The organism is Aquipuribacter aurantiacus (genome assembly GCF_051216895.1).
Classification (GTDB): domain Bacteria; phylum Actinomycetota; class Actinomycetes; order Actinomycetales; family JBBAYJ01; genus Aquipuribacter.
Map to the genome: position 1 here is coordinate 153,623 of NZ_JBPKAO010000002.1, position 57,671 is coordinate 211,293.

Below are 57,671 nucleotides of genomic sequence, written 5' to 3' on the forward strand. Positions count from 1 at the left end.
CTGTCCCTGTGATCACCCGCCTCGTGACCGTGCACCCGATGGAAGGAACCCTCTGATGGCAGGACCCCAGCAGCGTCGCGGTGGCCCCCCCGGGGCCGGCGGCACCGCCGGTGGCACCGGCGGCCCCGAGGGCGGCCGCGAGCCGCGTCGCGGTGGCCGTGACGGCGGTCGTCGTGACGACCGCGGTGGCCGTGGTGGCGACGACCGCAACAACTACGTCGAGCGCGTCGTCGCGATCAACCGCGTCTCCAAGGTCGTCAAGGGTGGACGTCGGTTCTCCTTCACCGCCCTGGTCGTCGTCGGTGACGGCGACGGCATGGTCGGCGTCGGCTACGGCAAGGCCAAGGAGGTGCCCGCGGCGATCAGCAAGGGTGTCGAGGAGGCCAAGAAGAGCTTCTTCCGCGTCCCCCGCATCGCCGGCACCATCCCCCACGCGATCCAGGGCGAGAAGGCCGCGGGCGTCGTCCTGCTGCGTCCCGCCAGCCCCGGTACCGGCGTCATCGCCGGTGGCCCGGTCCGTGCGGTCCTCGAGGCCGCCGGGATCCACGACGTGCTGAGCAAGTCGCTCGGCTCCAGCAACGCGATCAACGTCGTGCACGCGACGGTCGCGGCCCTCAAGGGCCTCGAGCCGCCGGAGTCGGTGGCCGCTCGTCGCGGCCTGCCGATCGAGGACGTGGCCCCCGCCGCGCTGCTGCGTGCCCGGCAGGAGGCGTCCTGATCATGGCAACTGCACCCGGAACGCAGACCACCCTGCCCACCAAGAAGGCCGAGTCGACGACGACCACGCGTCTTCGGGTGACGCAGGTCCGGTCGACCATCGGTGGGACCGCCGGACAGCGGAACACCGTCCGGTCGCTCGGTCTCAAGCGCATCGGTGACGTCGTGGTGAAGGAGGACCGTCCCGAGATCCGCGGGATGGTCGTCACCGTGGCGCACCTCGTCTCGGTCGAGGAGGTCGAGTGACATGGCAAACCCCAGCAACGAGTCCGCGCTGAAGGTCCACCACCTGCGTCCGGCCCCCGGGGCCCGGACCGCGAAGACCCGTGTGGGTCGTGGTGAGGCCAGCAAGGGCAAGACCGCCGGTCGTGGCACCAAGGGCACCAGTGCCCGCTACCAGGTGTCCGCCGCCTTCGAGGGTGGTCAGACGCCGCTGCACATGCGTCTGCCCAAGCTCCGCGGCTTCACCAACCGGTTCAAGGTGACCTTCCAGGTCGTCAACCTCGACAAGCTGTCGGAGCTCTACCCCGACGGTGGCACCGTGACCCCGGCCGACCTGGTCGCCCGCGGCGCCGTCCGAGACAACGCCCCCGTCAAGGTGCTCGGCACCGGCGACGTGTCGTCGAAGCTCGAGGTGTCGGCGCACAAGTTCTCGGCGTCGGCCAAGGCCAAGATCGAGGCGGCGGGCGGCACGGCCACCACCGTCTGACCGACGCACCGTGCACCATCGCCGGGACCGTGCCGGCGTCGACTCCCACCATCAGGACCGGGGCCTCGTGCCCCGGTCCTGGTGTTAGGGTCCGACGCACGGAACGATCCTGGCTGATCAGGGCGGATCGACCGTCCGAGCCCGTTGGGCCCATCTGGAGGTAGTTCGTGGTCAGCCTCGGCGCGTTCGTCAGCGCTTTCCGGACCCCCGATCTGCGCGCGAAGATCCTCTTCACGCTCGGGATCATGGCGCTGTTCCGCTTCGGGTCGTTCATCCCGACGCCGGGCGTCGACTTCCGCAACGTCCGCGAGTGCCTGGCACTCGCCGAGACGTCGGGGGTGTTCGGCCTCATCAACCTCTTCAGCGGTGGGGCCCTGCTCCAGCTGTCGATCTTCGCCCTCGGGATCCTCCCGTACATCACGGCGAGCATCATCGTGCAGCTGCTGACGGTGGTCATCCCTCGCTTCGAGGAGCTGAAGAAGGAGGGCCAGACCGGCACCGCGAAGCTCACGCAGTACACGCGGTACCTGACGATCGGCCTCGCGATCCTGCAGTCCACGACCTTCGTGTCGCTGGCGCGGGACAACTCCATCTTCGGCGGCGCCTGCAGCCCCGAGCAGTTCCCCGTGATCCCGGACCAGAGCATCCCGATCCTGGTCCTGATGATCACCACCATGACCGCCGGTACCGGCCTGGTGATGTGGCTCGGGGAGCTCATCACGGCCAAGGGCGTCGGCAACGGCATGTCGCTGCTGATCTTCACCTCGATCGCCGCCACGTTCCCGAGCTCGCTGTGGGCCATCGCCACGCAGCAGTCCATCGAGACCATGCTCGTCGTGGTCGCGGTCGGCCTGGTCATCGTCGCCCTGGTCGTCCTGGTCGAGCAGAGCCAGCGCCGGATCCCGGTGCAGTACGCCAAGCGCATGGTGGGCCAGCGGGCCTACGGCGGCACCAGCACCTACATCCCGCTCAAGGTCAACATGGCCGGCGTCATCCCGGTCATCTTCGCCAGCTCGCTGCTGTACCTGCCGGCGCTGGTGTCGCAGTTCTCGCCGGAGTCGGAGTGGGCGCTGTGGATCGGCCGCTACTTCGTGACCGGTGACCACCCGTTCTACATGCTCGCCTACTTCCTGCTCATCGTGTTCTTCACGTTCTTCTACGTCGCCATCACGTTCAACCCGGACGACGTGGCCGAGAACATGCGCAAGTACGGCGGCTTCATCCCCGGCATCCGCGCCGGGCGCCCCACCGCGGAGTACCTCGACTACGTCATCACCCGCATCACGTTCCCGGGGTCGATCTACCTGGGCCTGATCGCCCTGATCCCGCTCGTGGCGATCGTCCTCGTCGGCGCCAACCAGAACTTCCCGTTCGGCGGTGCGTCCATCCTGATCGTGGTCGGCGTCGGGCTGGAGACCGTCAAGCAGATCCAGTCGCAGCTGCAGCAGCGCAACTACGAGGGGTTCCTTCGATGACCCGGCTCGTGCTGCTCGGCCCGCCCGGGGCGGGCAAGGGCACCCAGGCCGCGCGCGTCGCCGACACCCTTGGCGTCCCCGCGATCTCCACCGGGGACATTTTCCGTCGCAACGTGACGGAGGGCACCGAGCTCGGTGTCACCGCCAAGAGCTACATGGATGCCGGTGACTACGTGCCGGACTCGGTCACCAACGCGATGGTGGCCGACCGGCTCGCCCAGCCCGACGCGAGCGGCGGCTTCCTGCTGGACGGCTACCCCCGCACCGCGGACCAGGTCAGCGAGCTGGACCGGATGCTGTCGGCCGCGTCCGTGCAGCTGGACCACGTCGTGGAGATCACGGCTGACCCGGACGAGGTCGTCAAGCGGCTGACGATCCGCGCGGCCGAGCAGGGCCGCAGCGACGACACCGAGGAGGTGTTCCGCCACCGGTTCGAGGTCTACGCGGAGCAGACCGCCCCGCTGGCGCAGATCTACGCCGACCGCGGCCTGCTCGTGCAGGTCGACGGCATGGGCGAGGTCGACGACGTCACCCGCCGCCTGCTGGCGGCCATCGGCCGCGAGGGCTGAGGCCCCCGCCGCATGTTCGGTCGGGAACGGATCGAGTACAAGACGCTGGAGCAGGTGCGCGTCATGCGTCGCGCCGGGCTCGTGGTGGCGGCCGCCCTGGACGCGGTCCGTGGTTCGGTGCGGCCGGGCATCACGACCGACGAGCTGGACGCCGTGGCGGCCGGCGTGATCCGGGACGCGGGCGCCACGTCGAACTTCCTCGGGTACCACGGGTTCCCCCGGACCGTCTGCGCATCGGTGAACGAGCAGATCGTCCACGGGATCCCGGGTCCGACGGTGCTGGAGCCGGGCGACCTGCTGAGCATCGACTGCGGTGCCGTCGTGGACGGCTGGCACGGGGACGCGGCGTTCTCGGTGCTGGTCCCGGCCGCTGACGGCAGCGACGTCGCGCCCCGCGCCGACCACGACCTCGTCGAGGCGACCGAGGAGTCGTTGTGGCGGGGGATCGCGGCGCTGCAGGTGGGGGAGCCGCTGGGTCGGGTCGGCGAGGCCGTCGACGACTTCGTCACCCGCGAGTGCGGCGGCCGTTACGGCCTGGTCGAGGAGTACACCGGCCACGGCATCGGCACGGCCATGCACCAGCCGCCGGAGGTGCTCAACTACCGCGCGCAGGGACGGACCCCCAAGGTGCGCGTGGGCCTGTGCGTGGCCGTGGAGCCCATGCTGACGGCCGGCTCCCCCCGGGCGCGCGTCCTGGACGACGAGTGGACGGTGGTCACGGTGGACGGCTCCCGGGCCGCTCACGCCGAGCACTCCGTCGCGGTGCTCGAGGACGGGCTGTTCGTCCTGACCGCCCCTGACGGGGGACGGTCCCGGCTCGAGCCGGCCGGTGTCCCGGTGTCGCAGCTGCTCACCTGACACAGGCGGTCACCGATCCGTCCGTCCTGGGCGGTTCGGCGGTGTGCTCGGGGGTCCCCCGTCACTACCTGTGAGAGCGCCAGTCATAGGTATGCGGCCTTGATTGACAGCGGGGTGCCCGGCTGGTGCCCTTTGCGTGACGTGTCCGCGTCGTCGTCATGCACCCCAGCCGAAAGGTCCCCGCCGTGTTCCTGCGTACCCGCTCCCGCGCCCTCACCCTGGCCGCCGTCCTCGTCGCCGCCCTCGCCGGCGGCTTCGTCGCCTCGACCGCTGCGTCCGCGTCGGCCTCGGCCGCGACCACGCCGACCGCCAGCTACCTGCCGTACAAGAGCTCCCTGCCGTACGAGGCCGGGGTGCCGGCGAAGTCGTACCTGCCGTACAAGAGCGACCTGCCGTACGAGGCCGGGGTGCCGGCGAAGTCGTACCTGCCGTACAAGAGCGACCTGCCGTACGAGGCCGGGGTGCCGGCGAAGTCGTACCTGCCGTACAAGAGCGACCTGCCGTACGAGGCCGGGGTGCCGGCGAAGTCGTACCTGCCGTACAAGAGCGACCTGCCGTACGAGGCCGGGGTGCCGGCGAAGTCGTACCTGCCGTACAAGAGCTACCTGCCGTACGAGGCCGGGGTGTCGGCGAAGTCGTACCTGCCGTACAAGGGCTACCTGCCGTACGAGGCCGAGGTGTCGGCGAAGTCGTACCTGCCGGACAAGAGCTACCTGCCGTACAAGGGCTACCTGCCGTACGAGGCCGAGGTGTCGGCGAAGTCGTACCTGCCGGACAAGAGCTACCTGCCGTACAAGGGCTACCTGCCGTACGAGGCCGAGGTGTCGGCGAAGTCGTACCTGCCGGACAAGAGCTACCTGCCGTACAAGGGCTACCTGCCGTACGAGGCCGAGGTGTCGGCGAAGTCGTACCTGCCGGACAAGAGCTACCTGCCGTACAAGTCGTACCTTCCCTACGCGTCGGGGCTGGCCGCGCCGACCGGCGTCAGCGCCTACTTCACCGCCGTCTGAACGCGGACGGTCCGACCAGGACGTATCTGGCCGTAGACGCGCGCCTCCTGCTCGCGGGACCATCGGGGTTCTGTCCCGACCGCGAGCAGGAGGACCGTCCATGACCGAACCAGCCGTGCCTGAGGAGACCGGGCCGGAGCCCGATCCGGACCCGCCCGAGACCGACGACCCGCCCCTGCCGCCCCAGAAGCCGCACCGGGTCCCGGTCACCACGTGACCGTCGTCGTGCGTACCGGCGGACCGCGGACGCGCACGACGGAGGCGTGACGGCGGGCCCGGTCGTCGGCGGCGCGCTGGGCCTCCACCAGCGTGCGGTCATCGCTGCCCGCGAGGGCAGGATGCAGACGGCCGCCCGGCTGGTCGACCTGGCGCTGTCGGCCGACCCGGACCCGGACCTGCGGGCCCGGGTCCTCGTCCACCGGGCCTACCTCGTCGCCGAGTCGCACTCCTCGGCCGAGGGTCTGCGTCTGCTCGACGAGCTCGACGCCGAGCTCGTCTCGCCGGAGCTCCGAGGGCTGTCCGCGGTCAACCGGGGGCTGGTCCTGGCGCGGCGCGACGCGGGGCAGGCGGTCGAGGCGTTCGACCGGGCCCTTCGCCTGCTGCCCAGCGGTGACCCGGAGCCGCGGGTGGCCGCCCTGATCAACCGGGGCTCCCTGCGGCTGGAGATGGGTGACCTGACCCCTGCGGCGGCCGACTTCCGCCGGGCCGTGGACCTGGCGAGCCGGGCCGGGCTGCCCGTCCTCGCCGCCATGGCCTCGTCCAACCTGGGTTACACGTTCATGCTGGGCGGGGACATCCCGGCCGCGCTGCAGGTGCTCGACCGGGCCGAGCCGGGGTTGGCCGGGCTGTCCCCGGTGCTCGCCGCCCGCTGCCGCGTCACGCGGGCCGAGACGCTCATGGCCGCAGGGCTGCTGGACGACGCGGGCCAGCAGCTCGACACCGCGGCCCGGGTGCTGGGCCGGCACCGGGCGACGTACGACCAGGCCGAGGCCGAGGGCGAGCTGGCGCGGGTGCTGATCGCGCGGGACCAGCCGGCCGCGGCACGGCGGGTGGCGGCCCGGGCCGCCCGCCGCTTCTCGCGGCTCGGCGCGACCGTCCAGGCGTTGCAGGCCCGACGGCTCGAGCTCTACGCGGGCCTGCTGCTGGGCCGGGGGGTGGCCGCCGCGGCCGAGGAGGCCGTCACGCAGACCGCCACCTTCACCGACCTCGGTCTGGACCACCAGGCCCGGCGGTCGCGGCTGCTCGCGGCCGAGGCCTACCTGCGGCTGCGACGTCCCGCCGACGCCCGGGCGGCGCTGGGCGGTGCCCATCGGCTCCGACGGGGCGACGGCGTGCTCGACCGGATCCGGACGCTGCAGGTGCGCGCCGCGCTGGCCGAGGCCGAGGGGCGGGGGGCCGACGCCGGCCGGGACCTGCGGCGCGCCATGGTGGACCTGCACCGTCACGCCAGCGGGATGGGGAGCCTCGAGCTGCGGGTGGCGGTGGCCGTGCACGCCCGGCAGATCTCGCGGGCCGGGGTGGAGCGGGCGCTACGGACCGGTGACCCGGGACGCGTCCTGGGCTGGGCCGAGCTCACGCGGGGGCTGTCGCAGCGTCTGCCACCGGTCACACCGCCACGTGACCCGGTGGCCGACGGGTGGTCCCAGGAGCTGCGGCTGGTCCGGGCGCGGGTCCGCGAGGCCGGACCGGGACGCGCCGGGGACCAGCCGCGGGCGCGCGCCGCAGAGCTCGAGCGGCTGCTGCGGACCAGGGCGTGGCGCGCCCACGGGCGCACGGAGGTCGGGTCCGGCGGCTCCACGCTGCCCGTGGCCTCGCTGACGGACCTGCTGGCCGGCGCGGGCGGGGTGGCGCTGAACCTGCTGGTCGCCGACGGCGACCTCCTCGGCGTCGTGGTGGGGGCCGGGCGGACGCGCCTGGTCCGCCTCGGCGGGCTGCGACTCGTGGTCGACGACAGTCGCCGGCTGCGGGCGGACCTCGACCTGCTCGCCTCGTCCCGCACACCGGCGCCGATCCGGGCCGTCGCGAACGCGTCCGCCGCGGCGGCCCTGGCGCGGCTGGACCGGGACCTCGTCCGGCCGCTCCTGCAGGGCGGGTCCGGGACGGACGAGGGACCGGTGCTGGTGGCGCCGCCCGGCGAGCTGTCGCTGGTGCCGTGGGGGTTGCTGCCGAGCCTGCACGGGCGAGCGGTCACCGTGAGCGCGACGGCCACGGCGTGGGCCCGCGGGCGAGCCCGGGCCCGGCTGGGGAACAGGCCCAGGGTGGGCAGCGTCTCCGGACCCGGTCTGGCCCACGGCGACCGCGAGGCCGCCGAGGTGTCCGGTGTCTGGCCCGGCGGCCACGCGGTGGCCCGGGCGACCGCCGCGCAGGCGGTGCTGGTCGCCGCCGGCTCCGACGTGTTCCACGTCGCCGCGCACGGCGTCCACGAACCGCAGAACCCGTTGTTCAGCCACCTCCTCATGGCGGACGGGCCGCTGTTCGGGCACGAGCTGCACGGACTCGAGCGGGTCCCCAGCCACGTGGTGCTGTCCGCCTGCGAGCTGGGCTGCGCCGAGACCAGGCCGGGGGACGAGCGGCTCGGCATGACCGCCGCGCTGCTCGCGGCCGGTGTGGGCAGCGTCGTGGCGGGGGTGGCGCGGGTGGACGACCAGGTCAGCGCCCGGGTGGCCGTCGCCCACCACGGCGGGCTGGCCGCCGGGCTGAGCCCGGCCCTGGCCCTGGCCCGGGCGCTGGCGGCGGAGCCCCCGGGCGCCGCGCCGGCGCCCTTCGTCTGCTTCGGCTCGGGGTGGTGAGCGCCGGTGACCGTCGGATTTCGCCCCACCACCGCTTTGGCGTACTCTTGGCGGTTGGCACACGGCTTCCACGTCCCGTTCCCCCCCGCGGCTGGTCTGGGTGAACGGGATTCGTCACGCGTGGGCTCAGGTCGCACCACCGGTGCGCACCTTTCATGGAGGCTCCTACCCAGGAGCACGTAGCGATAGCGGAGGCACATGCCGAAGAAGGACGGGGTCATCGAGATCGAGGGCAGCGTGGTCGAAGCCCTCCCCAACGCCATGTTCCGCGTCGAGCTGGAGAACGGGCACAAGGTGCTCGCGCACATCTCCGGGAAGATGCGGCAGCACTACATCAGGATCCTCCCCGAGGACCGCGTGGTGGTTGAGCTCAGCCCGTACGACCTGTCCCGCGGACGCATCGTCTACCGCTACAAGTGACGGCTCGCCCCGGTGGGGGCAGAGGCCGCCAGGGAGTCCATCGATGAAGGTCAAGCCCAGCGTCAAGAAGATCTGCGACAACTGCAAGGTGATCCGCCGTCACGGCCGGGTCATGGTGATCTGCACCAACCTGCGCCACAAGCAGCGCCAGGGCTGAGCAGCACCGCCGGACGTTCCTGCGTCCACCCAGCACGCAGCAGCACAGCAGCACCCACTGCGGTACCCGACTCGGGACCGGCCCACGTGCCGGACCCGGACGACACCCCCGGACGAGGGCCGGGGACCTCGAGCGCACGGCTCGCGGGCAGGTACCGCTCCAGACCCTCAGGTACGAGAGGCAACTGACATGGCACGTCTCGTCGGTGTCGACCTCCCCCGCGACAAGCGGGTCGAGATCGCACTCACCTACGTCTTCGGCATCGGCCGCACCCGTTCGGTCGAGACCCTGACGGCCACGGGCATCAGCCCCGACGTCCGGGTCAAGGACCTGACCGAGGACCAGCTCGTCGCGCTGCGCGACCACATCGAAGGTGCCTACCGCGTCGAGGGTGACCTCCGACGCGAGGTGGCCGCCGACATCCGCCGCAAGGTGGAGATCGGCTCCTACGAGGGCCTGCGTCACCGCCGCCACCTGCCCGTCCGCGGCCAGCGCACCAAGACCAACGCACGTACCCGGAAGGGTCCGAAGCGGACCGTCGCCGGCAAGAAGAAGGTCGGCAAGAAGTGACCGCTGACCACGTCAGCGTCCTCCCCGGCACCGCTACCCGGACCGTCTGAGCAGGAGAGACCAGCCGCATGCCACCCAAGACCCGAGCCGCCTCCGCCGCGCGCAAGCCGCGCCGCAAGGAGCGGAAGAACATCGCCGCGGGCGTCGCCCACATCAAGAGCACCTTCAACAACACCATCGTGTCCATCACGGACCCGGGCGGGAACGTCATCGCCTGGGCCAGCTCGGGCCAGGTGGGGTTCAAGGGCTCGCGCAAGTCCACGCCGTTCGCCGCGCAGATGGCGGCCGAGGCCGCTGCCCGTCGCGCGCAGGAGCACGGCATGAAGAAGGTCGACGTCCTCGTCAAGGGCCCCGGTTCCGGTCGTGAGACCGCGATCCGGTCGCTCACCGCGGCAGGCCTGGAGATCGGTGCGATCTCCGACGTCACCCCGCAGCCGCACAACGGCTGCCGCCCGCCCAAGCGCCGCCGCGTCTGAGCGCCTGAGCCTGAGAAGGAGAGAACACACATGGCTCGTTACACCGGCCCTGACTGCAAGCGGTGCCGCCGCGAGAAGACCAAGCTGTACCTGAAGGGCGCGAAGTGCGACACGCCCAAGTGCCCGATCGAGATCCGGCCGTACCCGCCGGGCGAGCACGGGCGCGCGCGCACCAAGGAGTCCGAGTACCTGCTCCAGATGCGTGAGAAGCAGAAGATGGCCCGCATCTACGGCGTCCTCGAGAAGCAGTTCCGCAACTACTTCAAGGAGGCGAACAGCCAGCAGGGCAAGACCGGCGAGAACCTGCTGCGCCTGCTCGAGTCCCGTCTGGACAACGTCGTGTACCGCGCCGGCTACGCCAAGAGCCGCGACATGGCTCGCCAGCTGGTCAAGCACGGCCACTTCGTGGTCAACGGCCACAAGGTCGACATCCCCAGCTTCCGCGTCAGCGAGCACGACGTCATCGAGGTCCGGCGCTCCAGCGTCGAGATGACCCCGTTCGTCATCGCCCGCGCCGAGGCGGGGGAGCGCACCGTGCCCGCGTGGCTCGAGGCCAACCCGAACAAGATGCAGATCCTGGTCCACGGCCTCCCGGCCCGTCAGGTGATCGACACGGCGGTCCAGGAGCAGCTGGTCGTCGAGCTCTACTCCAAGTGAGCCCCCGGGGCCGCACCCCCCGGGGTGCGGCCCCTGCACGTCGCCCGGGCGTCATATAGCGGTCGCCCAGAAGAAGGAGAACATCCGTGCTCATCGCACAGCGCCCCACCCTGTCCGAGGACGTCGTCGGCGACGCCCGCTCGCGGTTCGTCATCGAGCCCCTCGAGCCGGGCTTCGGCTACACCCTCGGCAACAGCCTCCGCCGCACCCTGCTGTCGTCCATCCCGGGCGCAGCCGTCACGAGCATCCGCATCGACGGCGTGCTCCACGAGTTCTCGACGGTCACCGGCGTCAAGGAAGACGTCACCGAGGTCATCCTGAACCTCAAGGAGCTCGTCGTCTCCAGCGAGTTCGACGAGCCGGTCGTCATGTACCTGCGCAAGCAGGGCCCCGGCCTGGTCACCGCCGCCGACATCGCGCCGCCGGCCGGTGTCGAGGTGCACAACCCCGACCTCGTCATCGCGACGCTCAACGAGAAGGGCAAGCTCGAGATCGAGTTCACGGTCGAGCGCGGCCGTGGCTACGTCTCCGCCGCCCAGAACAAGTCCGGCGAGTCCGAGATCGGCCGTATCCCGGTCGACTCGATCTACTCCCCGGTCCGTCGCGTCACCTACAAGGTCGAGGCGACCCGTGTCGAGCAGCGCACGGACTTCGACCGTCTGATCGTGGACGTCGAGACCAAGAGCTCGATCAGCCCGCGTGACGCCATGGCCTCGGCCGGTCGCACCCTGACCGAGCTGTTCGGCCTGGCCCGCGAGCTGAACGTCGAGGCCGAGGGCATCGACATCGGCCCGTCGCCGAACGACGCCGCCCTGGCGGCCGACCTGGCCCTGCCGATCGAGGAGCTCGACCTGACGGTCCGCTCGTACAACTGCCTCAAGCGCGAGGGCATCCACTCGGTCGGCGAGCTCGTCGGCCGCAGCGAGGCGGACCTGCTCGACATCCGGAACTTCGGCGCCAAGTCCATCGACGAGGTCAAGGCCAAGCTCGCCGGTCTGGGTCTGCAGCTGAAGGACAGCCCTCCCGGCTTCGACCCGGCCGCGGCGCTGGCGAACTACACCGAGGACGGCGACCCCGTGTCCGACGACCCGTTCTCGGCTCCCGGCTACGACACCGACGACACGTCGGCCGTCGAGGACGAGCAGCTCTGACCCTCCGCCCGGCTCCCGGTCGGCACCGCTGACCGGACGCCGGCCCACCCCGGCCCGACCATCGCAAGGAGAACCACATGCCTACCCCCACCAAGGGCCCCCGTCTCGGCGGGGGACCGGCGCACGAGCGGCTCATGCTCGCCAACCTGGCGACCTCGCTGTTCGAGCACCGGCGCATCACGACGACGGAGGCCAAGGCCAAGCGCCTGCGTCCGCTCGCCGAGCGCATGGTCACCTTCGCCAAGCGCGGTGACCTGCACGCCCGTCGCCGCGTCATGACGGTCGTCAAGGACAAGAGCGTCGTGCACTTCCTCTTCACCGAGATCGCGCCGCTGGTCGCGGACCGTCCCGGCGGCTACACGCGCATCACCAAGGTGGGTCCCCGCAAGGGCGACAACGCCCCGATGGCCGTCATCGAGCTGGTCCTGGAGCCCTTCAGCCCCAAGGTCGCCACGGTGAAGGAGGCGGAGGCCGCCACCAAGCGTTCCGCCGGGTCGGCGAAGAAGTCCGGGACGCAGAGCGCCCCGGCCGCCGAGGCCGAGGCGGCGACGACCGACACCGTCGAGGCGGCGGAGTCCGGTGACCCCGACGCCGCCGTCGACGCGGCGGCCGAGGCGGAGGGCGCGGCGGCCGAGGCCACCGCGACCGACGCACCCGACGCCGCCGAGGCCGAGGCGGACGCCGAGGTCGCGACCGAGCTGGCCACCGACGCCATCGACGAGGCGGCCGACAAGGACGCGAAGTCCTGACCGACCGCACCGCATGACCGTCGAACCACACCACGGACCCGCCGTCGACCCCGACGGCGGGTCCGTGCGTCTGCGCCTGGACCTGGCCTACGACGGCACCGACTTCAAGGGGTGGGCCGTCCAGCCCGGGCTGCGTACCGTCGCCGGTGTCGTGGGCGACGCGCTGGCCACCGTGCTGCGGACCGACCCCGACCGGGTGATGCGCACCCTCGCCGTGGCCGGGCGCACCGACGCCGGCGTCCACGCCGCGGGCCAGGTCGCCCACCTGGACGTGGGCCGGGACGTCCTCGCCCGCGCCGGGGGACCCGAGGGCGTCACCCGGCGGCTGCGGGGCATGCTCGCCCCGGACGTGCGGGTGGCGTCGGTCACCGAGGCCGACGAGGGCTTCGAGGCCAGGTTCTCGGCCCTGCGCCGGCACTACCGGTACCGGGTCTGCGACCACCCCGCCGGTCCGGACCCCGTGCGGCGTCGGGACACGCTGGCCCACCCCCGGGCGCTGGACCTGGCGGCCATGAACGCCGCCTCCGCGCAGCTGGTCGGCCTGCGGGACTTCGCCGCGTTCTGCCGCCGTCGGGCGGGGGCCACCACCACCCGCACGCTGCTGACCTACCGGTGGGACCGGGAGGCCGACGGCACCGTGGTGGCCACGGTGAGCGCCGATGCGTTCTGCCACTCGATGGTCCGGTCCGTGGTCGGGGCCGTGCTGCCGGTGGGGGACGGCCGGCTGGGGACGGGCTGGCCCCGGGAGGTGCTGCGCGGCGGCCGACGGGACGCGCGTGTCACCGTGGCGGCGGCGCACGGGCTCACCCTGGTCGCCGTCGACTACCCGGACGCCGCCGGGCTCGCGGTCCGGGCGCGGGAGTCACGGGTGCGACGGGACGGAGCCGTTCACCGACCGCGTCAAGAGAAGGTTGACAGGGTCGAGGCGTCAAGACATCCTTGACGCATGGCATCCCGCTGGTCCTCTGCTCCCCGTCGCCTCGTGCTGAGCCGCCTGCTCCCGGTCGGCCTGCTCGGCGTGGTCGTCGCCGCCGGCGTCGCGGCGCTGCTCGTCGACGACGACGCGACCGACACCGTGCTCGGCGCCATCACGGGGGCCTCGGCGATGCTGCTGCTGGGCGCCGTGCTCGTGCAGGTCCTCGTCGCCCGCGCCGACCGGGGCGCGCGCGACCGGATGGCCCTGGACGGGCTGGAGCCCCTGCGCGCGGCGCAGCGCGACACCCGCCGCACGGCACCGCGGGCGGTGCCCGGCGAGGAGCCCCGCCCGTCGGCCCCGGCTCCGGCGCCGCGGTCGCTCGACGACGAGATCGCGTGAGCCGGTCCGCCGGGTCCTCGACCGGGTTGACCGACGCGGACGAGACGCGCCTGCGCGAGGCGGTCGCGGAGGCCGTGCTCTCGGCGCCGCGTGGCCTGCGGGAGTCCATCGAGGCCGACCCGGCCGCCTCGCTGGCCCTGGTCCACGCCAGCCGGGTCGCCGCGGAGGAGACCAGCCGGCTGCTGCAGGAGGCCGTGGCCAACGCCCGGGCCGCCGGCCACAGCTGGGACGCGATCGGACGTCTGATCGGGGTGAGCCGGCAGGCCGCGCAGCAACGCTTCGGCCCGGCGGGTCCACCGGCGACGAGCGGACCGGACCGCCGCGTCGGGGACGGCACCCCCGAACGACGCGTGCTCTACCCGCTGACGGTGTTCGACGAGATGGTCGTGCTCGAGCGCGAGGGCCGGCACGGCTGGCACATGGTCGAGTTCGGCACGCTGTTCCACGTCGTCGAGGCGTCGGACCACGTCTGGCAGCACCGCCGGGCCGTCTGGTCCCCGCTGGCCTCGCGGGCCCTGGACGACGAGGGCTGGCAGCTGGTGGGGGGGTGGAGCTTCCCGTGGGGGTACTACAAGCGGCGCCTGGACCTGCCCGCCGAGCCGGAGGAGCGCTGAACGACCGGCGGGACCCCCGGCTGGGATGATCGGGCGGTGACCGATGCCGCGGCCCTGGACGCCGCCGACCCGCTCGCGGGGTTCCGGGACCGGTTCGTCCTGGACCCCGACCCCGTGGCCTATCTGGACGGCAACTCCCTCGGCCGGGCGCCCCGCGCGACGCTGGAGCGGCTGACCCGGCTGTACCGCGACGAGTGGGCGACGGCCCTCATCCGCAGCTGGGACCACTGGGTCGACCTGCCCGTGCAGGTGGGCGACGAGCTGGCCGCAGCGGTCCTGGGGGCCGGCCCCGGGCAGACGGTCGTCGCCGACTCCACGTCGGTGCTGCTGTTCAAGGCCCTGCACGCCGCGGCCTCCCTGCGACCGGACCGCGAGGAGGTGGTGGTCGTCGGCGGCGACTTCCCGACCGACGCGCACCTCGCAGCCGAGGTCGCCCGGGCCCGGGGCCTGCGGCTGCGCACGATCCCGCCCCGCCCGCCGGAGGCGGTGACGGCGGCCGACGTCGCGGCGGTCGTCGGCCCGCGGACCGCGTGCGTGCTGCTGAGCCACGTCGACTACCGCAGCGCCGCCGTGGCCGACATGGCCGCGGTGACCGCAGCGGTCCACGACGCCGGTGCGGTCGTGGTGTGGGACCTGTCGCACGCCGCCGGGGCGGTCCCGCTGCGGCTGGACGAGCACGGGGTGGACCTCGCGGTCGGGTGCACCTACAAGTACCTGTGCGCCGGACCCGGGGCCCCGGCGTTCGTCCACGTCGCCGCCCGGCACCACGAGGCGCTGGTCAACCCGGTCCCGGGCTGGTTCGGCGCCGCCGACGTGTTCGCGATGAGCCCGGAGCACGTCCCCGCGCCCGGCATCCGCAGGATGCTGTCGGGGACCCCGACGGTGCCCGGGCTGGTCGCGGTCCAGGAGGGCGTCCGGCTCGTGGCCGAGGCCGGCGTGGACGCGATCCGGGCCAAGAGCCTTCTGCTCACCGGCCTCGTGCTGGCCCGCGCCGAGCAGGACCTGCTCCCGCTCGGCTGGCGCTCCGCCTCCCCGGCCGATGCCCGCCGACGGGGCAGCCACGTCGTGCTCGCCGGGCCCGGGGCGGAGGACCTGGTCCGCCGGGCCACGGCCCGAGGCGTGGTGGCCGACTTCCGCCACCCCGACCTGGTCCGCATCGGGCTGTCCCCGCTCAGCACGTCCTTCGCCGAGGTCGACCTGGCGATGGACGTGCTGGCGCAGGAGGCCGCGTCCGGGCGGTGACGGGCGCGCCGACCCGCCCGTGGACCCGCGCCCGGACGACGGCTCAGACCCGCTCGGGGTCCGCGGTCACCGTCGCGTAGGGGTAGGGGAGGGGGCGGTCGCTCGCGGTGTCGAGGGCCTGCGCCTGCTCGGGCGTCAGCTCCCAGCCCACGGCGCCCAGGTTGGCCTCCAGGTGGGCGATGGTGCGCGCGCCCAGGATGGGGGCGACGACCCCCGGCCGACCGAGCAGCCAGGCGAGCGCGACCTGGGCCACGGTGCGACCGGTCTCCTCCGCCACCTGGTCCATCACGTCGAGCAGGTGCCACGTCCGGTCGTTGGCGTAGGCGTCCCAGGACTCGCCCCAGCCCTGCTTGCCGGCCTCGTCGAGCCGGGTGTCCGCCGGCGGGCCGGCCATGTCCCGGCGGTAGCGCCCGGTCAGCCAGCCGCCGCGCAGGGGGCTCCACGGCAGGATGCCGAGCCCCTCGTTGCGGCTGACCGGGACCAGCTCCCACTCCAGCTCGCGGTCCAGCAGGTTGTACAGGGCCTGGAGGCTCACGAAACCCTCCCAGCCGTGCGCCGCCGCGGTGTCGACCGCCTTCTGCAGCTGCCAGCCGGAGTAGTTGCTGGCGCCCACGTAGCGGACCTTGCCCTCCTGGACCAGGGCGTCCAGCGTGGACAGGGTCTCCTCCAGCGCGGTCGCACCGTCCCAGGCGTGCACCTGGTACAGGTCGACGTGGTCGGTCTTGAGCCGGCGCAGGCTGTTCTCCACCGACCGGCGGATGTGCCCGCGCGACAACCCCTGGTCGTTGGGCCCGTCACCCATCGGGAAGCGGACCTTGGTCGCCACCACCACCCGCTCGCGCGGCCCCGTGACCAGCCAGTCACCGAGGATCTCCTCGCTGCGGCCCTGGCCGTACACGTCCGCGGTGTCCACGAACGTCCCGCCGGCCCCGACGAACGTGTCGAGCATGGCGTGGCTGGTGGCCGGGTCGGTCTCCCGACCGAAGGTCATGGCACCCAGGCAGAGCTCGCTGACCTTGAGGCCGCTTCGGCCGAGGAATCGGTATCGCATGCCCGCGACGCTATCGGCGGGAGCCACCGCGTTGCCAGCGGGCGCCGGGAGCGGTCATGCTCGCGCCCCGTGGGTCATGTCGACGTGGTGCAGGTGGGGTACGGGCTGCCGGACGGGCGGCCGCTGCTGTCGGAGGTGTCCTTCCGGGTCCCCGAGGGCGTCACGACCGCGCTGGTCGGGCCGAACGGCGTCGGCAAGACGACCCTGCTGCGGATGGTGACCGGGCAGCTGGTCCCCGACACGGGGTCGGTCGTGCACTCCGGCGGGCTGGGCGTGATGGCGCAGTTCGTCGGCAGGGTCGGCCGCGGGGGTGGTGCCACGGCAGGTGGACCGGGCGACGGCGGGGCCGCGGGGGCGGACGGGGTCGTGGTGCCGGACGCCGACGGCGTGGTCACCGTCGAGCGGCTGCTGCGCTCGGTCGCACCCCCGCGGGTACGCGCGGCCGGTCACGCCGTCGACGACACCGAGCTCGCCCTGATGGACGACGACAGCGAGCCCGCGCAGCTGCGCTACGCCCAGGCCCTCGCGGACTACGGCGACGCCGGTGGCTACGAGCTGGAGAACACCTGGGACCGCTGCTGCCTGGCCGCGCTCGGGGTGGAGTGGGAGCGGGCCCGCTCCCGCGACGTCGCGACCCTGTCGGGCGGGGAGCAGAAGCGGCTCGTGCTCGAGGCGCTGCTGCGCGGGCCCGACGAGGTGCTGGTGCTCGACGAGCCGGACAACTACCTGGACGTGCCCGGCAAGACCTGGCTGGAGGAGCAGCTGCGCGCCACGGCCAAGGCCGTGCTGCTCGTCTCGCACGACCGTGAGCTGCTGGCCCGGGGCGCCGACCGCGTGGTCACGCTGGAGCCGGGGGCGGCCGGGGCGACCGCCTGGGTCCACGGCGGCGGCTTCGGTACCTGGCACGCGGCCCGCGAGGACCGCAACGCCCGGCTGGAGGAGCTGGGCCGCCGGTGGGAGGAGGAGCGCGAGAAGCTCGTCGCCCTGGTCCTGCGGTACAAGGTCAAGGCCGCGTTCAACGACGGTCTGGCCAGCCAGTACCAGGCTGCCCAGACCCGGCTGCGCAAGTTCGAGGAGGCGGGTCCGCCCCAGGCCCTGCCCCAGCAGCAGCAGGTGACGATGCGGCTGCGCGGGGCCCGCACGGGCAAGCGGGCCGTGGTGGCCGAGCAGCTGCTGCTCCGTGCGGCCGACGGCAGCCCGCTGGTGCAGCCGTTCGACCTCGAGGTCTGGTTCGGCGACCGGGTGGCCGTGCTGGGGTCCAACGGCTCGGGCAAGTCGCACCTGCTGCGGCTGCTCGCCGCGGGTGGTAGCGACCCCGACGTCGAGCACCGACCGGTCGGGTCGCCCCAGCCACCCGTGCGCCACGACGGCGCGGTGCGGCTCGGCGCCCGGGTGCGACCGGGGTGGTTCGCGCAGACCAACGACGCCCCGCACCTGCTGGGGCGGACCCTGCTGGAGGTGCTGCACCGCGGCGACAGCCACCGCGACGGGCTGCCTCGCGAGCCGGCGAGCCGCGTCCTGGACCGCTACGGGCTGGCCCAGGCGGCCGAGCAGCGCTACGACGTGCTGTCGGGAGGGCAGCAGGCTCGCTTCCAGATCCTGCTGCTGGAGCTGTCGGGGTGCACGCTGCTGCTGCTCGACGAGCCGACCGACAACCTGGACCTGGACTCCGCCGAGGCCCTCGAGCACGGTCTCGCCGGCTTCGAGGGGACGGTGCTGGCGGTGACCCACGACCGTTGGTTCGCCCGGGGCTTCGACCGGTTCGTGGTGGTGGGGGAGGACGGGTACCTGCGGGAGGTGCCGGAGCCGGTGTGGGACTCCGGCCGGGTGGGACGCGCGCGCTGAGCCGCCCCTGGACCGTGACCGACCGACGCAGGGCTCAACGCAAGAATTGCGTCCGTCTTTCGTAACAGCGTGGACTTGTGATCACGAAATTGCGTGGCTACCGTCCTGGGTGCGACCGGTTTGCCCTGTCCGGACGCATGACCTCAACGCCGAGGAGAGACATGACCCCCCACGCCCCCCGCCGTAGCGCCCGGACGCGCGACGCGCGCCCGCTGAGGACCGTGGCCGTGGCGGCCGCCGCCGCGCTGCTCGTCCCGCTGGTGGCGGCCGCTCCCGCCTCGGCCGACCACACCGCCGCCCCCACCTCCGTCACCGTGGTGGGTGACCTGCAGGGCGCCCTCGGCTGCCCGGGGGACTGGCAGCCCGACTGCGCCGCCACCCGGCTGAGCGACCCCGACGGCGACGGCACCTGGACGGGTTCCTTCGAGCTGCCGGCCGGTCAGTGGCAGTACAAGGTCGCCATGAACGGCACCTGGGACGAGAACTACGGCGCGGGTGGGGTCGCCAACGGCGACAACCTCGCGTTCTCGACGTCGGGCCCGACCGACGTGGAGTTCTCCTACGACGAGGACACCCACGTCGTCAGCCACGACGCCGGCGCCTCGGGCGAGGTCGACCCCGTCCTTCTGGACATGACCCGCCCCAGCGCCCGCGACGACCTGACCGACGAGGTCTTCTACTTCGTCCTGCCCGACCGGTTCTCCGACGGCGACCCGACCAACAACACCGGGGACGTGGGCGGCGACGACCGGCTCGAGCACGGCTACGACCCGACGGACGAGGGCTTCTTCCACGGCGGGGACCTGGCCGGGCTGCTCGACAAGGTCGACTACCTCGAGGACATGGGGGTGACGGCCATCTGGATGGCCCCCGTGTTCAAGAACCAGCCCGTGCAGGGGGACGGCGCCGGTGAGACGTCGGCGGGGTACCACGGCTACTGGACCGTCGACTACACCCAGATCGACCCGCACTTCGGCACCAACGAGGAGCTCGAGGAGCTCATCGACGAGGCTCACTCGCGCGACATCAAGGTGTTCTTCGACATCATCACCAACCACACGGCCGACGTCATCAAGTACCAGGAGGGCGTGTACGACTACATCTCGAAGACCGCCGAGCCGTACCGGGACGCCGACGGGAACGTCTTCGACGACCGCGACTTCGCCGGCAGCGACGACTTCCCGGAGCTCGACCCCGCGGTGAGCTTCCCGTACACGCCGGTCGTCCCCGAGGGGGCCCCGGTCAAGTCTCCCGCCTGGCTGAACGACGTGCGGTACTACCACAACCGGGGCGACAGCTCCTTCGCCGGCGAGAACTCCGTGTACGGCGACTTCTTCGGCCTGGACGACCTGTTCACGGAGCACCCGGACGTGGTCGACGGCATGATCGAGATCTTCAAGCCCTGGGTGGACCTGGGCGTCGACGGCTTCCGGATCGACACCGTCAAGCACGTCAACATCGAGTTCTGGCAGGAGTGGACCCCGGCCATCGAGGACTACGCCGACTCGATCGGTAACGAGGACTTCTTCATGTTCGGCGAGGTCTTCAGCGCCAACACGGAGCTGCTGTCCCTGTTCACCACCAAGGGCGAGATGCAGGCCGTCCTCGACTTCGGGTTCCAGAACGCGGCGACGAACTTCACCGCCCGCAACGCCAGCGCCCGGACCATGAGCGACTTCTTCGCGGCCGACGACTACTACATCGACGCCGAGGCCAACGCGTACAGCCTGCCGACCTTCCTGGGCAACCACGACATGGGGCGCATCGGCCACTTCATCGCCGCGGGCAACCCCGGCGCGGACGACCAGGAGATGCTCGCCCGCGACACCCTCGCGCACGCGCTGATGTACTTCTCGCGCGGCATGCCGGTCGTCTACTCCGGCGACGAGCAGGGCTTCACCGGCAGCGGCGGCGACAAGGCCGCCCGTCAGGACATGTTCCCCAGCGTCACGCCGATCTACCTGGACGACGACCAGATCGGTACCGACGCCACCGCGGCCGACGACAACTTCGACCCCACGCACCCGCTGTACGTCACGCTGGCCGAGCTGGGCGAGGTGACGGGCGAGCACGCGGCCCTGCGCTCCGGCGCCCAGCTGCCCCGGTACGCCGCGGACGGGCCCGGTGTCCTGGCCTTCAGCCGGGTGGACCGCGAGGAGCGCGTCGAGCACCTGGTCGTCACCAACAACGCCGAGGCGACCAGCTCGGCCACGTTCGACGTCGGCACCCCCGGGGCCACCTTCACCCCGCTGTGGTCGGCCACCGGCGACGCCGAGGCCGTGACCGCGGACGCCGACGGCTCGGTGACCGTCGAGGTCCCCGCGTTCGAGGCCGTCGTCTACCGGGCCGGCACCACGCTGCCGGTGAGCGAGGCCGCCCCCGGCATCACGGTGGCCCAGAGCGGCGTCATCGACCTCGACCTCGACGGGCAGACCCGTGAGGCCTTCGTCTTCCAGGCCGCCCTGGACCGCGACCTCTACGCCGAGGTCACGTTCCACAGCCGGGTCGACGGCGGCGAGTGGACCTACGCCGGCACCGACGACAACGCGCCCTACCGCATCACCGTCGACACCGAGCAGCTCGACGCGGGTGCCGTGGTCGAGGTCGCCGCGGTCGTCGACGACCTGAACGGGAACACCGCCGGCGCCCAGACCTCGGCCGTCGTGGCCGAGGAGCCCGAGCAGCCGGTCAGCGGTCTGCAGGAGAACCTCGTCGTCCACTTCCCGGAGACCGAGGACGTCGACGACCTGAGCATCTGGGCCTTCGGCGACATCGAGCCCGGGCTGATGGACGGGCGTACCTACCCGAACGGCCTGGAGTGGAACGGCGAGGACGACTACGGCGTCTTCCGCCACATCGACCTGGACACCAGCGACGGCGAGAACCAGGACGTCGGCCTCATCGTCGTGGACTCCGCGGGCAACAAGATCGGCACGACCGCCGACCGCTTCGTCGACCCGTCCGTCACGCCCGAGGTGTGGCTGTCGCCCGACAGCGGCGAGGTGTTCACCAGCCAGGCCGCGGCCCAGGGCTTCGCGACCGTGCACTACCAGCGGGCCGACGGCGCCTACGACGGCTGGGGCCTGCACCTGTGGGGCGACGGCCTGCCCGAGGGCGTGCCCACCGAGTGGGCCTCGCCCCGCATGCCGGACGGGGTCGACGAGTTCGGCGCCTACTGGCAGGTGCCCGTGTCCGACGTGGCCGAGGCGGTCAACTTCATCATCAAGAAGGGCGACGAGAAGGCACAGGTCGCCGACCAGTCCTTCGTGCCGGTCGAGCAGCCGAGCGCCTGGGTCGTGCAGGGCGACGAGGCCACCTACGCCCAGCGGGCGGCCGCCCTGGACCTGGCCGTCATCCACTACAACCGTCCCGACGGCGACTACGGGGACTACGACAGCAACGACTTCAACGACTTCTGGGGTCTGCACGTCTGGACCGGGGCCGCGCAGGGGACGCAGTGGCCGCAGCCGCTGAAGCCCGTGCGGACCGACCGGTTCGGCGTCGTCTTCGAGGTGCCGCTCGCCGAGGGCGCGACGTCGCTCAGCTACATCCTCCACCGCGGCGACGCCAAGGACCTGCCCGAGGACCAGAGCCTGGACCTGGTGGGCATCGGCCACGAGGTCTGGATCCTGTCCGGGCAGGAGGGCTACCTGCTGCCCGTGCAGGCGGGTGCCGGCGGTGGGGTCGGCGACCTGGGTGAGGAGCGCGCCCAGTGGCTGACCCGTGACGTCATCGCCCTGGACGTCGACGACGCGGCGGCCACCTACGCGCTGCACACCTCGCCCGACGGTGGGCTGCAGGTCGGGCCCGGCGGCGTCGAGGGCGGTGACTCCGTCGAGCTGGAGTGGCTGTCCGCGGAGCTGCCGGCCGACCTGGCCGAGCGGTTCCCGCACCTGGCCGGCTACGCCGCGCTGGGTGTGCCCGACGGCGTCGACGTGCCCGAGGCGCTGAAGGGCGCCCTCGCGGTGTCCGCGGTCCGCGGCGGCAGCGTCGTCGTGGCCACCGGGGTGCAGATCCCGAACGTGCTGGACGACCTGTACGCCGACGGCGCCCGTGAGGCCGACCTCGGCGTCACCTTCGACGGCGAGGTCCCGACGATCAGCCTGTGGGCCCCGACCGCGCGCTCGGTCACGCTGCACCGCTTCACCGACCCCGAGGCCCCGGCTCCGGGTGAGACCACCGCCATGGCGCTGGACGAGGGCACCGGCGTCTGGTCGGTCACCGGTGAGCCCGGCTGGGACCGGCAGTACTACCTGTTCGAGGTCGAGGTGTACGTCGCCTCGACCGGTGAGGTCGAGCGCAACGTCGTCACCGACCCGTACTCGGTGAGCCTGGCGACCAACTCCGCCAAGAGCCAGGTCGTGTCGCTGGCCGACGCCGACCTGGCCCCCGCGGGCTGGTCCGACGTCGCCACCCAGGCCCCGGCCACCCCGGAGGAGCTCGAGATCTACGAGCTGCACGTGAGGGACTTCTCCATCGGTGACCAGACGGTCCCGGAGCAGATGCGCGGCACGTTCAAGGCGTTCACGCAGAACGGCTCCGACGGCATGACCCACCTGCGCGAGCTGCAGGAGGCCGGCCTCACGACGGTGCACCTGCTGCCGACGTACGACCTCGCGAGCATCGAGGAGGACCGCGACACCCGGGTCGAGCCCGACGTCCCCGACGCCGGGCCGGCATCGCCGGAGCAGCAGGAGGCCGTCATGGCGGTCGCCGACGAGGACGGCTTCAACTGGGGCTACGACCCGTTCCACTACAGCACCCCCGAGGGCTCGTACGCCACGGACCCGCAGGGCACGACCCGCATCGTCGAGTTCCGCGAGATGGTGCAGTCGCTCAACGACAACGACCTGGGCGTCGTGGTGGACGTGGTCTACAACCACACCTTCGCGGCCGGCCAGGACGACAAGTCGGTGCTCGACCGGGTCGTCCCGGGCTACTACCACCGGCAGCTGGAGGACGGGACGGTCGCGACGAGCACCTGCTGCCCGAACACGGCGACCGAGCACGCGATGATGGAGAAGCTCATGCTCGACTCCATCGTGCTGTGGGCCACGGAGTACAAGGTCGACGGGTTCCGCTTCGACCTGATGGGCCACCACTCCAAGGCGAACATGCTCGCCGTGCGGGAGGCGCTGGACTCGCTCACCCTCGAGGCCGACGGCGTGGACGGCGAGAACATCTACGTCTACGGCGAGGGCTGGAACTTCGGCGAGGTCGTCAACGACTCCCGCTTCGAGCAGGCGACCCAGGCCAACATGGCCGGCACCGGGATCGGCACGTTCAGCGACCGGCTGCGCGACGCCGTCCGGGGCGGTGGACCGTTCGACGAGAACCCGGGCGTCCAGGGCTTCGGCTCGGGGCTGTTCACCGACCCGAACGGCTCCGGTGTCAACGGTGACGAGGCCGCCCAGCGGGCTCGGCTGCTGCTGAACATGGACCAGATCAAGGTCGGTCTGGCCGGCAACCTGCGCGACTACACGTTCGTGGACCGCAACGGGAACACGGTGACGGGGGCGGAGGTGGACTACAACGGCAGTCCCGCGGGCTACACCGCCGACCCGCAGGAGAACGTCATCTACGTCTCCAAGCACGACAACGAGACGCTGTTCGACTCGAACGCCTTCAAGCTGCCGCAGGGCACGCCGATGGCCGACCGCGTCCGGATGCAGCAGCTCGGCCTGTCGACGGTGGCGCTGGGCCAGGGCGTGGCGTTCTTCCACGCAGGCAGCGACATGCTCCGCTCGAAGTCGCTCGACCGGAACAGCTACAACTCCGGCGACCACTTCAACGTGCTCGACTTCACCTACTCCTCGAACAACTTCGGGGTCGGCCTCCCGCCGGCACCGGACAACGAGGCCAAGTGGCCGTTCATGACCCCGCTGCTGTCCGACCCGGCCCTGAAGCCGGGCCAGGACGACATCGAGGCCTCGGTCGCCCGGTTCCGTGACCTGTTGCGGGTCGCGAACTCCTCGCCGCTGTTCGCGCTGACCACGGCCGAGCAGATCCAGGCCAAGCAGTCCTACCTGGACGGCAGCGAGGTGCCCGGCCTGATCGTCATGCACCTGGACGACACGGTGGGCGAGGACCTCGACCCCCGCCACGAGCGGGTCGTGACCCTGTTCAACGCCACCGACGCGGAGCAGACCTTCACCGCCGAGCAGCTCGTGGAGGCGGGCCTGGTGCTCAGCCCGGTGCAGGCCGGGGGAGCCGACCCGGTGGTCAAGGACGCGGTGTTCGACGCGGCCACCGGCACGTTCACCGTCCCCGCCCGCACGACCGCGGTGTTCGTCGAGCCCACGCCGCTGACGATCGACGTGCAGGTGCGCGACGGCGACCGGCCGGCACCGGTCAACCCCCGCAGCCGCGGCGTCATGCCGGTCGTGGTCCTGTCGCAGGACGGCTTCGACCCCGTCGCGGACGTCGACGTGTCGTCCCTGCGGTTCGGGGTGAGCGGCACGGAGGACTCCGTCGAGTCCTGCACCGCCACGCAGGACCGGAACGGCGACGGCGTGGCCGACCTGCTGTGCCGGGCCCGCGTCCAGGCGACCGGCGTGGTCGCCGGCACCACGGAGCTGCTGCTCAGCGGCACCACGGTGGACGGCACGCCGCTGACGGGCACGGCCCCGATCAGGACCATCGGTGCTCCGGGCGGGGGGCGGACGTGACACGCTGAGCACCACACCCGTGGGTACGGCCGCGGGAGCCCGGAGGCGTTTTGACCCCGGGTGCCCGCGGCCCGTATCTTTGGGCGCTGTTGCGTGCACGCACCGCGTGCTCGCCCGCTCCACCGCCGAGGCGGGCCTCCGGGCCCGCGTCCGGTGCGAGCGAATCAATCGGACGAGACCGGCTGGACGAGGTAGCACTGTGCGCACGTACTCCCCCCGACACGACGACGTCGAGCGTCGCTGGCACGTCATCGACGCATCGGACGTCGTGCTCGGCCGGCTGGCCAGCCAGGTCGCGCAGCTGCTGCGCGGCAAGCACAAGGCGGTCTACGCGCCCCACGTCGACACCGGTGACTTCGTCATCATCATCAACGCGGAGAAGGTCGCCCTGACGGGCAACAAGCTCCAGCAGAAGCTGGCCTACCGCCACAGCGGGTACCCGGGTGGCCTCAAGGCCATGGGCTACACCGAGATGCTGGCCACGCGCCCCACCCGCGCGGTCGAGAAGGCCATCGCGGGCATGCTGCCCAAGACGAGCCTCGGCCGTCAGATGCTGGGCAAGCTCAAGGTGTACGCCGGCCCCGAGCACCCCCACGTGGCCCAGAAGCCGCAGCCGTTCGAGATCACCCAGATCGCGCAGCAGTGACGCGACCCACCCTTCACGCTCACCCTGAGCACAGCCTGAGGAAGTAGGACTACCCGTGGTCGACGTCACCACCGACGCACCCGAGACCGACAGCGACACCGCCACCGACGAGGCTCCCGAGGAGTTCTCCGGCACCTACACGACCGAGTCGGTCGTGGAGGTCAAGAGCGGCGGGCAGAGCATCACCGCCCCCGGCGCGGCCGTCGGTCGTCGCAAGAAGGCCATCGCCCGCGTCCGCATCGTCCCCGGCTCCGGCCAGTGGGTCGTGAACGGCCGTTCGCTCGAGGACTACTTCCCGAACAAGGTCCACCAGCAGGAGGTCAACGACCCCTTCTCGGTGACCGAGACCGAGGGTCGCTTCGACGTCATCGCGCGCATCGGCGGCGGCGGCCCCTCCGGCCAGGCCGGCGCCCTGCGGCTGGCCATCGCGCGGTCCCTCAACGGCATCGACGTCGAGGCCAACCGGGCCACGCTGAAGAAGGCCGGCTTCCTGACGCGTGACCCCCGTGCGGTCGAGCGCAAGAAGGCGGGCCTCAAGAAGGCTCGCAAGGCCCCCCAGTACAGCAAGCGCTGACCAGGCGCGACGAGCGCGGCTCGGCGGCTCGCGGATGACGAGGATCTTCGGCACGGACGGCGTCCGTGGTCGTGCCAACGTCGACGTGACCGCCGAGCTCGCGCTCGACCTGTCGGTGGCGGCGGCCCACGTCCTCGTGGAGGGCCGCCCCGACACCGGGGCCCGGCCGCGCGCCATGGTGGCCCGCGACCCCCGTGCGTCGGGGGAGTTCCTCGCGGCCGCGGTCACGGCCGGGCTGGCCAGCTCCGGGGCGGACGTGGTGGACGCAGGGGTCCTGCCCACCCCGGGCCTGGCGCACCTGGTGGCCACCCGCGACGACGTCGACCTCGGCGTCATGATCTCCGCCTCGCACAACCCGATGCCGGACAACGGGATCAAGTTCTTCGACCGGTTCGGGCACAAGCTCGCCGACGACGTCGAGGACGCGATCGCGGAGCTGGCGGGCAAGCCCTGGCAGCGCCCGGTCGGGGCCGCGGTCGGTCGGGTCCTGCGGGACGACACCGCCGTGCAGGCCTACGCCGCGCACTGCGTGGGCTCGCTGCCCGAGGGCGCACCGCTGGCCGGGCTGCGGGTCGTGGTGGACTGCGCCCACGGTGCCGCCTCGGTGGCCGCGCCGACCGCCCTGCGCTCCGCGGGCGCCCAGGTGCACGTCATCGGGGCCGAGCCCGACGGGCTCAACATCAACGACGGCTGCGGCTCCACCCACCTCGGCCCGCTGCAGGAGGCCGTGCTGGCCCACGGCGCCCACCTGGGCGTCGCCTTCGACGGCGACGCCGACCGGTGCCTGGCCGTCGACCACACCGGGGCCGTCGTCGACGGCGACCAGATCCTCGTGGTGCTGGCGCTGGCGATGCGCGAGGCGGGCCGTCTCCACGAGGACACCGTCGTGGCGACCGTCATGAGCAACCTGGGGCTGCGCCTCGCCCTGGAGGCCGAGGGCATCCGGCTGGTCACGACCGGCGTGGGTGACCGCTACGTGCTGGAGGCCATGCGCGAGGGCGGCTGGGTGCTCGGGGGCGAGCAGTCCGGGCACGTGGTCCTGCAGGAGTGGAACACCACAGGCGACGGGCTGCTGACCGCCATGCACCTGCTGCACCGGGTCGCCACCACCGGTCGGTCGCTGCGCGACCTGGCCGGGGTCCTCACCCGGTTGCCCCAGGTCCTCGTGAACGTCCCCGGTGTGGACAAGTCGCGGGTCGGCTCGGACCTGAGCGTCAGCGCCGTGGTCGCCGAGGTCGAGGCCGAGCTCGGCCGCAGCGGCCGCGTCCTGCTGCGGGCCTCGGGCACCGAGCCGCTGGTGCGGGTGATGGTCGAGGCGCCCGACCTGCCCAGCGCCCAGCGGCACGCGGACGCCATCGCGGCCGTCGTGGCGCGCGAGCTCTCGCTCGCCTGAGCGCCGCGGCGCCCCGTGCCCCCGCGCGGCACCCCGTGCCCCGGCGCGGCCGTCGGGACCCGGAAAACGTGTTGCCCCCTGCGCGTGCGGGGCGCAGCGTGTCCCCGTGACCACGACCGCGCAGCTCCTGCCCGTCGACCCGGCCTCGCCGCACTTCCCCGGCCTGGTGCGGCTGATGGAGGACGTGGACCGCGAGACGGTCGGTGACGACGCCTACGAGCCCTACGACGTCGACTACGAGAAGGCGTCCTGGCTCAGCGCCAACGGGCACAACGCGGGCTGGGTGGTGGTGGCGGACGGCACCGTGGTCGCCTTCGCGAAGGCGTTCATGCCGGACCGCGACAACACCCACGTCGTCGAGCTCGAGATCGGCGTCGCCGCCGGGCACCGGGGCCGCGGCCACGGCCGGGCCCTGCTGCAGGTGGTGTCCGACCACGCGCGCAGCGAGGGCCGGGACACCCTGCTGAGCGGCACGGGGTACCGACCCGACCCGGACGCCGCCTGGGCGCTGCACGAGCTCGCGGTGGCCGACGAGTCCCTCACGCGCCGGCCCACCCCCGGGGCGGTCCTGGGCGTCTCGTTCGCCCGGGCCAGCGGGGCCGACCTCGTCCAGACCGAGCTGCGCAGCCAGGTCCGGCTGCCGGTCCCGGCGCAGGTGCTGGCCCGGCAGGACGCCGAGGTGGCTGCCCACGCCGACGGCTGCACCACCCGCACCTGGACCGGGGCCTGCCCCGACGACCTGCTGGCGGACCGCGCGGCCCTGGCCGCGCGGATGGACACGGACCCGCCGCTGGGCGACATGGACTGGCGGCCGGGGGTGTGGGACGCCGACCGGATGCGTGACACCTACGCCGACTGGGCCCGCCGCGGGCTGCTGGTGGTGGGCGCCGGGGCGGTGTCGCCGGAGGGACGGCTGGTCGCGTTCAGCGAGATGGGCCAGGACCGGCGCCACCCGGCCATGGCGTCGCAGTTCGACACCATCGTCGACCCGGACCACCGGGGCCGCCGGCTGGGGATGCTCGTCAAGCAGGCCGCGCTGCGCGCCCTGGGCGAGGCAGCACCGCAGGTGGAGCGGGTGCAGACCTGGAACGCGCTGGAGAACGGGCCGATGCTGCGCGTGAACCGGGCGATGGGGTTCGTCCCGGTCGGGCTGTACGCCCTCTGGCAGCTCAAACTGACCTGAGCCCCAGACCGGCTCAGACCTTGCGCAGCCGTACCCGCCGGACCGAGTGGTCGGGGCCCTTGGTGAGCACGAGGCTGGCGCGGCCCCGGGTCGGCAGGACGTTCTCGCGCAGGTTGCGCTCGTTGATGTCCTGCCAGATCCGGACCGCCGTGGTGCGCGCCTGCTCGTCGGACAGGTCCGCGTAACGACGGAAGTACGACTCGGGTCGGGCGAAGGCCGTCTGGCGCAGCCGCAGGAACCGCTCGACGTACCAGCTGCGCACGTCGTCCACCCGGGCGTCGACGTAGATGCTGAAGTCGAAGAAGTCGCTGACCGCGACCCCCTGCCGGCCGTCGTTCCGGACCCGGGCGGGCTGCAGGACGTTCAGACCCTCCAGCACCAGGATGTCCGGGCGGCGCACGGTCACCTGCGCGCCCGGCACGATGTCGTAGGTGAGGTGGCTGTACACCGGCGCCGTCACCTTGGACCGACCCGACTTGACCGCCTGCACGAAGCGGAGCAGGGCCCGGCGGTCGTAGGACTCCGGGAAGCCCTTCCGACCCATCAGCCCCCGTCGCTCGAGCTCGGCGTTGGGGTATAGGAACCCGTCCGTGGTGACCAGCTCCACCCGCGGCGTCCCCGGCCAGCGCGCCAGCATCTCCCGCAGCAGGCGCGCCGTCGTCGACTTGCCCACCGCGACCGAGCCCGCCACCCCGATCACGTAGGGCGTGCGGGCCGGGGGGTTCTCGCCCAGGAACGTGGAGGTGGCCTCCCGGAGCCCGTCGTTGGCCTCCACGTACAGCGTCAGCAGGCGCGACAGGGGCAGGTACACCTCCTCGACCTCGTGCAGGTCGACCCGGTCACCCAGCCCCTGGAGCCGCAGCACGTCCTCCGCGCTCAGGGTCATCGGGGTGCTGCGACGCAACCGGCTCCAGGCGTCCCGGTCGAACTCGACGAACGGCGACGAGGCGTCCGGGTCCACCGGGAGCGCCGCCGGGACGTCGGAGGTCCCCGGCGGGGGCGGCGACGCGGAGGCGTGCGGGACGGCGGGGGGCACGGCCCCATCCTGCCGCGCGGAGGACCCCGGGGTCGCACGACCCACCCCGGGTCTGCTCCTAGACTCCTGGGCATGTGTGGAATCGTCGGAGTGACCGGTGGACAGGGCGCGCCGAAGGCGCTCGACGTGGTGCTCGGCGGCCTGCGTCGGCTGGAGTACCGGGGGTACGACTCCGCCGGCGTCGCGCTGCTGGCCGAGGACGGCATCCACGTGACCAAGCGCTCGGGCCGGCTGGGCCGCCTCGTCGAGGCCGTCACCACGGCCGAGACCGACGCCCCGGTGCCGGCCTTCTCCGCGCACACCGGTATCGGCCACACCCGGTGGGCCACCCACGGCGGGCCCACGGACGCCAACGCGCACCCGCACCTGAGCGAGGACGGCCAGGTGGCCGTCATCCACAACGGGATCATCGAGAACTTCGCCGTGCTGCGGGCCGAGCTGACCGCCGCAGGGGTCACCCTGCTGTCGGAGACCGACACCGAGGTCGTCTCGCACCTGCTGGGTCGGCGCCTGGCCGAGGGCGGGACGGACCTCGCCGGGGCCATGCGCGAGGTCGTCCAGCGGCTGGCGGGCGCGTTCACCCTGCTCGCGGTGTGGCGCGGCCAGCCCGACGTCGTGGTCGGCGCCCGCCGCTCGTCCCCGCTGGTGGTCGGGGTCTCCGACGACGCCACCTACCTGGGCAGCGACGTCGCCGCGTTCATCGACCACACCCGCGAGGCCGTCGAGCTGGGCGAGGACCAGGTCGTCGAGGTCCGTCCGGACGGGTTCACCATCACCGACTTCGCCGGGAACCCCGTGCAGGGGCGCCCCTACACCGTCACCTGGGACGCCGCGGCCGCCGAGAAGGGTGGCTACGCGACGTTCATGGCCAAGGAGATCGACGAGCAGCCCACGGCGGTCGCCGACACCCTGCGGGCGCGTTCCGACCTCGACGGCCGGCTGGTGCTGGACGAGATGCGCATCGAGGAGTCGGCGCTCGCGGCGGTCGAGAAGGTCGTCATCGTGTCCTGCGGGACGTCGTCCTACGCGGGCATGGTCGCCAAGTACGCCATCGAGCACTGGTCCCGGCTGCCGGTCGAGGTCGAGTACTCCCACGAGTTCCGCTACCGCGACCCGGTGATCGGTGCCCGCACGCTCGTGGTGGCCATCAGCCAGTCCGGCGAGACCATGGACACCCTGATGGCGGTGCGGCACGCCAAGAGCCTCGGCGCGACGGTCGTGGCGATCTGCAACACCCACGGCTCGACCATCCCGCGCGAGTCCGACGGGGTGCTCTACACCCACGCCGGGCCCGAGGTGGCCGTGGCCAGCACCAAGGCCTTCGTCGCGCAGATCACGGCCACGTTCCTGCTGGGGCTGTACCTGGCCCAGATCCAGCAGCGGATGGACGCCGCCGCCATCAGCGACGTCCTGGCCGAGCTGCACGAGGTGCCCGCCAAGATCCAGACCGTGCTGGACGGCTCCGACCACGTCCGCCAGATCGCGCGCTGGATGGCCGACACCCGCTCGGTGCTGTTCCTGGGCCGCCACGTCGGGTTCCCGGTCGCGCTCGAGGGGGCGCTCAAGCTCAAGGAGCTGGCCTACATCCACGCCGAGGGCTTCGCCGCGGGTGAGCTCAAGCACGGCCCGATCGCCCTGATCGAGCCCGGTCAGCCCGTGTTCGTCGTGGTCCCCAGCCCGCTGGGCCCGGACTCGATCCACAGCAAGGTCATCTCCAACATCCAGGAGATCCGGGCCCGGGGCGCCCGGACCATCGTCATCGCGGAGGAGGGCGACGAGGACGTGGTGCCCTACGCGGAGGAGGTCATCCGCGTGCCCCGCACCCCGCCGCTGCTGGCCCCGCTGGTCACGGTGGTGCCGCTGCAGGTGTTCGCGTGCGAGCTGGCCACGGCCAAGGGCCTGGACGTCGACCAGCCGCGCAACCTGGCCAAGAGCGTCACGGTCGAGTGAGCCGCCCGTGATCGTCGGGGTGGGCACGGACGTGGTGGACATCGCCCGCTTCATGGCCCAGCTGGAGCGGACCCCCGCGCTGCGGGCCCGCCTGTTCACCCCCGACGAGCGGGACCTGCCGCCCGCGTCGCTGGCGGCCCGCTTCGCGGCCAAGGAGGCCATCGCCAAGTCGTTGGGTGCTCCCGTGGGGCTGCGCTGGCACGACTGCACGGTCACCCGCGAGGTGGACGCCGCCCCGTCGGTGCGGGCCACGGGGACCGTGGCCGCCCGGATGGTCGCGCTGGGGGTCGCCCGGCTGCACCTGAGCCTGTCCCACGACGCCGGCATCGCCGCCGCCACCTGCGTCGCCGAGGCGGAGGACGACCGCGGGACACGCCCGTGACCCGGACGACGGACACGCTGCCGGCGCACCCCACGCTGCTGCCGGGTCACGACGGGGACGACGTGGCGGCGGCCGACCGGGCCCGCCTCGCCCAGGGCGCGGACCTGATGGCGGTGGCCTCGACCGCGCTGGCGCAGGCCTGCGCCGCCCGGCTGCGGGCGGCGTCGGGCCGGGTGTCCGGCGCCCGGGTCGTGCTGCTGGTGGGGGCGGGCAACAACGGCGGGGACGCGCTGTACGCGGGGGCGCTGCTGCGCCGCCGGGGCGTCGGGGTGACGGCGCTGCTGTGCGCCGGCACCCACCACGGGGCCGCGGCCGCCGAGCTGCGCCGCCGCGGCGGGGTGCTGCGGCAGCTCCCGGCGTCCTCGAGCGAGGGGTCCGAGGGGTCCGAGGGGTCCGAGGGGTCCGGTGCCGACCGGGTCGGGGGTGGGCTGCCGGGCGACGTCGTGGCCCGGCTCGACGAGGCCGACCTGCTCGTCGACGGGCTGCTGGGGATCGGCTCGCGCGGGGCCGCCCGGGGCGCCGCGGGAGCCGTCCTGGCCTGGCTCACGAGCCCGGACGGGTCACGACCGGGCTCCGTCGTGGCCTGCGACCTGCCCAGCGGCCTGGACGCCGCCACGGGGGCCACCGCCGGGCCGGTGCTGGCCGCGGACGTCACGGTCACCTTCGGCGTGGCCAAGCCCGGGCTGCTGCTGCCGTGGGCGCAGCCGTTCGTCGGGGCGCTGCAGGTGGTCGACCTGGGTCTGGCGCCGCACCTGCCGAGCCGACCCCGGCTGCGACGGCTGGCCCCGGCCGCGCCGGGGCACGCCTCGGCGCTGCTGACCGAGCGGTGGCCGTGGCCCTGGCGCCAGGCGGACAAGTACTCCCGCGGCGTCCTGGGCGTCGCGGCGGGGGACCCGGCCTACCCCGGGGCGGCCGTCCTGACCGCCGGGGCGGCCGTGCAGACCGGTGCGGGCATGGTCCGGCTGGTCCCGCCCGTGGACGCCCCCGACGTCGGCCGGCTCGTCCTGCAGTCCGTGCCCGAGGTCGTCGTGCAGGCCCTGCAGGACGTCGGCCGGGTGCAGGCCTGGGTCGTGGGCCCCGGCACGGGCGGCGGGGACGACGCCCGGGCGCACCACGTCCTCACCCGCTGCGACGAGCCCGCCGTGGTCGACGCGGGCGCGCTGTCGGTGCTGGCCCGGGCCCTGGCCGCGGGCACGCTCCGCGCCCCGGACCGGTTGCTGCTCACCCCCCACCTGGGTGAGCTGGCGCGGCTGCGCCAGGCCCTGGGCCTCGCCGAGGCGTCGTCCGACCCCGCCGACCGCTGGGCCGAGGTCAGGCAGGTCGCAGCGCGGACCGGGGCCACCGTGCTGCTCAAGGGGCCGGACACCCTCCTGGTGCGACCCGACGGGACCACCGTCGTGGTGCCCGGCGGCCCGCCGTCGCTGGCCACCGCCGGGGCGGGCGACGTCCTGGCGGGCGTGCTCGGCGGCCTGCTCGCTGCCGGGCTGGACCCGCTGCAGGCCGGGGTGCTGGGCGCCCACCTGCACGCGGTGGCCGCGCACGCCGCCGCCGGCCGCGGCCCGCTGCGGGCCCGGGCGCTGGTGGGCGCCCTGGCGGGGGTGCTGGCGGGCGCACACCCCGACGCCTGGGACCATGGCTGATGTGACAGCGCCATCGACAGCCACGCCCGGGCCGGGCGGCGCCCTGCCCGCGGACCCGGCGACGGAGCCCGACGGCGCCGTCGAGACCCGCGGCACCGACGTCGGCACCGGTCATGTCGTGGTGGACCTGGACGCGATCGCGTCCAACGTCGCCTCGATGGTCCGGCGGACCGGCCGGCCGCTGATGGCGGTGGTCAAGGCCGACGCGTACGGCCACGGCCTGGTCCAGGCCGCCCGCGCCGCGCTCGCCGGTGGCGCGTCGTGGCTCGGGGTCGCACAGCTCGACGAGGCCGTGCGGCTGCGCGACGCAGGGGTGGACGCACCGCTGCTGGCCTGGTTGCTGTCGGTGGAACCTGCGCCCGTGGCGGCCGCGCTGCGCCGCCAGGTCACCCTCGGGCTGTCGCACCTGGGCCAGCTGGACGTCGTCCTGGACGCCGCCCGGGCCAGCGGTCAGGTGGCCGACGTGCACATCAAGGTCGACACCGGACTGCTGCGCAACGGTGTCCCGATGGCCGACCTGCCCGTCCTCGCGCGGGCCCTGGCGGACGCCGAGCAGGCGGGCCTGGTCACCGTGGGGGGCGTCTTCAGCCACCTGGCCTGGGCGGACTCCCCGCGCCACGCCACGGTCGACCACCAGGGGAGGCTGTTCGCCGAGGCCGTCGACGTGGTCCGCGCGGCGGGTCTGCGCCCCACCTGGCGCCACCTGGCCAACTCCGCCGCGACCCTGACCCGCCCCGACCTGCACCTGGACCTGGTGCGCCCGGGGCTGGCCGTGTTCGGCCTGTCCCCGGTGCCGGACATCGCCGGACCGGACGAGCTCGGCCTGCGGCCCGCGCTGAGCCTGCGCTCCCGGCTGGTGCTGACCAAACCCGTGACGGCCGGCGAGGGCGTCTCCTACGGTCACGTCTGGACGGCCGGGCAGGACACCGTCCTCGGGCTCGTCCCGCTCGGCTACGCCGACGGGCTGCCGCGCTCGGCCACGGGCTCGGCCGAGATGTGGGTCGGTGGCCGGCACGGCCGTCGCGTCCCGGTGGTGGGCCGGATCTGCATGGACCAGGCCGTCGTGGACCTGGGGCCGGGTGCGACCGACCAGGTCGGGGACGAGGTCGTGGTTGTCGGCAGCGGTGCGCTGGGCGAGCCGACGGCCGAGGACTGGGCCGTGGCCGCGGGGACCATCTCCTACGAGGTCGTGGCCCGTCTGGGCGCCCGGCTGCCGCGGCGCTGGGTGGGCACGGGGCAGCCGCTGCTGCCGGAGGTCGAGCCGACGCTGCTGGACGAGGGTCCGGACGGGGGCCGGTCGTGGTGAGCGCCCCGGCGCCCTGGCGCCTCATCGGGCTCGGTGCGGGGCTGGCGGCCGCCGGGGCGGGTGTGGCCGCGGGCATCACGGCGGACCGGGTCCGGTCGCGCCGCCGTCACGCCGAGGCGGTCTTCGACCGCGAGGGCCTGGCGCTGCTGGGCACGGTCCACGGGGAGCAGCACGAGCTCGTCACCGACGACGGCGCCCGGCTCCACGTCGAGGTGGACGAGCCGTGCCCCCGCGGTGAGGAGGACGAGGCGCCCCTGACCGTCGTCCTGGTCCACGGCTACGGCCTCAGCAGCCAGTCCTGGCACTTCCAGCGCCTCGCGCTGCGCGGGCGCTACCGCGTGGTCACCTACGACCAGCGCGGTCACGGTCGCTCGGAGTCCGGTCCGGCCGGCACCGCACGGATCCCGGTGCTGGGTCGTGACCTCGACGCGGTGCTGGCCGCGTACGTGCCCGACGGCCCGGTCGTGCTGGTGGGCCACTCCATGGGCGGCATGACGGTGATGAGCCTCGCGAGCCAGCGGCCCGAGCTGTTCGGCAGCCGGATCTTCGGTGTCGGCCTGGTCGCGACCAGCGCCGGTGAGCTGGCCACGCTGGACTTCGGGCTGCCCGGCGGGGGCGCGGTGACGCGCGTGGCGCCGAACCTGCTCGCCCTCCTGGCGCGTCAGCCCCAGCTCGTCGTCCGCGGGCGACGGATGGTCGCCGACGTCGAGCGGCTGATCGTCCGACGCTGGTCGTTCGCCTCGCCCGTGCCGTCGGAGCTCACCCACTTCGTCGCCAAGATCATCTCCGACACCAGCCTGGACGTCGTGTCGGACTTCCTGCCCGGGTTCACCGAGCACGACGAGCTCGAGGCGCTGCAGGTCCTGGACGGGCTGGAGACGCTCGTGCTGGTGGGCGACAGCGACCGGATGACGCCGCCGCGGCACAGCGAGGCCATCGTGCGGGCGCTGCCGCACTCCGAGCACGTCGTGGTCCGTCACGCCGGGCACCTGGTCATGCTCGAGCACCCCGACGTGGTGACCGGCCACCTGCTCGACCTGGTGTCGCGCGCCATGCGGGTCGTGCAGTCGGAGTCGCGGCCCTCCCGTCGCCGACGCGGGCGCGCGGCCGAGGCCGTGCACCGCCTGGTGGCCCGGGACAGCGGCCCCGGGGGCAGCAGGCCCACCGGGACAGGGTCCGTCGACGGCCGGGCGGTGGGCCGCAGGTCGGGGCGGCAGGAGGTCGAGCGCGGTGCCTGACGGGACCGCCGTGCACGTCCTCTGCGTCTCCGCGGCCGCGACCCGCGCCCTCGGGCGGGCCCTGGGCGCCCGCCTGGACGGCGGGGACGTCGTGGTCCTCAGCGGGTCCCTCGGGGCGGGCAAGACCACGTTCGTCCAGGGCCTCGCGCTGGGCCTGGGCGTGACGTCACCCGTCACGTCACCGACGTTCGTCCTGGCCCGGGAGCAGCGGCCCGACCCGTCCGGTCCTCGCCCCGACGGTCCGCACCTGGTCCACGTCGACGCCTACCGGTTGGCCGGGGCACCGGAGCTGGACGACCTGGACCTGGACTCCGACCTGGCGCGTTCCGTCGTGGTCGTGGAGTGGGGCGAGGGCCTGGCCGAGCGGCTCAGCCCCCGGCGCGTGGAGGTCGCCATCGACCGCGACGGTGCCCCCGACCCCGGCGAGCCCGGTCCGCACGACGTCGCCGACGACGCGTCGCTGGACGAGCCGCGGGCCGTGCAGGTGCGGCTGGTGGGGGAGCACCCGGGCCTGGACCACGCCACGCTCGACTCGCTCGCGGCAGCGGTCACCACCGACCAGGAGGCACCGTGCTGATCCTCGCCCTCGACACCTCGACCTCGACGGTGTCCGTCGCCCTGCTGGGCGCCGACGACGACCCCGGCCGTCCCCGGGCCGCGCGGGACGTCCCCGAGGGCAACCGGCCCGCCGAGCTGCTGGCCCCGACCATCCAGGCGGTGCTCGCCGAGGCGGGCGTCACCCCCGCCGACCTGACCGCGGTCGCGGCCGGGGTGGGCCCGGGGCCGTTCACCGGTCTGCGGGCCGGTCTGGTCACCGCCCGCGCGCTGGCCCACGTCGTCGGGGTCCCCGTGCACGGCGTCTGCAGCCTCGACGCCTTGCACGCGGCCGCGGTCGCCGCCGGCGGGCCCGTGTCGGCCGTCGTCGCCACCGACGCCCGGCGCTCGGAGGTCTACTGGGCGCGCTACCGCGGCGGGCGCCGCCTCGGCGAGCCCCAGGTCACCAGCCCCGCGGAGTGCGCCCGGGCTGCCGTCGCGGCCGGCGTCCCGGTGCTGGGACGTGGGGCCCGGCTGCACGCGGACGCGCTGGTCGGGTCGTTCGCCCAGGTCCTGCTCACCGGGACCGACGGCAGCGTGCTGCCCCTGGACCCGCCGGCGGCCTGGGTCGCGGCCCTGGCGCGGGACAGCATCGTCGGCGAGGGCCTGCAGCCGCTGCCCCCGGACCCGATGTACCTGCGCCGCCCCGACGTGCAGGAACCGGGCGCCCCCAAGCGGGTGAGCGGGTGAGCGGCCGGACGGTCGACGCGGACCCGGTCGGCACGGACCCGGTCGGCACGGACCCGGTCGATGCGGTCCCGACGGGGCCGGGGGCACGGGTGTCGACGCAGCGGCTGCGCTGGTGGGACCTGGACGACGTGATGGCGGTCGAGGTGCCCGCCTTCGGACCGGACGCCTGGACCCGTGAGATGTTCCTGTCCGAGCTCGCCGAGGGGCGCAGCCGGCGCTACGTCGTCCTGCGCCCCGCCGAGGACGCCGCGGGGGACCCCGACACGGCCGCGCTGGCCGGCTACGTGGGGGTCGTCACGCACGGCCCCGACGCCGACGTGCAGACCCTCGCCGTCGACCCCGCGCGACGCGGCCTGGGTCTCGGCCGGCTCCTGGTCGACCTCGCGCGCTCGCAGGCCCGGGAGGCCGGGGCGAGGCGCCTCGGCCTGGAGGTGCGGGAGGACAACCGGGCCGCGCTCGCGCTGTACACCTCCGCCGGGTTCCGGCCCCAGGGACGACGACCCGGCTACTACGCGCCGAGCACCCCGGGCGGACCCCGGACCGCGGCCGTGCTCATGCAGGTGGACCTGTGACCGGGTCCTCGCGGGACGGGCGCCCCCGTCCGGACGGCCCGCTGGTCCTCGGCATCGAGACGTCCTGCGACGAGACCGGCGTCGGGCTCGTGGTGGGGCACACGCTGCTGGCCGACGCCCTGGCCAGCAGCGTCGACGAGCACGCCCGCTTCGGCGGGGTGGTGCCCGAGGTGGCCAGCCGCGCCCACCTGGAGGCCATGCTGCCCACCCTGGACCGCGCCTGCGAGCTCGCGGGCGTGCGGCTGCAGGACGTGGACGCGGTCGCGGTCACCAGCGGTCCGGGGCTGGCCGGGGCGCTGGTCGTCGGGGTGGCCGCCGCCAAGGCCCTCGCGCTCGGGCTGGGTCGCCCGTTGTACGGCGTCAACCACCTGGCCGCCCACGTGGCCGTCGACACCCTCGAGCACGGGCCGCTGCCGGAGCCCGCGATCGCGCTGCTGGTCTCCGGGGGGCACTCCAGCCTGCTGCGCGTGGACGACGTGACCGCGGACGTCGACGTGCTCGGCGCGACGCTGGACGACGCGGCGGGGGAGGCGTTCGACAAGGTCGCCCGGCTGCTCGGCCTGCCGTTCCCGGGCGGGCCCCACGTCGACCGGGTGGCCCGCGACGGGGACCCGGCGGCGATCCGGTTCCCGCGCGGTCTCACCGGCGCCGGGGCGGTGGCCCGGGACGGCACCGACCACCGCTACGACTTCTCGTTCTCGGGGCTCAAGACCTCCGTGGCCCGGTGGGTGGAGCGCGAGCGCGACGCCGGCCGCGACGTCCCGGTCGCCGACGTCGCCGCGTCGTTCCAGGAGGCGGTCGTCGACGTGCTCAGCGCCAAGGCCGTGGCTGCCTGCCGCAGCGAAGGGGTCCAGCACCTGCTGCTCGGCGGTGGCGTGTCGGCCAACAGCCGGCTGCGTGCCATGGTCCAGCAGCGGGCCGAGGCGGCCGGGCTGCAGCTGCGGGTCCCGCGCCCCGGGCTGTGCACCGACAACGGCGCGATGGTCGCCGCCCTCGGCAGCCTGCTGGTCGCCGCGGGCCGCGAGCCGTCCTCGCTCGACCTCGGGACCGACCCCGCCCTGCCGGTCACCAGCGTCCAGGGCTGAACCGCTCGGGGCGCACCCGGGGGAGCGGTCGGCGCCCGGCGCGCTGCGCCCCGTCGGGGCGGCCCGGTGGGGCGTACCGACCAGCGACACGCGAGCGGCTCAGGCCGGGTCTCGACCGACGAGCCCGCGTGTCGCGTCGCTGGTCGGTACACCGGGCGGCGCCGGGTGGCGTGGCGCGGGTGGCGCGGGTGGCGCGGGTGGCCGGGTGGCCGGGTGGCCGGGTGGCCGGGTGGCGCGGACGAGCGGGTGGCGTGGCGGGTGGCGTGGCGAGCGGGCGGGTGGCGGCCGGTTCAGACGCCGGGCAGCGGGTCGACGACCAGCACGATCCGCTCGTCCCCGCGCCGGGTCAGCACCACGGTCGCCTCGCCGTCCCCGTCCAGGCGTAGCGCGCGACGGAGCTCTTCGGGGTCGACGGGGCTGCCGCGGCGCTTGACCGTCACCCGGCCGACGCCGTGCTCGCGCAGGTACGCCCGCAACCGCTTCAACCCCCAGGGCAGCACGGCGCGCACGGCGTAGGAGCGGGCGAAGACCGTCGGCACGTACTCGTCGGCCGTGACGTAGGCGATCATCGGGTCGATCAGGCGCCCGCCCACCTCGGCGGCCACGTGGGCGACCAGCCCGGCCCGGATGACGGCGCCGTCCGGCTCGTGCAGCACCGAGCCGACCTCACCCACCGGCGCCACGGTCAGACCGGCGTCGCTCAGGGTGCCCGCGTCCTGGACCTGGACCGACGCCTCGTCACCCGCTCCGCCGCCCACGCTGCGCAGCACCGTCGCGGAGCGCCTGACCCCGACGGTGGCGGCGGCGCCCCACCAGAGCACGGCCTCCACCACGTCGCCGTCCACCGACGTCCAGGCCGCCGTCCAGCCGGCCGCCGGGCCGTCGGGGTCGACCAGGTCGCGCTCGACGCCCGGAGCCACCTTGGCGCCCACCGCCCCCACCCCGGTCTGCGGCAGGGCCAGCACCCACGACAGCGGCGGTGACCACTGCTCGGGGTCGAACAACCGGCGACCGTCGCGGCGACGGGCCGGGTCGACCCAGGCGGCGTCCACCCCGCCGGGCGTGCCGGGCCGGGCCACCGGCAGGGCGTCGGGGAAGTCGGAGACGTCGGCCAGGTGGACGTGGGCGCGCTCGAAGTGGCGCAGGTTGACGGTGGCCACGGCCGCCGTGGTCTCGTCCCGCTCGACGGCGTCGACGGCCAGGTCCATGCCGGCCATGGCCATGGCGTCCACCCCGATGCCGCAGCCCAGGTCGACCACGCGGGTGGCCCCGGCGCGCCGCAGCCGGTCGGCGTGCCGCGCGGCCACGGGAAGCCGGGTGGCCTGCTCGAGCCCGTCGGTGGTGAAGAGCATGCCGTCGGCGAACGCGCCGACCTTGGACCGTGCCGCCTGACGCAGCCGCGACTGCGTGAGCGCGGCGGCCACGACCTCCGGCGCGGTGCCGGCCTCCCGCAGGCGGCTGCCCAGGGCCAGCGCCGCGGTGGCGTCGTAGGGCGGCAGCGCCTCCAGCAGCGCCCAGCCCTCGGGCCGCAGCAGCGGGGCCACGTCCTCCTGGGCGGTCATGACCCGATCCTGCCAGCGATCCGGCGACGGCCGGGACGGGCCGTCTTCTGGCACTCAGGTTGACCGAGTGCTAAGCGCTGGCTAGTGTCCTTTCTGGCACTCGACGGCATCGGGTGCCAATCGCCTGACGACGGGTCGGCACCCGCGACGACGTCCCGTCCACGGCGGACCCAGACCGTTTCGGTCGACCGATCGGTCGATCGGCAAGTCGCGAAAGAGAGGCATTACGTGGCTGTCTCCATCAAGCCGCTCGAGGACCGGATCGTCGTCCAGACGCTCGAGGCCGAGCAGACGACCGCCTCCGGGCTGGTCATCCCCGACACCGCCAAGGAGAAGCCCCAGGAGGGCAAGGTCCTGGCGGTCGGCCCGGGTCGTTTCGACGAGGACGGCGAGAAGCGCATCCCGCTCGACGTCCAGGTCGGCGACACCGTGCTGTACAGCAAGTACGGCGGCACCGAGGTCAAGTACGGCGGCGAGGAGTACCTGATCCTCTCCGCCCGCGACGTCCTCGCCGTCATCGAGAAGTGAGCTGACACGACCTCACGGTCGTGACCCAGCGACGCTGACGACGCCGCCCCGGCCACTGGCCGCGGGCGGCGTCCGTCGCTGGACCCACCCGCTCCACCTGCGAGGAGCCGGACCCCAACCGGTCCCGGCACCCGCCACCACGGGCTCTGCTCCGCGGCGCCCGACACGTTCCCGAAACCCCAGTGCCATCACAGGAGTCTCATGTCCAAGCAGCTGTCCTTCGACGAGTCCGCGAGGAAGTCGCTCGAGCGTGGTGTCGACGCCCTCGCCGACGCCGTCAAGGTGACCCTCGGCCCCAAGGGCCGCAACGTCGTCCTCGCCAAGTCCTTCGGCCCGCCCGTCATCACCAACGACGGCGTCACCATCGCCCGTGAGATCGAGCTCGAGGACCGCTACGAGAACCTCGGCGCCCAGCTCGCCAAGGAGGCCGCCACCAAGACGAACGACGTCGCCGGTGACGGCACCACCACCGCCACCGTGCTGGCCCAGGCCATGGTCCACGAGGGCCTGCGCAACGTCGCCGCGGGCGCCTCGCCCGGTGGCCTCAAGCGGGGCATGGACGCCGCGGTGGCCGCCCTCGAGGCGCGTCTGGACGACATCGCCGTCGAGGTCACCGACTCCGCATCGGTCGCCCACGTCGCCACCGTGTCCGCGCAGGACCCGTCGGTCGGCGAGACCCTCGCCGAGGCCTTCGACAAGGTCGGCCGCGACGGCGTCATCACGGTCGAGGAGGGCTCCACCACCGGTGTCAGCCTCAACTTCACCGAGGGCATGCAGTTCGACAAGGGCTACCTGAGCCCGTACATGGTCACCGACACCGAGCGCATGGAGGCCGTCCTCACCGACGCCCACGTGCTGCTGGTCGGCGGCAAGATCTCCACCGTCAAGCAGCTCCTGCCGCTGATGGAGAAGGTCCTGCAGACCTCCAAGCCCCTGTTCGTCGTCGCCGACGACATCGAGGGCGAGGCGCTGTCCACGCTGGTCGTCAACAAGATCCGCGGCACCTTCACCGCCGTCGCCGTCAAGGCGCCGGGCTTCGGTGACCGCCGCAAGGCGATGCTGCAGGACATGGCCGTGCTGACCGGCGCGCAGGTCGTGACCGCCGACGTCGGGCTCGACCTGGAGCAGGTCGGCCTCGAGGTCCTCGGCTCGGCCCGTCGCATCGTCGTCACCAAGGACGAGACCACCGTCGTCGACGGTGGCGCGGACCACGCCGAGGTCTCCGCCCGCATCGGCCAGATCAAGGCCGAGATCGAGCGGACCGACTCCGACTGGGACCGCGAGAAGCTCCAGGAGCGCCTCGCCAAGCTGTCCGGCGGCGTCGTCGTCATCGAGGTCGGTGGCCACACCGAGGTCGAGGTCAAGGAGCGCAAGCACCGCGTCGAGGACGCGGTGTCGGCGACCCGCGCCGCGATCGAGGAGGGCATCGTCGCCGGCGGCGGCTCGGCCCTCGTCCACGCCCGCACCGCGCTCGAGGGCGACCTCGGTCGCACCGGTGACGAGGCCGTCGGCGTCGCGATCGTGCGTCGCGCCGTCAGCCGTCCGCTGTGGTGGATCGCCGCCAACGCGGGCCACGAGGGCTCGGTCGTCGTCGACAAGGTCGCCTCCCTGCCCCCGGGCCAGGGTCTGGACGCGGCCACCGGCGAGTACGGCGACCTGATCGCGGGCGGCATCGTCGACCCGGTCAAGGTCACCAAGGCCGCTCTGCGCAACGCCGCCAGCATCGCCGCGATGGTGCTCACCACCGAGGCGCTGGTCGTCGAGAAGCCCGAGCAGTCCGAGGACGCCGGTCACGGCGGCCACGGTCACGGCCACTCGCACTGACCTGACCTGAGCCGCGCGGGCCTGTCCCGCGCGGCGACGCAGAAGGCCCCCACCGATGTCCTGGTGGGGGCCTTCTGCGTCTGCGGGACCGGGCGACCGGGCGACGGGCAGGAGGTCCGTCTGCGCGGTGCTCAGGTGCCTGGGGTGCGGCGGGGCCGTCTCAGCTGACGGCGGCCAGCTTGCGGCCGCGGGAGTAGGCGGCCTCGCGCTCGTCCTCGGTCATGCCGCCCCACACGCCGTAGGGCTCGCGGACGGCCAGGGCGTGCGCCCGGCACTGCACCATCACGGGGCAGGCCTGGCAGATGGCCACCGCCGCGGCGTCACGGTTGCGGCGGGCCGGGCCACGTTCGCCCTCCGGGTGGAAGAAGAGCGTCGTCTCCTCCCCGCGGCAGGCGCCGTCCATCTGCCACTCCCACACCTCGGCGATGGGTCCGGGGAGTCTCGAGATCTCGGCCATGGGTTCCTCCTGCGTCGAACGTCCGTGGCGGCCGACGGGCCGGATCGGGTCGACTCCGGTGTCATTCGCTCGTACCTGACCAACTTAGAACCGCTTCACGGATTGTTCAAGACGCTTCGTGAAGTTGTTCTGACTCGGTTACTACCCGGTTGGGCACGACTTCAACCGCCGATCCGCCCCGGACATCCGGGTGTTTTCGGGCATCTGGGCGGCTCTGGCGCGATCTGCGTGTGCGATCAACGGCTGCGGTGGCCACAATCGCCTCATGGTCGAGGTGACGGTGGGTCGTGGTGGTGACGGGGCGGTCCCTCGACCCATGCTCACCGTGGCCGCCGTGGCCCGCCGTCTGGGGGTCGCCCCCGCGACGCTGCGCACCTGGGACCGGCGGTACGGCCTGGGGCCCTCCGAGCACACCGCCGGCTCCCACCGTCGCTACTCCGGGGTCGACGTCGCCCGGCTCATGGTGATGCGGCGGCTGACCCTGGAGGGGGTGCCGCCGTCGGAGGCCGCGAGGATCGCCCGCGTCAGCGACGTGCGGGAGGACGCCGGCCTCGCCTCGGTGACCACGCTCGCCGCGCGTCCGGTCCCCGTGGGCGGGCCGGCCTCCGTCACGGCCGGGACCGACGCGGCGACCGCCCGCGAGACCCGCCCCGACGGTGAGGACCGCGTGGACGTCCGCGTGGCGCAGGCCGTCGCGGAGGAGCTGGCGGCCGGGCTGGGCGACGAGCCGGACGGGTTGGACGAGGTGGACCTGCACGACGCCGGGCGCGTCCGTCGTGCCTCGCGTGCGGGCGGTGGTCAGGTCGTGTCGCTGCCGGACGGCACGCCGGCGGCCCGGGGGCTGGCCCGGGCGGCCATGGCGCTGGACTCCCACGAGTGCATGCGGCTGGTCCGCCAGCACGTCGAGCGTCACGGCACGGTGTCCACCTGGGACCACCTGATCGCACCCGTCCTGGTGGCCGTGGGTGAGCGCTGGCGCACCACCGGCACCGGTGTCGAGGTCGAGCACGTCCTGAGCGAGAGCATCCTGTCCAGCCTCCGCACCGTGTCGGCCGGGCTGCGCCACCCCGTCAACAGCCGTCCGGTGCTGCTGGCCGCGGCCGAGCAGGAGCAGCACGGCCTGCCGCTGCACGTGCTCACCGCCGCCCTGGCCGAGCAGGGTGTCTCCTCTCGGCTGCTGGGGGTCCGGGTCCCGCGCACCGCCCTGGCCGCCGCCATCCGCCGGAGCGGTCCGGCCGTGGTCTTCGTGTACGCCCACCTGCGGGTCGCCGACCCCGAGCAGCTGGACGGGCTGCCGCGGCTGCGCCCCAGCCCGTTGATCCTGCTGGGCGGGCCCGGCTGGAGCGGGGTCGACACCCCTCCCGGGGCGGAGCGGGTCGACGACCTCGGTGGTGCCACCGCACGCATCGCCTCCGCCGTGGGCGTGTAGGCCGCCGTTCGCCCGACCGGGGCACCCTGCCGGCTCAACCCCGGGAGCATGCCTGCCGATAGGTGACTCGGAGCACCCGGCCGGGTGCGGATGAGGAGTTCCCTGGTGGCCACCGTCCTGGTAGTCGACGACACGCCGATCGTGCGAGAGCAGCTCCGCCGTGCGGTCGCGGGCCTGCCCGGGATCACCCGTGTGGTCGGTGCCGCGTCCGGCGAGGAGGCGTTGTCCCGCTGGCCGGTCGAGCGGCCGAGCGTCGTGCTGCTGGACGTCAGGATGCCGGGCATCGGGGGGGTCGAGACCGCCAAGCGGCTGCTCACGCGCCACCCGGAGGCCAACGTCCTGATGACCACCATGGCCGAGGACGCCGACGGGCTGGCCCGGGCCGTGGCGGCCGGGGCCCGCGGGTACGTCGTCAAGGACGCCAGCCCCGAGGAGCTGTCCATCGCCCTCGCCGCCGCGCTGAGCGAGGCTGCCCGTCGTCAGCTGCCGTCGCAGTCGCGTGGCCGCGGGGGGAGCACCGTCCAGCTCACGGAGCGCGAGGTCCAGGTCCTGGACGGCATGTCCCGCGGCTGCAGCAACGCCGCCATCGGGCGCGAGCTGTTCCTGTCCGAGGACACCATCAAGACCCACGCGAGACGGCTGTTCCGCAAGCTCGAGGCCGCCGACCGCGCGCAGGCCGTCGCGACCGGCTTCCGGATGGGTCTGGTCCGGTAGCACGGGCGCCCGGCCGCGACGGAGGTAGGCTCCGAGGGCCCACCTGCCCGGGTCGGGACCGACGGAGGGGAGCCGACATGTCGGGTCGTCCCGGTGGTGCTCACACGGCCCGGCCCTCGCGGCCGGTCCTGTAACGGCGGGCGGGGTTCGCGCGATGTCCGGTCTGGAGTCCCATGACCAGCCGGTCGAGGGCGCCGGGCAGGGCCTGTGGTCCCAGCTGGTCGTCCGCGCCGTGGCGGGGGAGTCCGACGCGATCGAGACCCTCATCACCGGAGTCCGCCAGCGGGTGCACCGGTACTGCAGGGCGAGGTTGCGTGGCTACCCCGGCGCCGACCAGGCCGCCGACGACGTCGCTCAGGAGGTGTGTGTCGCGGTGCTGACGGCCCTGCCCACCTACGTCGACACCGGACGGCCCTTCGAGGCGTTCGTCTTCCGGGTGGCCGGGTACAAGGTGGCCGACGCGCAGCGGGCCGCCCTGGGGCGCGAGCAGTCCACCGACCAGGTCCCCGACTCCGCGAGCCAGGCCCTGGCCGACAGCCCGGAGCGCAGCGCCGTCGTCCTCACCGAGGCCGACCGCGTGACGCGGCTGATGGAGCAGCTGCCCGGTCAGCAGCGTGAGGTGCTCGTGCTGCGCGTGGCCGTCGGCATGTCGACCGAGGAGACGGCCGCGGCGCTCGGCATGAGCCCGGGGGCGGTCCGGGTGGCGCAGCACCGCGCCCTGGCCCGGCTGAGGGCGCTGCTCGGGACGGAGGCGGACCTGTGACGCACGGCCCGCTCCGGTCGGTCGGGGCGAGCACCGCTCAGGGGTCCGGCGACGCGGACCGGTCCGGCGACCGGTCCCTGGAAGCGGTGCACCGTACCGACCTCCTGCTGGACGCCCTCGCCGACCGGGTGTCGGTCGGGACGACGGCCGACGGGGCGGACCCGCTGCCCGCAGTCCTCGCCGGCTGGGTCAGGGCCATCGACGAGGAGGTGGCCGTCGCGCTGCACAGCCGCGCCACCGCGACCGACGGGGAGGCGGGGGCCGCCGCGGCCGCCGCGGCCGCCGCGGCCGACCTCGTCGGGCCCTCGGCCCCCAGCCCGGTGCCCGCGCGGGCCAGGGCCTCGGGTCGCCTGCAGTGGCGGGTCCTGTCGGCGTCGGCGGCCGCCGTGATCGCCGTGCTCGCCGTCGGGGTCGGTCTGCAGGACACCGCGCAGGTCGGTCCGGGCGCCTCGACGGTGGCCGAGTCGGTCCAGTCGGTCGAGGCGACCCTCGTGGCGTCGATGCTGGCTGCGGAGGCGGGTGACGTCGACGGGGCCCGCGTCCTGCTGGAGCAGGCCCGGGCGATGGTGGAAGCGCTGCCCGAGGACCAGCGCGTGCTGTGGGAGACCGCGATCGGCCACACCGAGCGAGGCCTGCGGTCCGCGGAGGAGGCCGTGCGCCGCGGTCAGCCCGTGCCCGCCCTCGTGGGAGTGGTACCCGGGGTCGGCGACGCACTCGTCCCCGGCGCCGCCCGCGGCGAGATCGGTCGCGCCCGGTTGGGCGAGCAGGGGGCGCTTCCCCAGGGACCGGGTGCCGCCGGCGCCGGGCCGGGCAACGGGCCGGGCAACGGGCCGGGCAACGGGCAGGGCAACGGGCAGGGCGCCGGGCCGGGCAACGGGCAGGGCAACGATCAGGGCAACGGGTCCGGTGGTGCGGGGCCCGAGATCGGCCAGGGACCGGGCCTGGGGGTGGAACGGGACAGGCCGGACCGCGGCCCTGCGACGACCCCACCCGCACGGCCGAGCACCACCCCGACGCCGACCACCCCGGCCGCGCCGCGCAGCACGGCCCCCGGCCGCCCGACCGCGACCCCGACCCCGACCCCGACCACGGCCCCGACGACGGCCCCGGCCCCGAGCCCGACCGCCGCCCCGACCAGGACCACGCCGGACCCCCCGCGCAGCACCCCGACCCGACGTCCGGCTGCTCCCGGCAACGGGGCACCCGGTGCCGGGCCGGGAGCGCCCCCCGGTGGTGGGCAGGGGACCACGCAGGCCCCGCGGGCGGGGCGCGACGACGACCGGGGCCAGGGCCGTGGTCCCGGCGCGGACGCAGGCAGGCCCCCGACCGCCGGGGCCGACGCGGCCAGGACGGAGCCGGTCGGTGCCGACCCGGCCCCCGGCAACCGCTCCGCCCCGGGGGCCCGGGGCCCCGCCTCGGAGCGTCCCGCGGCGCCCGGCCGCTCGCGCTCGCAGCCCTGAGCCGAGGAGGACCGTCGCCGGGCGGGTGCGGCCGAGCGCCTACCATCGACCCGTGGTCACCGAGCGGTCCGAGCCCGTCCTGCACGATCCCTTCGCCACCGTCGGCCTGACGTACGACGACGTGCTGCTGCTGCCGGGGGAGAGCGACGTCGTCCCCAGCGGGACCAGCACGCGGTCCCGGGTGTCCAAGCGCATCAGCGTCGAGGTGCCGCTGCTGTCCAGCGCCATGGACACCGTCACCGAGTCGCGGATGGCCATCGCGATGGCGCGCCAGGGCGGCCTGGGGGTGCTGCACCGCAACCTGTCGGCCGAGGACCAGGCGCAGCAGGTCGACCTGGTCAAGCGCTCCGAGGCGGGGATGGTCAGCCATCCCGTGACGACCAGCCCGACCGCCACGCTGCGCGAGGTGGACGAGCTGTGCGGGCGCTACCGGGTGAGCGGCCTGCCCGTGGTCGACGAGGCGGGTGTGCTGCTGGGCATCGTCACCAACCGCGACCTCCGGTTCGAGTCCGACCCGAGCCGCTCGGTCGAGGAGGTGATGACCCGGATGCCCCTGGTCACCGCCCCGGTGGGGACCTCGCCCGAGCAGGCGATGGAGCTGCTGGCCGCGCACAAGATCGAGAAGCTGCCCCTGGTCGACGACTCCGGCCGGTTGCGCGGGCTGATCACCGTCAAGGACTTCACCAAGCGCGAGAAGTACCCGCTGGCGACCAAGGACGACGTCGGCCGGCTGCGGGTGGCCGCGGCCATCGGCATCTTCGAGGACGCGTGGAAGCGTGCCCTGCTGCTGGTCGAGGCCGGGGTGGACCTGCTGGTCGTCGACATGGCGCACGGTCACAGCAAGGCCGTCCTGGAGATGATCGCCCGGCTCAAGGCCGAGCCGGCCGTCGCCCACGTCGACGTCGTCGGCGGCAACGTCGCGACCCGGGCCGCCGCCCAGGCCCTGGTCGACGCCGGGGTCGACGGCGTCAAGGTCGGCGTCGGGCCGGGGTCCATCTGCACCACCCGCGTCGTGGCCGGCGTCGGCGTCCCCCAGGTCACCGCCATCCACGAGGCCGCCAAGGCGTGCGCGCCCGCCGGGGTCCCGGTCATCGGCGACGGCGGGCTGCAGTACTCCGGTGACATCGCCAAGGCCCTGGTGGCCGGCGCGGACACCGTGATGCTGGGGTCGTTGCTGGCCGGCTGCGAGGAGAGCCCGGGCGAGCTGGTCTTCGTCAACGGCAAGCAGTACAAGTCCTACCGGGGGATGGGCAGCCTGGGGGCGCAGCAGACCCGCGCCGGGACCCGCTCGTTCTCCAAGGACCGGTACTTCCAGAACGACGTCGTCGCCGACGACGAGTTCGTCCCCGAGGGCGTCGAGGGCCAGGTGCCCTACCGCGGGCCCCTGGCCGCGGTGGCCCACCAGCTGGTCGGGGGGCTCCGGCAGTCCATGTTCTACGTCGGCGCCGACGACGTCCCCATGCTCAAGGCCGGCGGCCGGTTCGTGCGGATCACGTCGGCGGGGCTCAAGGAGTCCCACCCCCACGACATCCGGATGACCAACGAGGCGCCCAACTACACCGTGCGGTGATCGGACGACCAGGACGCGCCCGTCCTGGTTGTCCGATCCGTCCCCCCGGGTCCAGGGTGGACACGTGCGCAGGAGCGCATCGGCGACGTGGTCGCACGGGCGACGCCGCCGTCCCCCGAGCGAGGAGGCGCAGCGTGGCGTCCAACAAGGCAGTGGCGTACGTCGGACCCGGCAAGGTCGAGGTCCAGGACATCCCCTACCCGAAGCTCGAGCTGCAGGACGGGCCCGGGGTGAACCCGGCCAACGTCGGCCGCAAGTGCGAGCACGGCGTGATCCTGAAGGTCGTGACGACCAACATCTGCGGCAGCGACCAGCACATGGTCCGGGGCCGCACCACCGCTCCGGAGAACCTGGTGCTGGGGCACGAGATCACCGGCGAGGTCATCGAGGTCGGCCGGGACGTGGAGTTCATCAAGCAGGGCGACCTGTGCTCGGTGCCGTTCAACATCGCGTGCGGTCGGTGCCGCAACTGCAAGGAGGGCAAGACCGGGATCTGCCTCAACGTCAACCCGGCGCGTCCCGGCGCGGCCTACGGCTACGTCGACATGGGCGGCTGGGTCGGTGGCCAGGCCGAGTACGTGATGGTGCCCTACGCCGACTGGAACCTGCTGCGGTTCCCCGACCGGGACCAGGCCCTGGCCAAGATCACGGACCTGACCATGCTGTCGGACATCTTCCCGACGGGCTTCCACGGCGCCGTCACCGCGGGGGTCAAGCCGGGCTCCACGGTCTACGTCGCCGGGGCCGGCCCGGTCGGCATCGCCGCCGCGGTCGGCGCGCAGCTGCTGGGCGCGTCCGTCGTCATCGTGGCCGACCTGGTCGAGTCCCGCCTCGCGCAGGCCCGCAGCATCGGCTGCGAGACCGTCGACGTGTCCAAGGGCTCGCCGCAGGACCAGATCGAGCAGGTCCTCGGCGTCCCCGAGGTCGACGCCGCCGTCGACGCGGTCGGGTTCGAGGCGCGCGGCCACGGCGCCGACGCGGGCAAGGAGGCACCGGCGACGGTGCTGAACTCGCTGATGGACGTCACCACGGCCGGCGGGGCGATCGGCATCCCCGGGCTGTACGTCACCGGTGACCCGGGCGGGATCGACGAGGCCGCCAAGGTGGGGGCCCTGTCGATCAGCCTGGGCACCGGCTGGGCCAAGTCGCTGTCGTTCACGACGGGGCAGTGCCCGGTGATGCGGTACAACCGGGGCCTGATGAAGGCGATCCTGGCCGACAAGGTGCAGATCGCCAAGGCCGTCAACGCGACGGTCATCCCGCTGGAGGAGGCGCCCGCCGGGTACGCCGACTTCGACTCCGGCGCCGCCAAGAAGTACGTCATCGACCCGCACGGCGTGGTGGCCTGACCCGGGGCCGGGAGCCGGCGCGGGGTGCGCCCCGGGCCCGGCTCCCGGCTAGGGTCGACGGGTGAACGAGCTGGAGATCGGACGGGCCAAGCACGGTCGTCGCGCGTACTCGCTGGACGACGTCGCCATCGTGCCCTCGCGGCGCACCCGTGACCCCGAGGACGTGTCGACCGCGTGGCAGATCGACGCCTACCGCTTCGAGCTGCCGCTGCTGGCCGCGCCGATGGACTCGGTGATGAGCCCCGCGACCGCGGTGGAGGTGGGCCGCCTCGGCGGTCTGGGCGTCCTGGACCTCGAGGGCCTGTGGACCCGCTACGAGGACCCCGAGCCGCTGCTGGCGGAGATCGCCGAGCTGGACGCCGACACCGCCACGGCCCGGATGCAGGAGATCTACTCCGCCCCCGTGCGGGCCGACCTCGTCGCCGCCCGGATCGCCGAGGTGCGGGCCGCCGGGGTGACCGTCGCCGGGGCCCTGAGCCCGCAGCGCACCCAGGAGCTGTGGCAGACCGTCGCGTCGGCCGGCGTCGACCTGTTCGTCATCCGCGGCACGACCGTCTCGGCGGAGCACGTGTCGGCCCGCAGCGAGCCGCTCAACCTCAAGCGCTTCATCTACGAGCTGGACGTGCCCGTCATCGTCGGCGGGGCCGCCACCTACACCGCCGCGCTGCACCTGATGCGCACCGGCGCGGCCGGGGTGCTCGTCGGCTTCGGCGGCGGTGCCGCGCACACGACCCGGCTGACCGTCGGCATCCACGCGCCGATGGCCACCGCGATCGCCGACGTGGCCGCCGCGCGACGCGACTACATGGACGAGTCCGGCGGCCGCTACGTGCACGTCATCGCCGACGGTGGCCTCGGTCGCAGCGGTGCGATCGTCAACGCCGTGGCCTGCGGGGCCGACGCCGTCATGCTCGGCACCGCCCTCGCCCGGGCGGAGGAGGCGCCCGGCCGCGGCTGGCACTGGGGCCCGGAGGCGCACCACCCCGTCCTGCCGCGCGGCGAACGGGTGCACGTGGGCACGGTGGCCCCGCTGGAGGAGATCCTCCTGGGCCCGGGCCGCAGCGCCGACGGCACCAGCAACCTGTTCGGCGCCCTGCGGCGGTCCATGGCGACCACCGGCTACCTGGACGTCAAGGAGTTCCAGCGCATCGAGATGGTCGTCTCTCCCTACCGCCCCGGCTGAGCAGCCGGCGGGGCGCTACGTCCGGCGACGTGCCGCCCCGCCCCGGGACCGCCCGGCCGCCAGCGCGGCCTCGGCCGCGGGTCGGGGCTGCGCCCGGGGGCGCGTCGGTGTCCACGTGTGCTCGACGGCGCGGCACCACTCCTCGTAGTCCTCGTTGCGCCGGTCGGAGCCCGGCGCGGGGAGCCACTGCCCGGCCCGGTGCCAGTTGCGCCGCAGCCCCTGCAGGTCCGGCCAGTAGCCGACGGCGAGCCCGGCCGCGTAGGCCGCGCCCAGCGACACCGTCTCGCTCACCATCGGCCGGACCACGGGCACCCCGAGCACGTCGGCGATGGTCTGCATGAGCAGGTTGTTGCTCGTCATCCCGCCGTCCACCTTGAGCGAGGTGAGCGCCACGCCGGAGTCGGCGTCCATGGCGTCGACCACGTCACGGGTCTGCCAGGCGGTGGCCTCCAGCACCGCCCGGGCCAGGTGGCCCTTGGTGATGTAGGACGTGAGGCCCACCACCATGCCGCGCGCCTCCGGGCGCCAGTGCGGTGCGAAGAGCCCCGAGAAGGCCGGCACGATGAAGCAGCCCCCGGCGTCGGACACCGTCAGGGCCAGGGTCTCGATCTCCGGCGCGGTGCCGATCAGGCCGAGGTTGTCGCGGAACCACTGCACCAACGACCCGGTCACGGCGATCGCCCCCTCCAGGGCGTACTGCACCGGTTCCTCACCCAGGCGGTAGGCGACCGTCGGCAGCATCCCGTGGCTGCTCGGCGCGACCTCGGGGCCGGTGTGGAGCAGGACGAAGCTGCCCGTGCCGTAGGTGCACTTGGCCTCGCCGGGGGAGAAGCAGGTCTGGCCGAACAGCGCCGCCTGCTGGTCGCCCATCGCGCCGGCGATCCTCACCCCGGGCAGCAGGGTCGTGGCCTCGCCGTACACCTCGCTGGACGACCGGATCTGCGGCAGCAACGACATGGGCACGCCCATCGCCGCGCAGACGTCCGACGACCAGGTCAGGGCCCGCAGGTCCATGAGCATCGTGCGGCTCGCGTTGGTGACGTCGGTGATGTGCAGACCGCCGTCCGGTCCGCCCGTCAGGTTCCAGACCAGCCAGCTGTCCATCGTCCCGAACAGCAGCTCGCCGGCCTCGGCCCGGGCCCGCAGGCCCGGCACCTCCTCCAGCAACCAGGTGATCTTCGGCCCGGAGAAGTAGGTGAGCAGCGGCAGGCCGCAGACGTCGACGAACCGGTCGACCCCGACGTCGCCGGCCAGCCGCTCGATCACCTGCTGGGTGCGCATGTCCTGCCACACGACGGCGTTGGCCACGGGCACACCCGTGCGCCGGTCCCACAGGACGGTGGTCTCCCGCTGGTTCGCGATCCCCAGCGCGACCACCTGCTCGGTGGCGGCACCGACCGCGGCCAGCGCCTCCGGGACCACGCGCTCGACGTTGCGCCAGATCTCGGCGGCGTCGTGCTCCACCCAGCCGGGCCTGGGGAAGACCTGCCGGTGCTCGCGCTGGGCCACCGAGGCCAGGCGGCCCGCGGAGTCGAACAGGATGCACCGTGTCGACGTCGTGCCCTGGTCGATCGCCGCGACGTACCGCTCGGGCACGCTCACGCGGCGAACTCCTTGGACATCGCGCGGGCGACGGTCCGGACCTGGGTGACGAAGCGCGTCCGGACCTGGCCGCGGCCGTCGCACAGCCGCTCGACGTCACCGGACACCTCGACGGCCGCCACGACGAGCCCGCCGCGCCCCCGGACCGGGGCCGCGACCGAGGCCTGGCCGAGCACCAGCTCCTCGACCTCGGTGGCGCTGCCGTCGCGGCGAACGGCCGCCAGGTGCTGGAGCACCACCTGAGGGTCGGTGACCGTCCGGTGGGTGTGGAGCACCTGGTGCCCGGCGAGGACCTGGGCCTGGGCCGCCGGGTGGTAGGCCAGCAGGGCCTTGCCCATCGCGCTGGCGTGCGCCGGCAGCATGGCACCGGTGCGCATCTGCTGCTCGGAGTCGTCAGGGCGGAACACGTGGTGCACGACCTCCACCTGGGGCCCGCGGAGCACGCCCAGCAGCACCTGCTCGCCGGCCCGCGCGGCCAGCGTGTCCGCCCAGTTCAGCGCCACCGAGCGCACGGTGTGGGCGTCGAGCGTGGCGGTGCCGAGGCTGGCCAGCCGGTCCCCGACGTCGTAGCGGCCCGTCGCCGGGTCCTGGCCCACGAACCCGATGTCCACGAGCGTGCGGAGGATGCCGTGCGTCGTCCCCTTGGCCAGCCCGAGCGCCGCGGAGACCTCCAGCAGGGTCAGGCCGCGCGACCCGGCGGAGAGCAGCCGCAGCGCTGCAGCGGCCCTCTCGATCGACTGGATCGTCCCCGACACGTCCGCAGGCTAGGGCCCGACCGGCCCGTCCGACAGGGGGCCGGGCGCCTCGAGCGGGTGCGCCGGGTCGCCATGGCCGACCGCCCCGGGGTCGACGATGCCGACCGGACCGAGGTCGGCGATGCCGAACGACGGACGTTGTCCCGTCGGGGCACCCTGCCTACGGTCGACCGGGAGGGGCGCCGCGAGGCGCCCGGACCCGCACCGCCGACGGTGGCGGTGCCTGGAGCGAAGGAGCTTCGATGGAGATCTCACTAGGCACCGTCTTCGTCTCGGAGGTGGTCGGGACCGCGTTCCTGCTCCTCCTGGGCTGCGGGGTGGTGGCCAACGCGGTCCTGGCCCGCACGAAGGGGGCCAGCGGTGGCTTCTTGATGGTCAACTTCGGCTGGGGCCTCGCGGTCTTCGCCGCGGTCTACGCCGCCTTCCAGTCCGGCGCGCACATCAACCCCGCCGTCACGGTGGGCCTGCTCGCCAACGGCGTCGAGGAGTACGCCCCGGGGGTGGAGGTCAGCGTCGCGTCGACCCTCGTCTACTTCGCCGGCCAGCTGCTCGGCGCCTTCCTCGGTGCGGTCCTCTGCTGGCTCGCCTACCGCAAGCAGTTCGACGCGACCGACGACCCGGGCCTGCAGCTCGCGGTCTTCTCGACCGCGCCGGAGACGAGGACGCCGGTCTGGAACGTCGTGACCGAGGTCATCGGCACCTTCGTCCTGGTGTTCATCATCATCCAGTTCGGCAACACCCCCTCGGAGCTCGGCCCGCTCGCGGTCGCGCTGCTGGTGGTCGGGATCGGCGCGTCGCTGGGCGGGCCGACCGGGTACGCCATCAACCCCGCCCGCGACCTGGGGCCGCGGATCGCGCACGCCCTGCTGCCGATGAAGGGCAAGGGCCCCAGCGACTGGGGGTACGCCTGGGTGCCGGTCGTAGGACCTCTGATCGGCGGCACCCTCGCCGGGCTCGCGGCAGCCGCCTATGCCTGACCCGGGCGGAGGGGGTGAGGCCCCCGCACCTCGAGCACGTTGACAGGACCCACGATGGAGAGGGACAGACCAATGGCAGATTTCGTCGGAGCAGTCGACCAGGGCACCACCAGCTCACGCTTCATGATCTTCGACCACGGGGGGAACGAGCGGGGCAAGTACCAGCTCGAGCACGAGCAGATCCTGCCGCAGGCCGGCTGGGTGGAGCACAACCCGGTGGAGATCTGGGAGCGCACGTCCTCGGTCATCAAGACCGCCCTCAACCGGGCCGGTCTGACCGGCAGCGACCTGGCCGCCCTCGGCATCACCAACCAGCGCGAGACCACCGTGGTCTGGGACCGCCGCACCGGGCGGCCGTACTACAACGCCATCGTCTGGCAGGACACCCGGACCGACCGCATCGCCTCCAAGCTCGATCGCGACGGCAGGGGCGACGTCATCCGGCAGAAGGCCGGGCTGCCGCCGGCGACCTACTTCTCGGGCGGCAAGATCCAGTGGATCCTGGAGAACGTCGACGGGGTCCGCGAGGCGGCCGAGCAGGGCCACGCCGTGTTCGGCAACACCGACAGCTGGCTGCTGTGGAACCTGACCGGGGGCGCCGACGGCGGCGTCCACGTCACCGACCCCACCAACGCCAGCCGCACCATGCTCATGAACCTGGAGACGCTGGACTGGGACGACGAGCTGCTGGGCTTCTTCGACATCCCCCGCCAGATGCTGCCCGAGATCAAGCCGTCGTCGCTGCCCGCGGGCTACGGCACGACGCTGGTCAACGGGCCGGTGGGGGCGGAGGTGCCGCTGACCGGTGACCTGGGCGACCAGCACGCGGCCATGGTCGGGCAGGTCTGCTTCGCGCCCGGCGAGGCCAAGAACACCTACGGCACGGGCAACTTCATGCTCATCAACACCGGTGAGGAGCTCGTCCGCTCCAAGTCGGGGCTGCTCAGCACCGTCTGCTACCAGTTCGGCGACGACAAGCCGGTCTACGCGCTGGAGGGCTCGATCGCCGTCACCGGCTCGGCCGTGCAGTGGCTGCGCGACCAGCTGGGCATCATCTCCGGCGCCGCGCAGTCGGAGTCGCTGGCCCGGCAGGTACCGGACTCCGGCGGCGTGTACTTCGTGCCGGCGTTCTCCGGCCTGTTCGCCCCCTACTGGCGCTCCGACGCCCGTGGCGCCATCGTCGGGCTGTCTCGGTTCAACACCAACGCGCACCTGGCCCGGGCCACCCTCGAGGCCATCTGCTACCAGTCCAAGGACGTCGTGGACGCGATGGAGAACGACTCCGGCGTGCACCTGGACATCCTCAAGGTCGACGGCGGCGTCACCGCCAACGACCTGTGCATGCAGATCCAGGCGGACGTCCTCGGGGTCGAGGTGTCCAAGCCCGTGGTGGCCGAGACCACCGCGCTCGGCGCGGCCTACGCGGCCGGGCTGGCCGTCGGGTTCTGGAAGAACACCGACGAGCTGCGCGAGAACTGGAACGAGGGCAGCCACTGGTCCCCGCAGTGGGACGACGAGGCCCGCGCGAAGGGCCACGCGCAGTGGAAGAAGGCCGTCCAGCGCACGTTGGACTGGGTGGACGTCGACTGACCGGCAGGCCCGGGGGTGCGGTCGTGCGACCGCACCCCCGGGTGGACCATGGACCCACCGACCGCTCGAGCACCACCACGAGACGAGGACACGACCGTGACCGAGGCAGACCAGACCGCCGTACCCCTGACCCCCGCACCCCACCTGATCGGTCGCGAGCTGTCCCACCGGGGTCGGCTCGGTCCCGTCGACCGCGAGCACGCGCTCGCCGCGATGCAGGAGGGCGAGCTCGACGTCGTCGTCGTGGGCGGCGGGGTCGTGGGGACCGGGGCCGCGCTCGACGCCGCCACCCGCGGCCTGACCACGGCGCTCATCGAGGCCCGCGACTTCGCGTCCGGCACGTCGAGCCGCTCCAGCAAGCTGGTCCACGGCGGGCTCCGCTACCTGGAGATGCTCGACTTCGGCCTGGTGCGGGAGGCGCTGCGCGAGCGCGGGCTGATCCTCACCCGGCTGGCCCCGCACCTGTGCCGGCCCGTCCCGTTCCTGTACCCGCTCACCCACCGGGTGTGGGAGCGGGCCTACATCGGCTCCGGGATCATGCTCTACGACCTGATGAGCCTCGGCGGCGGCCACTCGA

The 57,671-nt window shown here is 73.6% G+C and carries 53 protein-coding genes (2 of these 53 running past the window's edge); 47 read left to right on the forward strand and 6 right to left on the reverse strand.

Translation table 11 applies throughout. The annotated features are described in order from the left end of the window. The 20 genes from rplR to ACR80Q_RS03630 all read left to right on the forward strand — a co-directional run. Positions 1-12: the end of a 50S ribosomal protein L18 gene (gene rplR / locus ACR80Q_RS03535; protein WP_435376173.1), read on the forward strand. 378 nt of this gene lie to the left of the window's left edge; 12 of the gene's 390 nt are visible here — the last part of the coding sequence; the start codon falls outside the window, past its left edge; its stop codon occupies positions 10-12. A gap of 43 nt (positions 13-55) precedes the next feature. Next, a complete protein-coding gene (gene rpsE, locus ACR80Q_RS03540) occupies positions 56-718 on the forward strand; it encodes a 30S ribosomal protein S5 (RefSeq protein WP_435376174.1) in 663 nt (220 codons plus the stop codon). A 32-nt stretch (positions 719-750) separates the two neighbouring features. Beyond that, positions 751-963, forward strand: a complete 213-nt coding sequence (gene rpmD, locus ACR80Q_RS03545) for a 50S ribosomal protein L30 (RefSeq protein WP_435376434.1) — start codon at positions 751-753, stop codon at positions 961-963. A 1-nt stretch (position 964) separates the two neighbouring features. After that, a complete protein-coding gene (gene rplO / locus ACR80Q_RS03550) occupies positions 965-1,426 on the forward strand; it encodes a 50S ribosomal protein L15 (protein ID WP_435376175.1) in 462 nt (153 codons plus the stop codon). 167 nt (positions 1,427-1,593) lie between these two features. Beyond that, a complete protein-coding gene (gene secY, locus ACR80Q_RS03555; protein WP_435376176.1) occupies positions 1,594-2,901 on the forward strand; it encodes a preprotein translocase subunit SecY in 1,308 nt (435 codons plus the stop codon). Beyond that, the gene (locus ACR80Q_RS03560; RefSeq protein ID WP_435376177.1) at positions 2,898-3,470 is read left to right on the forward strand and encodes an adenylate kinase; all 573 of its coding nucleotides are present in this window, start codon (positions 2,898-2,900) and stop codon (positions 3,468-3,470) included. The genes secY and ACR80Q_RS03560 overlap by 4 nt, the downstream gene beginning before the upstream one ends. A gap of 12 nt (positions 3,471-3,482) precedes the next feature. Further along, the gene (gene map / locus ACR80Q_RS03565) at positions 3,483-4,328 is read left to right on the forward strand and encodes a type I methionyl aminopeptidase (RefSeq protein WP_435376178.1); all 846 of its coding nucleotides are present in this window, start codon (positions 3,483-3,485) and stop codon (positions 4,326-4,328) included. A 185-nt stretch (positions 4,329-4,513) separates the two neighbouring features. Further along, the gene (locus tag ACR80Q_RS03570) at positions 4,514-5,338 is read left to right on the forward strand and encodes a hypothetical protein (protein ID WP_435376179.1); all 825 of its coding nucleotides are present in this window, start codon (positions 4,514-4,516) and stop codon (positions 5,336-5,338) included. Positions 5,339-5,601: 263 nt separating this feature from the next. Beyond that, a complete protein-coding gene (locus tag ACR80Q_RS03575; RefSeq protein ID WP_435376180.1) occupies positions 5,602-8,127 on the forward strand; it encodes a CHAT domain-containing protein in 2,526 nt (841 codons plus the stop codon). Positions 8,128-8,325: 198 nt separating this feature from the next. Continuing rightward, entirely contained in the window at positions 8,326-8,547 is a 222-nt protein-coding gene (gene infA / locus ACR80Q_RS03580) for a translation initiation factor IF-1 (protein WP_336920739.1), read from the forward strand. 43 nt (positions 8,548-8,590) lie between these two features. Further along, complete coding sequence (gene rpmJ / locus ACR80Q_RS03585; RefSeq protein WP_110851912.1) at positions 8,591-8,704, forward strand: 50S ribosomal protein L36; 114 nt, start codon at positions 8,591-8,593, stop codon at positions 8,702-8,704. A 189-nt stretch (positions 8,705-8,893) separates the two neighbouring features. Next, positions 8,894-9,274 (forward strand): 30S ribosomal protein S13, encoded by a 381-nt coding sequence (rpsM, locus tag ACR80Q_RS03590; protein WP_435376181.1) that lies wholly within the window; start codon positions 8,894-8,896, stop codon positions 9,272-9,274. A gap of 68 nt (positions 9,275-9,342) precedes the next feature. Next, positions 9,343-9,750: a 30S ribosomal protein S11 gene (gene rpsK / locus ACR80Q_RS03595; RefSeq protein WP_340295041.1), complete on the forward strand. Its 408-nt coding sequence runs from the start codon at positions 9,343-9,345 to the stop codon at positions 9,748-9,750. A 30-nt stretch (positions 9,751-9,780) separates the two neighbouring features. Further along, positions 9,781-10,407, forward strand: a complete 627-nt coding sequence (rpsD, locus tag ACR80Q_RS03600; protein ID WP_435376182.1) for a 30S ribosomal protein S4 — start codon at positions 9,781-9,783, stop codon at positions 10,405-10,407. Between the two features lie 86 nt (positions 10,408-10,493). Further along, positions 10,494-11,558, forward strand: coding sequence for a DNA-directed RNA polymerase subunit alpha (locus ACR80Q_RS03605; RefSeq protein WP_435376183.1), 1,065 nt, complete (start codon positions 10,494-10,496; stop codon positions 11,556-11,558). Between the two features lie 77 nt (positions 11,559-11,635). Next, complete coding sequence (gene rplQ / locus ACR80Q_RS03610) at positions 11,636-12,307, forward strand: 50S ribosomal protein L17 (protein WP_435376185.1); 672 nt, start codon at positions 11,636-11,638, stop codon at positions 12,305-12,307. 13 nt (positions 12,308-12,320) lie between these two features. Continuing rightward, on the forward strand, positions 12,321-13,250 hold the full coding sequence (gene truA, locus ACR80Q_RS03615) for a tRNA pseudouridine(38-40) synthase TruA (RefSeq protein WP_435376186.1): 930 nt from the start codon (positions 12,321-12,323) through the stop codon (positions 13,248-13,250). 3 nt (positions 13,251-13,253) lie between these two features. Further along, on the forward strand, positions 13,254-13,622 hold the full coding sequence (locus ACR80Q_RS03620) for a hypothetical protein (protein WP_435376187.1): 369 nt from the start codon (positions 13,254-13,256) through the stop codon (positions 13,620-13,622). After that, on the forward strand, positions 13,619-14,236 hold the full coding sequence (locus ACR80Q_RS03625; RefSeq protein ID WP_435376188.1) for a hypothetical protein: 618 nt from the start codon (positions 13,619-13,621) through the stop codon (positions 14,234-14,236). Before ACR80Q_RS03620 ends, ACR80Q_RS03625 begins: the two co-directional genes overlap by 4 nt. Positions 14,237-14,272: 36 nt before the next feature. Further along, a complete protein-coding gene (locus ACR80Q_RS03630; protein WP_435376189.1) occupies positions 14,273-15,478 on the forward strand; it encodes a kynureninase in 1,206 nt (401 codons plus the stop codon). A 43-nt stretch (positions 15,479-15,521) separates the two neighbouring features. On the opposite strand, the gene ACR80Q_RS03635 is transcribed toward ACR80Q_RS03630, so the two are convergent. Next, positions 15,522-16,529, reverse strand: a complete 1,008-nt coding sequence (locus tag ACR80Q_RS03635) for an aldo/keto reductase (protein ID WP_435376190.1) — start codon at positions 16,527-16,529, stop codon at positions 15,522-15,524. Positions 16,530-16,598: 69 nt separating this feature from the next. On the opposite strand from ACR80Q_RS03635, the gene ACR80Q_RS03640 reads away from it, so the two are divergent. The 6 genes from ACR80Q_RS03640 (at position 16,599) to ACR80Q_RS03665 (ending at position 28,838) form a co-directional block, all read left to right on the forward strand. Then, positions 16,599-18,374, forward strand: coding sequence for an ABC-F family ATP-binding cassette domain-containing protein (locus ACR80Q_RS03640; protein ID WP_435376191.1), 1,776 nt, complete (start codon positions 16,599-16,601; stop codon positions 18,372-18,374). 161 nt (positions 18,375-18,535) lie between these two features. Then, positions 18,536-25,042, forward strand: a complete 6,507-nt coding sequence (gene pulA / locus ACR80Q_RS03645) for a pullulanase-type alpha-1,6-glucosidase (RefSeq protein ID WP_435376192.1) — start codon at positions 18,536-18,538, stop codon at positions 25,040-25,042. A gap of 199 nt (positions 25,043-25,241) precedes the next feature. Continuing rightward, positions 25,242-25,688 (forward strand): 50S ribosomal protein L13, encoded by a 447-nt coding sequence (rplM, locus tag ACR80Q_RS03650; protein WP_435376193.1) that lies wholly within the window; start codon positions 25,242-25,244, stop codon positions 25,686-25,688. A 55-nt stretch (positions 25,689-25,743) separates the two neighbouring features. After that, positions 25,744-26,262, forward strand: coding sequence for a 30S ribosomal protein S9 (gene rpsI, locus ACR80Q_RS03655; RefSeq protein WP_435376194.1), 519 nt, complete (start codon positions 25,744-25,746; stop codon positions 26,260-26,262). A 34-nt stretch (positions 26,263-26,296) separates the two neighbouring features. Continuing rightward, a complete protein-coding gene (gene glmM / locus ACR80Q_RS03660) occupies positions 26,297-27,655 on the forward strand; it encodes a phosphoglucosamine mutase (protein WP_435376195.1) in 1,359 nt (452 codons plus the stop codon). A gap of 106 nt (positions 27,656-27,761) precedes the next feature. Then, positions 27,762-28,838 carry a GNAT family N-acetyltransferase gene (locus ACR80Q_RS03665; RefSeq protein ID WP_435376196.1) on the forward strand — a complete coding sequence of 359 codons (1,077 nt, stop codon included), beginning with the start codon at positions 27,762-27,764 and terminating at the stop codon, positions 28,836-28,838. 13 nt (positions 28,839-28,851) lie between these two features. Here the strand turns inward: ACR80Q_RS03665 and coaA are convergent, their stop codons facing one another. Continuing rightward, a complete protein-coding gene (gene coaA / locus ACR80Q_RS03670) occupies positions 28,852-29,799 on the reverse strand; it encodes a type I pantothenate kinase (protein WP_435376435.1) in 948 nt (315 codons plus the stop codon). A gap of 147 nt (positions 29,800-29,946) precedes the next feature. On the opposite strand from coaA, the gene glmS reads away from it, so the two are divergent. Genes glmS through tsaD form a run of 9 tightly spaced genes read left to right on the forward strand, consistent with a single transcriptional unit; the run spans position 29,947 to position 39,331 of the window. Further along, the gene (glmS, locus tag ACR80Q_RS03675; RefSeq protein ID WP_435376197.1) at positions 29,947-31,824 is read left to right on the forward strand and encodes a glutamine--fructose-6-phosphate transaminase (isomerizing); all 1,878 of its coding nucleotides are present in this window, start codon (positions 29,947-29,949) and stop codon (positions 31,822-31,824) included. 7 nt (positions 31,825-31,831) lie between these two features. Next, positions 31,832-32,206: a holo-ACP synthase gene (locus tag ACR80Q_RS03680; RefSeq protein WP_435376198.1), complete on the forward strand. Its 375-nt coding sequence runs from the start codon at positions 31,832-31,834 to the stop codon at positions 32,204-32,206. Further along, positions 32,203-33,846: a bifunctional ADP-dependent NAD(P)H-hydrate dehydratase/NAD(P)H-hydrate epimerase gene (locus ACR80Q_RS03685; protein ID WP_435376199.1), complete on the forward strand. Its 1,644-nt coding sequence runs from the start codon at positions 32,203-32,205 to the stop codon at positions 33,844-33,846. The genes ACR80Q_RS03680 and ACR80Q_RS03685 overlap by 4 nt, the downstream gene beginning before the upstream one ends. A gap of 1 nt (position 33,847) precedes the next feature. Then, on the forward strand, positions 33,848-35,152 hold the full coding sequence (alr, locus tag ACR80Q_RS03690) for an alanine racemase (protein ID WP_435376200.1): 1,305 nt from the start codon (positions 33,848-33,850) through the stop codon (positions 35,150-35,152). After that, a complete protein-coding gene (locus tag ACR80Q_RS03695) occupies positions 35,146-36,390 on the forward strand; it encodes an alpha/beta fold hydrolase (protein ID WP_435376201.1) in 1,245 nt (414 codons plus the stop codon). Before alr ends, ACR80Q_RS03695 begins: the two co-directional genes overlap by 7 nt. After that, positions 36,383-36,967 (forward strand): tRNA (adenosine(37)-N6)-threonylcarbamoyltransferase complex ATPase subunit type 1 TsaE, encoded by a 585-nt coding sequence (tsaE, locus tag ACR80Q_RS03700; RefSeq protein WP_435376202.1) that lies wholly within the window; start codon positions 36,383-36,385, stop codon positions 36,965-36,967. The genes ACR80Q_RS03695 and tsaE overlap by 8 nt, the downstream gene beginning before the upstream one ends. After that, positions 36,961-37,674, forward strand: coding sequence for a tRNA (adenosine(37)-N6)-threonylcarbamoyltransferase complex dimerization subunit type 1 TsaB (gene tsaB / locus ACR80Q_RS03705; protein ID WP_435376203.1), 714 nt, complete (start codon positions 36,961-36,963; stop codon positions 37,672-37,674). The genes tsaE and tsaB overlap by 7 nt, the downstream gene beginning before the upstream one ends. Next, positions 37,671-38,246 (forward strand): GNAT family N-acetyltransferase, encoded by a 576-nt coding sequence (locus ACR80Q_RS03710; protein ID WP_435376204.1) that lies wholly within the window; start codon positions 37,671-37,673, stop codon positions 38,244-38,246. Before tsaB ends, ACR80Q_RS03710 begins: the two co-directional genes overlap by 4 nt. Further along, on the forward strand, positions 38,243-39,331 hold the full coding sequence (gene tsaD, locus ACR80Q_RS03715; protein WP_435376205.1) for a tRNA (adenosine(37)-N6)-threonylcarbamoyltransferase complex transferase subunit TsaD: 1,089 nt from the start codon (positions 38,243-38,245) through the stop codon (positions 39,329-39,331). The genes ACR80Q_RS03710 and tsaD overlap by 4 nt, the downstream gene beginning before the upstream one ends. A gap of 290 nt (positions 39,332-39,621) precedes the next feature. On the opposite strand, the gene ACR80Q_RS03720 is transcribed toward tsaD, so the two are convergent. Beyond that, positions 39,622-40,893 (reverse strand): THUMP-like domain-containing protein, encoded by a 1,272-nt coding sequence (locus ACR80Q_RS03720; protein WP_435376206.1) that lies wholly within the window; start codon positions 40,891-40,893, stop codon positions 39,622-39,624. A gap of 228 nt (positions 40,894-41,121) precedes the next feature. Between ACR80Q_RS03720 and groES the strand changes: the two genes are divergently transcribed. Both groES and groL read left to right on the forward strand, forming a co-directional pair. Further along, positions 41,122-41,421: a co-chaperone GroES gene (groES, locus tag ACR80Q_RS03725; protein ID WP_336920765.1), complete on the forward strand. Its 300-nt coding sequence runs from the start codon at positions 41,122-41,124 to the stop codon at positions 41,419-41,421. 201 nt (positions 41,422-41,622) lie between these two features. Continuing rightward, a complete protein-coding gene (groL, locus tag ACR80Q_RS03730) occupies positions 41,623-43,245 on the forward strand; it encodes a chaperonin GroEL (protein WP_435376207.1) in 1,623 nt (540 codons plus the stop codon). A gap of 160 nt (positions 43,246-43,405) precedes the next feature. Here the strand turns inward: groL and ACR80Q_RS03735 are convergent, their stop codons facing one another. Then, positions 43,406-43,702 (reverse strand): WhiB family transcriptional regulator, encoded by a 297-nt coding sequence (locus ACR80Q_RS03735; protein WP_435376208.1) that lies wholly within the window; start codon positions 43,700-43,702, stop codon positions 43,406-43,408. 265 nt (positions 43,703-43,967) lie between these two features. Here ACR80Q_RS03735 and ACR80Q_RS03740 point away from each other — a divergent pair, with 265 nt between their 5' ends. The 7 genes from ACR80Q_RS03740 (at position 43,968) to ACR80Q_RS03770 (ending at position 52,170) form a co-directional block, all read left to right on the forward strand. Then, positions 43,968-45,131 (forward strand): MerR family transcriptional regulator, encoded by a 1,164-nt coding sequence (locus ACR80Q_RS03740; protein ID WP_435376209.1) that lies wholly within the window; start codon positions 43,968-43,970, stop codon positions 45,129-45,131. Positions 45,132-45,236: 105 nt separating this feature from the next. Next, complete coding sequence (locus ACR80Q_RS03745; protein ID WP_435376210.1) at positions 45,237-45,845, forward strand: response regulator transcription factor; 609 nt, start codon at positions 45,237-45,239, stop codon at positions 45,843-45,845. A gap of 154 nt (positions 45,846-45,999) precedes the next feature. Next, positions 46,000-46,608, forward strand: a complete 609-nt coding sequence (gene shbA, locus ACR80Q_RS03750; RefSeq protein ID WP_435376211.1) for an RNA polymerase sigma factor ShbA — start codon at positions 46,000-46,002, stop codon at positions 46,606-46,608. An 86-nt stretch (positions 46,609-46,694) separates the two neighbouring features. After that, a complete protein-coding gene (locus ACR80Q_RS03755; protein WP_435376212.1) occupies positions 46,695-48,068 on the forward strand; it encodes an anti-sigma-D factor RsdA in 1,374 nt (457 codons plus the stop codon). Positions 48,069-48,120: 52 nt separating this feature from the next. Next, positions 48,121-49,638 carry an IMP dehydrogenase gene (gene guaB / locus ACR80Q_RS03760; protein WP_435376213.1) on the forward strand — a complete coding sequence of 506 codons (1,518 nt, stop codon included), beginning with the start codon at positions 48,121-48,123 and terminating at the stop codon, positions 49,636-49,638. A gap of 134 nt (positions 49,639-49,772) precedes the next feature. Further along, positions 49,773-50,987, forward strand: a complete 1,215-nt coding sequence (gene fdhA / locus ACR80Q_RS03765) for a formaldehyde dehydrogenase, glutathione-independent (RefSeq protein WP_435376214.1) — start codon at positions 49,773-49,775, stop codon at positions 50,985-50,987. 61 nt (positions 50,988-51,048) lie between these two features. Continuing rightward, complete coding sequence (locus tag ACR80Q_RS03770; protein ID WP_435376215.1) at positions 51,049-52,170, forward strand: GuaB3 family IMP dehydrogenase-related protein; 1,122 nt, start codon at positions 51,049-51,051, stop codon at positions 52,168-52,170. Positions 52,171-52,185: 15 nt separating this feature from the next. Here the strand turns inward: ACR80Q_RS03770 and glpK (ACR80Q_RS03775) are convergent, their stop codons facing one another. Together glpK (ACR80Q_RS03775) and ACR80Q_RS03780 are read right to left on the reverse strand one after the other, a co-directional pair. Then, positions 52,186-53,766, reverse strand: a complete 1,581-nt coding sequence (glpK, locus tag ACR80Q_RS03775) for a glycerol kinase GlpK (protein ID WP_435376436.1) — start codon at positions 53,764-53,766, stop codon at positions 52,186-52,188. A 2-nt stretch (positions 53,767-53,768) separates the two neighbouring features. Beyond that, positions 53,769-54,527 (reverse strand): IclR family transcriptional regulator, encoded by a 759-nt coding sequence (locus ACR80Q_RS03780; protein WP_435376216.1) that lies wholly within the window; start codon positions 54,525-54,527, stop codon positions 53,769-53,771. A gap of 248 nt (positions 54,528-54,775) precedes the next feature. Here ACR80Q_RS03780 and ACR80Q_RS03785 point away from each other — a divergent pair, with 248 nt between their 5' ends. From ACR80Q_RS03785 to ACR80Q_RS03795, 3 genes are all read left to right on the forward strand, one after another. Next, positions 54,776-55,504 (forward strand): MIP/aquaporin family protein, encoded by a 729-nt coding sequence (locus tag ACR80Q_RS03785; protein WP_435376437.1) that lies wholly within the window; start codon positions 54,776-54,778, stop codon positions 55,502-55,504. Between the two features lie 72 nt (positions 55,505-55,576). Further along, positions 55,577-57,094, forward strand: a complete 1,518-nt coding sequence (gene glpK / locus ACR80Q_RS03790) for a glycerol kinase GlpK (RefSeq protein ID WP_435376217.1) — start codon at positions 55,577-55,579, stop codon at positions 57,092-57,094. 213 nt (positions 57,095-57,307) lie between these two features. Further along, on the forward strand, positions 57,308-57,671 hold the 5' end (the start) of the coding sequence (locus tag ACR80Q_RS03795; protein WP_435376438.1) for a glycerol-3-phosphate dehydrogenase/oxidase. It continues 1,295 nt past the right edge of the window; the window shows 364 of its 1,659 coding nt (coding positions 1-364); it begins with the start codon at positions 57,308-57,310; its stop codon lies beyond the right edge, outside the window.

Excerpts from the sequence above, each read along its gene's own strand:
- rpmJ (WP_110851912.1), top strand. The coding sequence starts at position 8,591 with ATGAAGGTCAAGCCCAGCGTCAAGAAGATCTGCGACAACTGCAAGGTG.
- map (WP_435376178.1), top strand. The coding sequence starts at position 3,483 with ATGTTCGGTCGGGAACGGATCGAGTACAAGACGCTGGAGCAGGTGCGC.
- ACR80Q_RS03720 (WP_435376206.1), bottom strand. The coding sequence starts at position 40,893 with ATGACCGCCCAGGAGGACGTGGCCCCGCTGCTGCGGCCCGAGGGCTGG.
- glmS (WP_435376197.1), top strand. The coding sequence starts at position 29,947 with ATGTGTGGAATCGTCGGAGTGACCGGTGGACAGGGCGCGCCGAAGGCG.
- ACR80Q_RS03560 (WP_435376177.1), top strand. The coding sequence starts at position 2,898 with ATGACCCGGCTCGTGCTGCTCGGCCCGCCCGGGGCGGGCAAGGGCACC.
- rpsM (WP_435376181.1), top strand. The coding sequence starts at position 8,894 with ATGGCACGTCTCGTCGGTGTCGACCTCCCCCGCGACAAGCGGGTCGAG.
- ACR80Q_RS03635 (WP_435376190.1), bottom strand. The coding sequence starts at position 16,529 with ATGCGATACCGATTCCTCGGCCGAAGCGGCCTCAAGGTCAGCGAGCTC.
- rplQ (WP_435376185.1), top strand. The coding sequence starts at position 11,636 with ATGCCTACCCCCACCAAGGGCCCCCGTCTCGGCGGGGGACCGGCGCAC.
- glpK (WP_435376217.1), top strand. The coding sequence starts at position 55,577 with ATGGCAGATTTCGTCGGAGCAGTCGACCAGGGCACCACCAGCTCACGC.
- rplO (WP_435376175.1), top strand. The coding sequence starts at position 965 with ATGGCAAACCCCAGCAACGAGTCCGCGCTGAAGGTCCACCACCTGCGT.
- ACR80Q_RS03740 (WP_435376209.1), top strand. The coding sequence starts at position 43,968 with ATGGTCGAGGTGACGGTGGGTCGTGGTGGTGACGGGGCGGTCCCTCGA.
- shbA (WP_435376211.1), top strand. The coding sequence starts at position 46,000 with ATGTCCGGTCTGGAGTCCCATGACCAGCCGGTCGAGGGCGCCGGGCAG.
- ACR80Q_RS03620 (WP_435376187.1), top strand. The coding sequence starts at position 13,254 with ATGGCATCCCGCTGGTCCTCTGCTCCCCGTCGCCTCGTGCTGAGCCGC.
- truA (WP_435376186.1), top strand. The coding sequence starts at position 12,321 with ATGACCGTCGAACCACACCACGGACCCGCCGTCGACCCCGACGGCGGG.
- pulA (WP_435376192.1), top strand. The coding sequence starts at position 18,536 with ATGACCCCCCACGCCCCCCGCCGTAGCGCCCGGACGCGCGACGCGCGC.
- infA (WP_336920739.1), top strand. The coding sequence starts at position 8,326 with ATGCCGAAGAAGGACGGGGTCATCGAGATCGAGGGCAGCGTGGTCGAA.
- glmM (WP_435376195.1), top strand. The coding sequence starts at position 26,297 with ATGACGAGGATCTTCGGCACGGACGGCGTCCGTGGTCGTGCCAACGTC.
- rpsD (WP_435376182.1), top strand. The coding sequence starts at position 9,781 with ATGGCTCGTTACACCGGCCCTGACTGCAAGCGGTGCCGCCGCGAGAAG.
- rpsE (WP_435376174.1), top strand. The coding sequence starts at position 56 with ATGGCAGGACCCCAGCAGCGTCGCGGTGGCCCCCCCGGGGCCGGCGGC.
- groL (WP_435376207.1), top strand. The coding sequence starts at position 41,623 with ATGTCCAAGCAGCTGTCCTTCGACGAGTCCGCGAGGAAGTCGCTCGAG.
- ACR80Q_RS03735 (WP_435376208.1), bottom strand. The coding sequence starts at position 43,702 with ATGGCCGAGATCTCGAGACTCCCCGGACCCATCGCCGAGGTGTGGGAG.
- rpsK (WP_340295041.1), top strand. The coding sequence starts at position 9,343 with ATGCCACCCAAGACCCGAGCCGCCTCCGCCGCGCGCAAGCCGCGCCGC.